The 56,431-nt window shown below is 73.3% G+C and carries 48 protein-coding genes and 3 pseudogenes (1 of these 51 cut by a window edge); 19 read left to right on the top strand and 32 right to left on the bottom strand.

Annotation, left to right across the window (positions count from 1 at the left end; translation table 11 throughout):
* Positions 1-780, top strand: partial view of a CehA/McbA family metallohydrolase gene (locus ACFWR9_RS18925; RefSeq protein WP_383843196.1) — the 3' portion only. It extends 729 nt beyond the left edge of the window; only the last 780 of its 1,509 coding nucleotides appear in the window; the start codon falls outside the window, past its left edge; it ends in the stop codon at positions 778-780.
* A gap of 272 nt (positions 781-1,052) precedes the next feature.
* Here the strand turns inward: ACFWR9_RS18925 and ACFWR9_RS18920 are convergent.
* Positions 1,053-1,673: pseudogene (locus tag ACFWR9_RS18920) on the bottom strand (endonuclease/exonuclease/phosphatase family protein); the annotation flags it as partial.
* 81 nt (positions 1,674-1,754) lie between these two features.
* Between ACFWR9_RS18920 and ACFWR9_RS18915 the strand changes: the two are divergent.
* The 4 genes from ACFWR9_RS18915 to ACFWR9_RS18900 all read left to right on the top strand — a co-directional run bounded on the left by ACFWR9_RS18915 (position 1,755) and on the right by ACFWR9_RS18900 (position 6,512).
* The gene (locus ACFWR9_RS18915; protein WP_383843193.1) at positions 1,755-2,186 is read left to right on the top strand and encodes a nitroreductase/quinone reductase family protein; all 432 of its coding nucleotides are present in this window, start codon (positions 1,755-1,757) and stop codon (positions 2,184-2,186) included.
* 102 nt (positions 2,187-2,288) lie between these two features.
* Positions 2,289-5,267: a BTAD domain-containing putative transcriptional regulator gene (locus tag ACFWR9_RS18910; protein ID WP_383843190.1), complete on the top strand. Its 2,979-nt coding sequence runs from the start codon at positions 2,289-2,291 to the stop codon at positions 5,265-5,267.
* A gap of 201 nt (positions 5,268-5,468) precedes the next feature.
* Complete coding sequence (locus tag ACFWR9_RS18905) at positions 5,469-5,654, top strand: hypothetical protein (RefSeq protein WP_383843187.1); 186 nt, start codon at positions 5,469-5,471, stop codon at positions 5,652-5,654.
* 111 nt (positions 5,655-5,765) lie between these two features.
* Positions 5,766-6,512, top strand: coding sequence for a class I SAM-dependent DNA methyltransferase (locus tag ACFWR9_RS18900; protein WP_383843185.1), 747 nt, complete (start codon positions 5,766-5,768; stop codon positions 6,510-6,512).
* A 13-nt stretch (positions 6,513-6,525) separates the two neighbouring features.
* On the opposite strand, the gene ACFWR9_RS18895 is transcribed toward ACFWR9_RS18900, so the two are convergent.
* Together ACFWR9_RS18895 and ACFWR9_RS18890 are read right to left on the bottom strand one after the other, a co-directional pair.
* Complete coding sequence (locus ACFWR9_RS18895) at positions 6,526-8,925, bottom strand: PQQ-binding-like beta-propeller repeat protein (RefSeq protein ID WP_383843182.1); 2,400 nt, start codon at positions 8,923-8,925, stop codon at positions 6,526-6,528.
* Between the two features lie 192 nt (positions 8,926-9,117).
* Positions 9,118-9,864 (bottom strand): VOC family protein, encoded by a 747-nt coding sequence (locus ACFWR9_RS18890; protein WP_383843180.1) that lies wholly within the window; start codon positions 9,862-9,864, stop codon positions 9,118-9,120.
* 149 nt (positions 9,865-10,013) lie between these two features.
* Between ACFWR9_RS18890 and ACFWR9_RS18885 the strand changes: the two genes are divergently transcribed.
* The 3 genes from ACFWR9_RS18885 (at position 10,014) to ACFWR9_RS18875 (ending at position 12,020) form a co-directional block, all read left to right on the top strand.
* On the top strand, positions 10,014-10,661 hold the full coding sequence (locus tag ACFWR9_RS18885) for a TetR family transcriptional regulator (protein WP_352156069.1): 648 nt from the start codon (positions 10,014-10,016) through the stop codon (positions 10,659-10,661).
* A gap of 268 nt (positions 10,662-10,929) precedes the next feature.
* On the top strand, positions 10,930-11,355 hold the full coding sequence (locus tag ACFWR9_RS18880) for a pyridoxamine 5'-phosphate oxidase family protein (protein WP_383843177.1): 426 nt from the start codon (positions 10,930-10,932) through the stop codon (positions 11,353-11,355).
* A complete protein-coding gene (locus tag ACFWR9_RS18875) occupies positions 11,352-12,020 on the top strand; it encodes a pyridoxal 5'-phosphate synthase (protein ID WP_383843174.1) in 669 nt (222 codons plus the stop codon). The genes ACFWR9_RS18880 and ACFWR9_RS18875 overlap by 4 nt, the downstream gene beginning before the upstream one ends.
* 44 nt (positions 12,021-12,064) lie before the next feature.
* On the opposite strand, the gene ACFWR9_RS18870 is transcribed toward ACFWR9_RS18875, so the two are convergent.
* Positions 12,065-12,670, bottom strand: a complete 606-nt coding sequence (locus ACFWR9_RS18870) for a GNAT family N-acetyltransferase (RefSeq protein ID WP_383843172.1) — start codon at positions 12,668-12,670, stop codon at positions 12,065-12,067.
* Positions 12,671-12,769: 99 nt separating this feature from the next.
* Here ACFWR9_RS18870 and ACFWR9_RS18865 point away from each other — a divergent pair, with 99 nt between their 5' ends.
* On the top strand, positions 12,770-13,969 hold the full coding sequence (locus tag ACFWR9_RS18865) for a flavin-containing monooxygenase (protein WP_383843169.1): 1,200 nt from the start codon (positions 12,770-12,772) through the stop codon (positions 13,967-13,969).
* Here ACFWR9_RS18865 and ACFWR9_RS18860 read toward each other — a convergent pair.
* The gene (locus tag ACFWR9_RS18860; RefSeq protein WP_383843167.1) at positions 13,952-15,277 is read right to left on the bottom strand and encodes an MFS transporter; all 1,326 of its coding nucleotides are present in this window, start codon (positions 15,275-15,277) and stop codon (positions 13,952-13,954) included. The genes ACFWR9_RS18865 and ACFWR9_RS18860 overlap by 18 nt on opposite strands.
* Before the next feature lie 71 nt (positions 15,278-15,348).
* Between ACFWR9_RS18860 and ACFWR9_RS18855 the strand changes: the two genes are divergently transcribed.
* Entirely contained in the window at positions 15,349-16,356 is a 1,008-nt protein-coding gene (locus ACFWR9_RS18855) for a GlxA family transcriptional regulator (protein ID WP_383843164.1), read from the top strand.
* Positions 16,357-16,686: 330 nt separating this feature from the next.
* Here the strand turns inward: ACFWR9_RS18855 and ACFWR9_RS18850 are convergent, their stop codons facing one another.
* From ACFWR9_RS18850 to ACFWR9_RS18840, 3 genes are all read right to left on the bottom strand, one after another.
* Positions 16,687-17,199: an ATP-binding protein gene (locus ACFWR9_RS18850; RefSeq protein ID WP_383843301.1), complete on the bottom strand. Its 513-nt coding sequence runs from the start codon at positions 17,197-17,199 to the stop codon at positions 16,687-16,689.
* A 474-nt stretch (positions 17,200-17,673) separates the two neighbouring features.
* Positions 17,674-18,186 carry an EF-hand domain-containing protein gene (locus ACFWR9_RS18845; RefSeq protein ID WP_383843162.1) on the bottom strand — a complete coding sequence of 171 codons (513 nt, stop codon included), beginning with the start codon at positions 18,184-18,186 and terminating at the stop codon, positions 17,674-17,676.
* Between the two features lie 80 nt (positions 18,187-18,266).
* Positions 18,267-18,647, bottom strand: a complete 381-nt coding sequence (locus ACFWR9_RS18840; RefSeq protein WP_122619774.1) for an STAS domain-containing protein — start codon at positions 18,645-18,647, stop codon at positions 18,267-18,269.
* Positions 18,648-18,981: 334 nt separating this feature from the next.
* Here ACFWR9_RS18840 and ACFWR9_RS18835 point away from each other — a divergent pair, with 334 nt between their 5' ends.
* Both ACFWR9_RS18835 and ACFWR9_RS18830 read left to right on the top strand, forming a co-directional pair.
* Positions 18,982-19,575: a sigma-70 family RNA polymerase sigma factor gene (locus ACFWR9_RS18835; protein WP_383843159.1), complete on the top strand. Its 594-nt coding sequence runs from the start codon at positions 18,982-18,984 to the stop codon at positions 19,573-19,575.
* On the top strand, positions 19,572-20,960 hold the full coding sequence (locus tag ACFWR9_RS18830; protein ID WP_383843156.1) for a maleylpyruvate isomerase N-terminal domain-containing protein: 1,389 nt from the start codon (positions 19,572-19,574) through the stop codon (positions 20,958-20,960). The genes ACFWR9_RS18835 and ACFWR9_RS18830 overlap by 4 nt, the downstream gene beginning before the upstream one ends.
* Before the next feature lie 192 nt (positions 20,961-21,152).
* Here ACFWR9_RS18830 and purU read toward each other — a convergent pair whose 3' ends face one another.
* Both purU and ACFWR9_RS18820 read right to left on the bottom strand, forming a co-directional pair.
* Positions 21,153-22,046 carry a formyltetrahydrofolate deformylase gene (purU, locus tag ACFWR9_RS18825; RefSeq protein ID WP_383843153.1) on the bottom strand — a complete coding sequence of 298 codons (894 nt, stop codon included), beginning with the start codon at positions 22,044-22,046 and terminating at the stop codon, positions 21,153-21,155.
* A gap of 61 nt (positions 22,047-22,107) precedes the next feature.
* Positions 22,108-22,608: a hypothetical protein gene (locus ACFWR9_RS18820; protein WP_383843150.1), complete on the bottom strand. Its 501-nt coding sequence runs from the start codon at positions 22,606-22,608 to the stop codon at positions 22,108-22,110.
* A 117-nt stretch (positions 22,609-22,725) separates the two neighbouring features.
* Between ACFWR9_RS18820 and ACFWR9_RS18815 the strand changes: the two genes are divergently transcribed.
* Positions 22,726-24,042 (top strand): ABC transporter substrate-binding protein, encoded by a 1,317-nt coding sequence (locus ACFWR9_RS18815; RefSeq protein ID WP_383843148.1) that lies wholly within the window; start codon positions 22,726-22,728, stop codon positions 24,040-24,042.
* Positions 24,043-24,072: 30 nt separating this feature from the next.
* Here the strand turns inward: ACFWR9_RS18815 and ACFWR9_RS18810 are convergent, their stop codons facing one another.
* Both ACFWR9_RS18810 and ACFWR9_RS18805 read right to left on the bottom strand, forming a co-directional pair.
* Positions 24,073-25,827 carry a hypothetical protein gene (locus tag ACFWR9_RS18810; RefSeq protein ID WP_383843145.1) on the bottom strand — a complete coding sequence of 585 codons (1,755 nt, stop codon included), beginning with the start codon at positions 25,825-25,827 and terminating at the stop codon, positions 24,073-24,075.
* Positions 25,828-26,028: 201 nt separating this feature from the next.
* Entirely contained in the window at positions 26,029-27,414 is a 1,386-nt protein-coding gene (locus tag ACFWR9_RS18805) for a transcriptional regulator (protein ID WP_383843142.1), read from the bottom strand.
* A 312-nt stretch (positions 27,415-27,726) separates the two neighbouring features.
* On the opposite strand from ACFWR9_RS18805, the gene ACFWR9_RS18800 reads away from it, so the two are divergent.
* Complete coding sequence (locus ACFWR9_RS18800; RefSeq protein ID WP_383843139.1) at positions 27,727-28,380, top strand: bifunctional DNA primase/polymerase; 654 nt, start codon at positions 27,727-27,729, stop codon at positions 28,378-28,380.
* 135 nt (positions 28,381-28,515) lie between these two features.
* A pseudogene (locus tag ACFWR9_RS18795) lies at positions 28,516-28,670 on the top strand (ATP-binding cassette domain-containing protein); the annotation flags it as partial.
* Positions 28,671-28,811: 141 nt separating this feature from the next.
* On the opposite strand, the gene ACFWR9_RS18790 reads toward ACFWR9_RS18795, so the two are convergent.
* Positions 28,812-29,717 carry an alpha/beta fold hydrolase gene (locus ACFWR9_RS18790; RefSeq protein ID WP_383843136.1) on the bottom strand — a complete coding sequence of 302 codons (906 nt, stop codon included), beginning with the start codon at positions 29,715-29,717 and terminating at the stop codon, positions 28,812-28,814.
* Positions 29,718-30,229: 512 nt separating this feature from the next.
* Complete coding sequence (locus ACFWR9_RS18785; protein ID WP_376357137.1) at positions 30,230-30,922, bottom strand: metal-dependent transcriptional regulator; 693 nt, start codon at positions 30,920-30,922, stop codon at positions 30,230-30,232.
* Between the two features lie 200 nt (positions 30,923-31,122).
* Here ACFWR9_RS18785 and ACFWR9_RS18780 point away from each other — a divergent pair, with 200 nt between their 5' ends.
* Positions 31,123-31,878, top strand: a complete 756-nt coding sequence (locus tag ACFWR9_RS18780; RefSeq protein ID WP_383843133.1) for an SIS domain-containing protein — start codon at positions 31,123-31,125, stop codon at positions 31,876-31,878.
* 22 nt (positions 31,879-31,900) lie between these two features.
* Here ACFWR9_RS18780 and ACFWR9_RS18775 read toward each other — a convergent pair whose 3' ends face one another.
* The 3 genes from ACFWR9_RS18775 to ACFWR9_RS18765 form a co-directional block, all read right to left on the bottom strand.
* Positions 31,901-33,301, bottom strand: coding sequence for a PAS domain-containing protein (locus ACFWR9_RS18775; protein WP_383843130.1), 1,401 nt, complete (start codon positions 33,299-33,301; stop codon positions 31,901-31,903).
* 145 nt (positions 33,302-33,446) lie between these two features.
* Positions 33,447-34,313 carry a GNAT family N-acetyltransferase gene (locus ACFWR9_RS18770; protein WP_383843128.1) on the bottom strand — a complete coding sequence of 289 codons (867 nt, stop codon included), beginning with the start codon at positions 34,311-34,313 and terminating at the stop codon, positions 33,447-33,449.
* 332 nt (positions 34,314-34,645) lie between these two features.
* The gene (locus ACFWR9_RS18765; RefSeq protein ID WP_383843125.1) at positions 34,646-35,746 is read right to left on the bottom strand and encodes a citrate synthase 2; all 1,101 of its coding nucleotides are present in this window, start codon (positions 35,744-35,746) and stop codon (positions 34,646-34,648) included.
* A gap of 240 nt (positions 35,747-35,986) precedes the next feature.
* Between ACFWR9_RS18765 and pdxH the strand changes: the two genes are divergently transcribed.
* Positions 35,987-36,664 carry a pyridoxamine 5'-phosphate oxidase gene (gene pdxH, locus ACFWR9_RS18760; RefSeq protein ID WP_383843122.1) on the top strand — a complete coding sequence of 226 codons (678 nt, stop codon included), beginning with the start codon at positions 35,987-35,989 and terminating at the stop codon, positions 36,662-36,664.
* 18 nt (positions 36,665-36,682) lie between these two features.
* Here the strand turns inward: pdxH and ACFWR9_RS18755 are convergent, their stop codons facing one another.
* From ACFWR9_RS18755 to ACFWR9_RS18705, 11 genes are all read right to left on the bottom strand, one after another.
* The gene (locus tag ACFWR9_RS18755; RefSeq protein WP_383843119.1) at positions 36,683-37,243 is read right to left on the bottom strand and encodes a hypothetical protein; all 561 of its coding nucleotides are present in this window, start codon (positions 37,241-37,243) and stop codon (positions 36,683-36,685) included.
* A 1-nt stretch (position 37,244) separates the two neighbouring features.
* On the bottom strand, positions 37,245-37,871 hold the full coding sequence (locus tag ACFWR9_RS18750) for a TetR/AcrR family transcriptional regulator (RefSeq protein ID WP_383843116.1): 627 nt from the start codon (positions 37,869-37,871) through the stop codon (positions 37,245-37,247).
* Entirely contained in the window at positions 37,859-38,602 is a 744-nt protein-coding gene (locus ACFWR9_RS18745; RefSeq protein ID WP_383843113.1) for an enoyl-CoA hydratase family protein, read from the bottom strand. Before ACFWR9_RS18745 ends, ACFWR9_RS18750 begins: the two co-directional genes overlap by 13 nt.
* Positions 38,599-40,167: a 4-coumarate--CoA ligase family protein gene (locus ACFWR9_RS18740; protein WP_383843110.1), complete on the bottom strand. Its 1,569-nt coding sequence runs from the start codon at positions 40,165-40,167 to the stop codon at positions 38,599-38,601. Before ACFWR9_RS18740 ends, ACFWR9_RS18745 begins: the two co-directional genes overlap by 4 nt.
* A gap of 35 nt (positions 40,168-40,202) precedes the next feature.
* The gene (locus ACFWR9_RS18735) at positions 40,203-41,342 is read right to left on the bottom strand and encodes an acyl-CoA dehydrogenase family protein (protein WP_383843107.1); all 1,140 of its coding nucleotides are present in this window, start codon (positions 41,340-41,342) and stop codon (positions 40,203-40,205) included.
* Between the two features lie 84 nt (positions 41,343-41,426).
* Entirely contained in the window at positions 41,427-43,271 is a 1,845-nt protein-coding gene (locus ACFWR9_RS18730) for a biotin carboxylase N-terminal domain-containing protein (RefSeq protein WP_383843298.1), read from the bottom strand.
* A 31-nt stretch (positions 43,272-43,302) separates the two neighbouring features.
* A complete protein-coding gene (locus ACFWR9_RS18725) occupies positions 43,303-44,901 on the bottom strand; it encodes an acyl-CoA carboxylase subunit beta (RefSeq protein WP_383843104.1) in 1,599 nt (532 codons plus the stop codon).
* On the bottom strand, positions 44,898-46,568 hold the full coding sequence (locus ACFWR9_RS18720) for an acyclic terpene utilization AtuA family protein (protein WP_383843101.1): 1,671 nt from the start codon (positions 46,566-46,568) through the stop codon (positions 44,898-44,900). Before ACFWR9_RS18720 ends, ACFWR9_RS18725 begins: the two co-directional genes overlap by 4 nt.
* A complete protein-coding gene (locus ACFWR9_RS18715; protein WP_383843098.1) occupies positions 46,565-47,368 on the bottom strand; it encodes a TIGR03084 family metal-binding protein in 804 nt (267 codons plus the stop codon). The genes ACFWR9_RS18720 and ACFWR9_RS18715 overlap by 4 nt, the downstream gene beginning before the upstream one ends.
* 168 nt (positions 47,369-47,536) lie before the next feature.
* Positions 47,537-47,773: a DUF6247 family protein gene (locus tag ACFWR9_RS18710; protein WP_383843095.1), complete on the bottom strand. Its 237-nt coding sequence runs from the start codon at positions 47,771-47,773 to the stop codon at positions 47,537-47,539.
* 128 nt (positions 47,774-47,901) lie between these two features.
* On the bottom strand, positions 47,902-48,879 hold the full coding sequence (locus tag ACFWR9_RS18705) for a DMT family transporter (RefSeq protein ID WP_383843092.1): 978 nt from the start codon (positions 48,877-48,879) through the stop codon (positions 47,902-47,904).
* Positions 48,880-49,095: 216 nt separating this feature from the next.
* Here ACFWR9_RS18705 and ACFWR9_RS18700 point away from each other — a divergent pair, with 216 nt between their 5' ends.
* Complete coding sequence (locus ACFWR9_RS18700) at positions 49,096-49,548, top strand: NUDIX hydrolase (protein WP_383843089.1); 453 nt, start codon at positions 49,096-49,098, stop codon at positions 49,546-49,548.
* Between the two features lie 55 nt (positions 49,549-49,603).
* Here ACFWR9_RS18700 and ACFWR9_RS18695 read toward each other — a convergent pair whose 3' ends face one another.
* The 4 genes and pseudogenes from ACFWR9_RS18695 to ACFWR9_RS18680 form a co-directional block, all read right to left on the bottom strand.
* Positions 49,604-50,191 carry a DinB family protein gene (locus ACFWR9_RS18695; protein ID WP_383843086.1) on the bottom strand — a complete coding sequence of 196 codons (588 nt, stop codon included), beginning with the start codon at positions 50,189-50,191 and terminating at the stop codon, positions 49,604-49,606.
* A 115-nt stretch (positions 50,192-50,306) separates the two neighbouring features.
* A complete protein-coding gene (locus tag ACFWR9_RS18690) occupies positions 50,307-51,878 on the bottom strand; it encodes an FG-GAP-like repeat-containing protein (RefSeq protein ID WP_383843083.1) in 1,572 nt (523 codons plus the stop codon).
* Positions 51,879-51,920: 42 nt separating this feature from the next.
* Positions 51,921-52,028: pseudogene (locus ACFWR9_RS18685) on the bottom strand (SAM-dependent methyltransferase); the annotation flags it as partial.
* Positions 52,029-52,230: 202 nt separating this feature from the next.
* Positions 52,231-55,089: an FAD-linked oxidase C-terminal domain-containing protein gene (locus ACFWR9_RS18680; RefSeq protein WP_383843080.1), complete on the bottom strand. Its 2,859-nt coding sequence runs from the start codon at positions 55,087-55,089 to the stop codon at positions 52,231-52,233.
* Between the two features lie 110 nt (positions 55,090-55,199).
* On the opposite strand from ACFWR9_RS18680, the gene serC reads away from it, so the two are divergent.
* On the top strand, positions 55,200-56,318 hold the full coding sequence (serC, locus tag ACFWR9_RS18675) for a phosphoserine transaminase (RefSeq protein WP_383843077.1): 1,119 nt from the start codon (positions 55,200-55,202) through the stop codon (positions 56,316-56,318).
* The last annotated feature ends 113 nt before the right edge of the window (positions 56,319-56,431 follow it).

Here is a 56,431-nt window from a genome sequence, read left to right as displayed (position 1 = left end):
GGCGAGGAGGTGACGACCCGCAACGGCCACGTCGTCGCCCTCGGCACCGACCCCGGCACCTTCGTCGACTGGCGCTACCGGGCCCGGGACAACCGCTTCGGCCGTTTCGCCCGGCAGATCCGCCGCGCCGGCGGTCTGGTCGTCCCGGCCCACCCCCACGCCACCTGCATCGGCTGCAACTGGAAGTTCGGCTTCGGCGAGGCCGACGCGGTCGAGGTGTGGAACGGCGCCTACACACCCGACGACGAGGTGGCGCTGGCCGACTGGGACGGCATGCTGGTCGCGTCCGTGCGGGACGGCGGCCGGGGCTGGATCCCGGCGATGGGCAGCAGCGACTCCCACCGCTCCCCCGACGTGATCGGCCGCCCGCAGACCGTCGTCCTCACCGACGACCTGACCCGGGACGCGATCCAGGAGGGCATCCGGGCCGGGCGGTCCTACGTCGCCGAGTCGTCGCGGTTGTCGCTGGCCTTCACCGCGTCCGGCGGCCGGGGCGAGCACGCCGGTATCGGCGAGCGACTGCGCGTGGACGGCGACACCCCGGTCACCGTCCGCCTGGAGGTGACCGGCGCCCCGCGCTGCACGGTGCGCCTCGTCACCGACCAGGGCGTCCTCTTCACCGGCGATCCGCTGCCGGTGTCCGGCGCGGGCGTCGTGGAGTGGCGGACGACCGCCTCGTACGCGGCGTACGTACGGGCGGAGGTGCGGCACGAGGCGGCGCTGGGCCCACTGCCGGGAGCGCTGGCGGCCTTCACGAACCCGGTCTTCCTGGGACGGTAGCCGCGCCTCCGTCGTCGAGGTCGGCGACGACCGCCGCGTGGTCGGAGGGCCGGACCCCGTCGACGGGGCGGTCGCCGGCCCGCCGTACCGCCCCGGCCCCGCCGGGACCCCGCGGGTGGGGGGGGGGCCGCGCCCCGCGGGGGGGGGGGGCCGCCGCCCGGCCCCCCCCGGGCCCGCGCCCCCCCCCCCGGGGGTCCGGGCGGGCCCACGTGCACGTGGTCGATCCGCGCGCTCAGCCCGCCCGGTCCGTCGGGGTCCCCCGGGCCCCAGGTGCCGGACGGCAGGCCGGGGCCGGCGTGCTCCCAGGCGTCGTGGAGCCGAGCCGTCCGCAGCAGGCGCACCTCCGGGGATTCGGGGCGGGCGTTGAAGTCACCGGTGACGACGGCCGGGAAGCCGGTGCCGTGCCGGTGCGCGGCGACGAAGTCCACGAGGGCCGCCACCTGTGCGCGCCGCGTCTCGAACGCTCCGGGACCCGAGTTGAGGTGGACGGTGAAGAAGGGCACCTGGTGACCGGGCGCGTCCAGCCGGACGTGGAACGCCAGCCGCCCGTCGCCGACCTCGTCGGGGGCCGGCAGCCGCAGCACCGCGCGCTCCACGACGGGCCAGCGGCTGAGCACCCCGGTGCCGATACCGACCGAGCCGTCCCCGATCCGCCGCTGCCACCGCTCGGGTGCGGGCGAGGGCGCCCAGGCCCAGTGCAGGCCGAGTTCCCGCGCCAGCCACCCGGCGAGGTTCTCCCCGTCGGCGTCGGCCCACACCTCCTGAAGCCCGACCACATCGGGCCGCAGCTCCCGCAGCACGGCGAGGATCGCCTTCTGCCGCTCGGCCCACGCCCCGAACCGCCACCACACGTTCCACGTCACCACGCGCACACCCACACACCACCCGTCCATCCGCCATGCCCCGCCCGTCCCCCTGAGGTTTTCCGGCAGCATGGAGACACAAGAGGACGGGAGCGTGAACGAACGATGTCGATGTCGTCCAATGCCGAGAAGCCGCCCAAAGACGAGACACCCAAAGCCGAGAAGAAGTACCGGGCCGTCACGGCCTTCCAGCGCCGCCTCAACACCGTCGTGCGCCGGCTGCCCGGCCAGACCCTCCTGGAGACCACCGGCCGCGTCTCCGGCCTCCCCCGCCGCACACCGGTCGGCGGACGCCGGGTCGGCGACGACTTCTGGCTGGTCTCGGAATTCGGCGAGCGGTCCCAGTACGTCCGCAACATCCGCGCCGACCCGCGCGTCCGGGTGCGCGTCCGGGGCCGCTGGCACCCGGGAACGGCCCACCTCCTCCCCGACGACGACCCACTCGCCCGCCTGCGCCGCCTCCCCCGCTTCAACAGCCTGGCGGTACGCGCGATGGGCGTCGGGACGGGGCTGCTCACGGTGCGGGTGGAGCTGGAGGGGTAAGGCGCCAGGTGAGGAAGCTGTGATCGGCGCCCCCCACAGCTGACGTAGTCGGCATGAACAAGGCAAACTGGCGTGGTTGCTCAGGATGTCTAGGGGGACGGCATGGACGGTGGACCGCGGGTTCCGGAGCAGCGGCGTCCTGGAACCCCGGCGGAACCGGACGGGTCGGCCGCGCTCCGCTTCGGCGTGCTCGGACCGGTGCGCGCCTGGCGCGGCGAGCAGGCGCTGGCCACCGGCTCCCCCCAGCAGCGCGCGCTGCTGGCCGCGCTGCTGCTCCGCGAGGGGCGTACGGCGACGGCGGCCGAGCTGATCGACGCCCTGTGGGGCGAGGAACCGCCGTCGCAGGCGCTGGCGGCGGTGCGGACGTACGCGTCCCGGCTGCGGAAGATCCTGGACCCCGGGGTCCTGGTGAGCGAGTCCGGCGGGTACGCCGTGCGGGGTCTCGCCGACGGGGCGCTGGACCTCGCGGGGGCCCAGGACCTGGCCACCGGGGCCGAGAAGGCGCGGACCGCGGGGGACCTGTGCCACGCCCGTGACGCCCTGCGCGGCGCGCTGGCGCTGTGGGACGGCGAGGTGCTGGCGGGCGTTCCGGGGCCCTACGCGGAGGCGCAGCGCGTCCGCCTGGAGGAGTGGCGGCTGCAACTCCTCGAAACCTGCCTGGACATGGACCTTGAGCAGGGCTGCCACGCGGAGGCGGTCTCGGAGCTGACGGCGCTCACGGCGGCGCACCCCCTGCGCGAACGCCTGCGCGAGCTGCTGATGCTGGCCCTGTACCGCAGCGGTCGCCAGGCGGAGGCCCTCGCGGTCTACGCGGACACGCGGCGCCTGCTCGCCGACGAGCTCGGCGTCGATCCCCGTCCCGGCCTCCAGGAGCTCCAGCAGCGCATCCTCCAGGCCGATCCCGGCCTCGCCGAACCGTCGGCACCGGCCGCGGAGACGGCGTCGTCCCCGGTACGCCCTGCGCAACTCCCGGCGACGGTGCCCGACTTCACGGGCCGGGCGGCCTTCGTGCGCGAGCTGAGCGACGTACTGGCCTCGGCGTCCGGGGACGGGAGCGGGAACTCCGGCCGAGTGATGGCGGTCTCCGCGCTGGCGGGCATCGGCGGCGTGGGCAAGACCACCCTCGCCGTGCATGTCGCCCACCGGGCGCGGGCCGCCTTCCCGGACGGGCAGCTGTACGTCGACCTCCAGGGCGCGGGCGCGCGGGCGGCGGAGCCGGAGACGGTGCTGGGCTCGTTCCTCCGCGCCCTCGGCACGGCCGACTCGGCCATCCCGGACTCCCTGGAGGAGCGCGCCGCCCTCTACCGCTCCGTCCTGGACGGCCGCCGCGTCCTCGTCCTCCTCGACAACGCCCGTGACGCCGCGCAGGTACGCCCCCTGCTGCCCGGCACGGACGGCTGCGCGGCGCTGGTGACAGCGCGGGTGCGGATGGTGGACCTCGCCGGGGCGCAGCTGGTCGACCTGGACGTGATGTCTCCCGAGGAGGCGCTGGCCCTCTTCACGAAGATCGTGGGCGAGGAACGGGTGGCCTCGGAGCGGGAGGCGGCGCTGGACGTGGTCGGCGCGTGCGGCTTCCTGCCGCTGGCGATCCGTATCGCGGCGTCCCGGCTCGCGGCCCGCCGCACCTGGACGGTCTCGGTCCTCGCGGCGAAGCTGGCGGACGAGCGTCGCCGGCTGGACGAACTCCAGGCCGGTGACCTGGCGGTCAAGGCCACCTTCGAGCTGGGCTACGGCCAGCTGGAGCGCGCCCAGGCCCGCGCCTTCCGCCTCCTCGGCCTGGCCGACGGCCCGGACATCTCCTTGGCGGCCGCGGCGGCGGTGCTGGACCTTCCCGTGGAGGCCACGGAGGACCTCCTGGAGTCCCTGGTCGACACGTCCCTCCTGGAATCGGCGGCCCCGGGCCGCTACCGCTTCCACGACCTGGTCCGCCTCTACGCGCGTGCCTGCGCGGAACGGGACGAGCATCCGCCGAGCGAGCGGGGCGCGGCGTTGTCGCGGTTGCTGGACTTCTATCTGGCGACGGCGGCGGGGGTCTACGCGATCGAGCGGCCCGGGGATCGGCTGGTGGACGGTCTGGAGCGGACGGTGCACCCGGGGCTGACGTTCACCGAGGGTTCGGCGGCCCTGGACTGGTTGTACAGCGAGGCGGCGCCGTTGCTTGCCTGTGTGCGGCAGGCGGCCGGAACGGACAGGCTGCGGCGAGCGGTGGACCTGCTCTGGGCGGCCAAGGACCTGGCGGAGTCCGGCGCGAACTCTCACCAGTACGAGACGACTGCGCACGCGATGTGCGGCGCCACCGAAGCCGCAGGGGACGCACACGCCGAGGGCCGGGCCCGGACCACGCTCACCAATGTCCTCCTGGTCTCCGGCCGCATCCAGCAAGCCTCCGAACAGGCGGAGCAGGCCATGTCGCTGGCGGAATCCGCGCAGGACACCACCGCGGTCAGCTGGGTCGCCAACGACCGGGGGCTCATCTCGCTGCACCAGGGCCGGTACGCGGACGGACGAGGCTTCCTGGAGCAGGCCATCGAGGGGTACCGGGCAGCCGACAACCGTGCCGGCGAAGCGCTCAGTCTGTGCAACCTCTCCCGCGCGCATCTGGGCATGGGCAACACCGCGAAGGCAGTGGCCATCGCGCATCGCGGGCTGACCGCGCAGCTCGACATCGGCCGGACCATGCGTCTCGCCAACGGGCACTTCACGCTGGGTATCGCACTGACGAAGGCCGACCGCCACAGCGAGGCTCTGCACCAGTTCTCCGACGCCCTGGGAATCTTCGAGGCCCACCGACAGCGCTTGTGGCAGGGAACGACCAACTTCCGTATGGCCGAGGTGCACTTGGCCGCCCGTCGTCCCGCGCAGGCGGCACAGCACTCCGAGCAGGCACTGGCGCTGGGATGCATCGGCGGTGACCGAATGCGGGGGAACGTCCTGACACTGCTGGGACGTTCACTCTCCGGACTCGGACAGGCAGACCGGGCGAAGGCGTGCTGGCAGGAGGCCCTCCACCTCTACGAGGCCAACGGTTCTCCGGAGGCGGACGCCGTACGAGCGCTGCTGGAGCCCGCGACAGCAGCCTGAGGCAGGTAACAGGGCCGTTCAGCATTCGTTTATCGCCCTCCGTCACGCTCGTTCCTGTCACACCGTCGCGTCGGGGGGCAGACGGGGTGGCTGGGAGCCCGGGAAGTATCGTGCGGCTCCGAATGCCCGTCCGGCGGCCCTCGGGGGAGCTTCCGGGCGGGCGTTGCTCTCTTTCCGACCTCGCAGCAAAGGAATGAAGACATGAGCGACAAGAAGCAGGACGCGAAGGTCACTACGCAGGACAACGCGATGCCCACGCCGCCGGCGAACGACGAGACCGTCACCACGCAGGACAACGCCATGCCCAGTGAGCCCGCCCAGGACACCATCACGACGATGGACAACGCGATGCCCACCCCGCCCGCCCTGGACCGGGACGGCAAGTAGACCTTCTTCCCGCACGGGGATCGGCCGCGGCGGCGCGGAGGGGAGCCGCCGCGGTCGTGGTCGTTTTAATGCGTCGACAGCGCGCGCCGCGACCCGGCAGAGTGGCCGCCCGTGACGAGCAGTGAGCTGTGGACCCGTGCGACCGCCGACCGCTACGACGCCGAGGAGGCCGAGAACTCCTCGGCCGCCGTCCTCGCACCGACTCTCGACTTCCTCGCCGGGCTCGCCGGAGACGGCCGGGCCCTGGAGTTCGCCATCGGAACCGGCCGCGTGGGCGTCCCGCTCAGGGAACGCGGCGTGCCGGTCGCCGGCATCGAACTGTCCGAGCACATGGCCGCCGTACTGCGGCGGAAGACCGACGAGGACACCCTCCCGGTGACCCTCGGGGACATGGCCAAGACCGTCGTCCCCGGCGAGTTCGCCCTGGTCTACCTCGTCTACAACACGATCACGAACCTGCTCACCCAGGACGAGCAGGTCGAGTGCTTCCGCAACGCCGCACGCCATCTGCGCCCCGGCGGCCGGTTCGTCATCGAGCTGGGCGTGCCGCCGCTGCGGCGCCTGCCGCCGGGCCAGGTCGCGGTGCCGTTCGACGTGTCCGACCGGCATCTCGGTTTCGACACCTTCGACCTGGTCGAGCAGATCCTCGTCTCGAACCACTTCACCCGCGACGACGACATCGACGGCGGCCACTACCGCCGCGACAACTCCCGGCACCGGTACGCCTGGCCGGCCGAGCTGGACCTGATGGCCCGGCTGGCCGGCATGGAGCTGGAGCGCCGCGTCGCGGACTGGGACGGGTCGCCGTTCACCCAGGACTCCGACAAGCACGTCTCCGTCTGGCGCAAGCCGGCCTGAGCGTGCCCCCGGCTCAGGTGGTCCGGGCCGTCCCCGTGCCCTTCTCCGCGTCGAGGGCGTACACGCAGCGGTCCTTGCTGCAGGCGTAGACGATGCCGTCGCGGACGACCGGGGGGCCGGTGATCTCGCCGCCGGTCGCGAGCTTCCAGCGGAGGCGGCCGTCGTCGGCCTTGAGGGTGTAGAGGAGGTGGTCCGTGGAGCCGAAGTGGATGCGGCCCTCGGCGACCGCGGGGGCGCCCACGATGTCGCCGCCCGCCTGGAAGCGCCACTTGGGGGTGCCCGTGACCGCGTCCAGCGTGTAGAGGCCCTTGCCGCTGCCCACGTGGACGTGGCCCGCGGCGACCAGGACCGGGTCGGTCGAGGAGCGGGCCTCCGTCGCGATGCGCCAGCGGTCGCGGCCGTCGGTGGCGTCGAGGGCGTAGACCGTGCCGAGGTAGTCGGCGAGGTAGACGCCGCCGCCGGTCACCGCGGGGCCGGGGACGAAGGCGGGCGGGGCGAGGAAGACCGCGGGGGCCTCGAAGTGCCAGCGGACGTGGCCGGAGGCGACCTCCAGGGCGAGGACCCGGGTGCCGGCCGCGACGTAGACGTATCCGTCGGGTGCCTGGGTGACCCGGACCGGTACGCCGCCGCAGGAGGCCGCGTCGCCGATGGGGTACGACCATCTCTCGTCGCCGGTACGCGCGTCCAGGGCGCGCAGCCGGGCGTCCTGCCAGACGTACACCGTGCCGTCGTGGAGGGCGGCGCCGGCCTCCGGGGACTCGAAGTCGGTCTGGGCGCCGGTGATCTCCCACAGCTTCTGGCCGCCGGAGGCCTCCCAGCCCTGGACGCCACCGCCGCGGGTTGCGGTGACGACGGTGCCGCGGTCGGCCTGGAGGGAGTACACCCAGGCGTCGGTCTGGACGCGCCAGAGGTCGCCGCCCTCGCGGGCGTCGAGGGCGAACAGGGTCGGGCCGTCGGAGGCGTGGATACGTCCGTCCGCGACCGCCATGGACCAGGCGACGTCCCGGGTCTTGAAGCGGCGGCGTCCGGTGGCCACGTCCAGGGCGTGCACCTCGAAGGAGGTGACGTAGACGAGGTCCCCGGCGACGCGGGGGGTGCCCCAGACGTCGTTGGACATGCGGAAGCGCCAGGGGCGCCAGCCGGCCGGTGACGCCTCGGGCGGCGCGCTGGGCACGGGCGGGGCGGCCGGCAGCGCGGGGTCGGCGCCGTTGACGCCGGGGCGCACCCGGGACCAGGACGCGGTGAGGGCGGACTCCGGCGGGGGTGCCGCGACGGCGGCGGCGCGCATGTCGGCGACGCGCGGGCCGGGCCCGATGGGCACGGCAGCGCCGGCCAGCCGGACCGGTCCGGCGTCGGGCGCGCCGACGGGCGCGGGGACGGCCGGTCCGCGCGGGGACGGCGCCGGTACGACGGGGTCGTGCGCGGGCGGCGGCGGCAGCTGGGGCGCCGGGACGGCGGGGCGGGCGCCGGACGGGCCCGGGCCGCGTCCGCCGGACGGGGCGGGCCTGAGCGCCGGGCGGCCGCCCCGGCGGCCCTCGATCAGGCTGACCGCACGCTCGGGCAGCCACGCCGACGCCGTACCGCTGTCGTCGGAGCCGGAGCCGAAGAGGTGCGGGGCGAGCTGGGACTGGAGGTCGGCGGGGTTGGGGCGGCCGGTGGCCTCCATCTGCATGCAGGACTCGATCAGCGGGCGCAGCTCGTCCGGGAGTCCTTCGAGGTCGGGGCCCTCGCGCAGCAGCATGAAGACGGTCTCGACCGGGTTGGCCCCGTGGAAGGGCGGGTGCCCGGTGGCGGCGAAGACCAGCATCGAGCCGAGCGAGAACACGTCGCTGGCGCCGGTGACGCTGCGGGAGTCCTTCGCCTGCTCGGGGGACATGTAGGCGGGGGTGCCGACCGCGACGTTCGTCATGGTCAGACGGGTGTTCGAGACGCCGGACGCGATGCCGAAGTCGATCACGCGGGGGCCGTCCTCGACGACGAGGACGTTGGAGGGCTTCAGGTCGCGGTGGACCAGGCCCGCGCCGTGGATCGACTGGAGCGCCTCCGCGACGCCCGCCGCCAGCCAGCGCACCGCCTGGGCCGGGAGCGGCCCGCACTCGTTCACTATCTCCTCGAGGGAAGGCGCGGGGACGTACGCCGTGGCCAGCCACGGCACCGCGGCGCGCGGGTCGGCGTCGACCACGGCCGCCGTGTAGAAGCCCGAGACCGCGCGGGCCGCCTCCACCTCGCGCGTGAAGCGGACGCGGAACAGCTGGTCCTCCGCCAGTTCCGTGCGCACCGTCTTGATCGCCACCCGCCGCCCGGACGCCGAGCGCGCGAGAAAGACCAGCCCCATGCCGCCGGCGCCGAGCCGGCCCAGCACCTCGAACGGCCCGATCCGCCGCGGATCGTGCTGCATCAGCTGATCCACCACTTGCCTGCCACCTCCCCGTACGGGCCGCGCCACCCACTTATGTACGCGACCGAAGTGCAGCGTCTCACCACCGCACCTGCGTGGCGCCACGCACCCTGATTCTTCCTGTCCGAGCCGCTGGTGGCGAACCTGGGGACAATCGGGGTGTCTCGCCGCATCCCGGGCGCCGGGACTCCGCTGCCCGGCGCCGGTTCAGCGCTGGAGCAGCGCGAACGACGCCCCCTGGCCGTCCGAGACCACCGCCGCCCGTCCGTACGACGTCTCGAAGGGCGGGACCCGCACCCGGCCGCCGAGCCGGGCCACCGTCCCGAGGGCGGCCTCGACGTCCCGGACCAGGAAGTGGACGAGGAAGTGCGGCGGCATCTCGGCGGGGAAGACGCCGGCGACCGGGGCGCGGCCGAAGTCGGGGTCGGCGTCCGGGCCGAAGAGGGCGTCGTGGAACAGGTCGCCGTAGAAGGCGTTCGCGGCGTCGGTGTCGCGGGCGTACAGCTCGGCCCAGGCGAAGGTGCCGGGCTCGTGCCGGCGCCCGAAGCCGGGGTGGCCGCCCGGCTCCCAGAGCGCGAAGACGGCACCCTCGGGGTCGGCGGCGAGCGCGCTGGTGCCCAGGTCACCGACCTCGTAGGGCGGGGTGACGATCTGACCGCCGGCCGCCCGGATCCGCCCGGCGAGCGCGCGGGCGTCCGGGGTGTGGAAGTACACGGTCCACACGGTGGGCATCCGGCCGTCCGTCTTGCGGACCAGCCCGGCGACCGGCTCACCGTCCAGGGACGCCCGCAGGGACTCCGTCGTCTCCTCGAAGGTCCAGCCGAACAGCTCGCCGTAGAACCGCCTGCCCGCCTCGACGTCGGAGAGCTGTGCCTCCACCCAGCAGGGGGTGCCCTCCGGACGGTCGGACGGACGGGCGGTCGCCCTCTTCTCGGATGCCCCGTTTTCAGCCATGCCGTCAAAGTAGCCGCGTCGCCCGCACCGCGCAGACCAGGCGCACCAGCATCTCTCCACTCACTCCACTCAAAGGGCCGCTCGGGCCCTCGCACCCCATTTGCAGTCGGCCGAATCGCGCTCGGATCGCCCGTCGGTAAGCTGACGGCATGACAGGACAAGTGCGTACCGTCGACGGCCGCGTGGCCGGTCGACGTGGGCAGGCGACCCGGCAGAAACTGCTCGACTGCCTCAGCGAAATGCTCAGCTCCTCCCCCTATCGCGATGTCAAAGTCATCGATGTCGCCCGCAAGGCCGGCACCTCGCCCGCGACCTTCTACCAGTACTTCCCGGACGTCGAGGGCGCCGTTCTGGAGATCGCCGAGACCATGGCCGCCGAGAGCGCTTCGCTGGCCGGGCTGACGGCGGGCCGTTCGTGGGTCGGCAAGGCCGGCTGGCAGACGGCACAGGAACTCGTCGACGGATTCATGGAGTTCTGGCGGAAGAACGACGCGATTCTCCGCGTCATCGATCTCGGTGCGGCCGAAGGGGATAAACGTTTCTCCAAGATCCGTATGAAGATCCTCAACTCGGTGAACTCCTCCCTCGCGGACTCCGTCGCCGACCTCCAGGCCAAGGGCAAGGTCGACAAGGACGTGAACCCCGCGGCGATCGCGGGATCCTTGGTCGTGATGCTCGCGGCCGTCGCCTCCCACCAGAAGGGCTTCTCCTCCTGGGGCGTCAAGCAGGCGGAACTCAAGCCGAATCTCGCCCTGTTGATGTACCTGGGCGTCACCGGCAAGAAGCCCACGAAGTAGTCCGCCGGGCAGTACTCCAGATACCACGCCCGTCAGCTCCACCGCTCCGCCGCGCCTCCGGCACCATCTCACCAGCCCCGCCCGCCGACCGCCCGCCCGAACTCGGCGACCGTGTCCCGCGCCAGGCGCCCTCCGCCCCAGGCCGCACCGACACGACGAACCGACGCCTCGAAGTTCGGCCCCGCGACGGCCAGGATCGGGGAACAGCCGTGCACCCAGCCGGTGTTGTGCTCAGCACCGACGCCCGTACCTGCTGGAGGAGACCACGATGGCCCTGTCCCGCGAAGAGCGTGAGAAGTTCCTGGCCGAACCGCACATCGCCGCGCTCGCGGTCGACGCGGAAGCCGGCCGCGCTCCGCTGACCGTGCCGATCTGGTACCAGTACGAACCCGGCAGCGACGTGTGGATCATGACCGGCCTCGACAGCCGCAAGAACCAGCGGATCCGCGCCGCGGGCCGGTTCTCGCTGATGGTCGACCGGCTGGAGCCCACCATCCGGTACGTGTCCGTGGAGGGGCCGGTCGTCGAAACAGTTCCCGCCACGGAGGAGAACCTGCGGGAGATCTCCGCCCGCTACCTCCCCGCCGAGAAGGTCGACGGGTACGTCGCCTTCGCCACGGCGAACCACGGCGAGCAGGTCATCGTGCGGATGCGGCCCGAGCGCTGGGTCTCCTCCGACCTCGGCTCGGTGTGAAGAGCGTCCACGAGCTGCTGAGGTCGCTGCGGGTGTGGGACCCCGCGGTCACCGAGCTGCCGCCCTTCGACCCGGCCGGCGCCCCCGGCAACCCGGTGGACCTGTTCACGCGCTGGTTCGCGGAGGCGGTGGCCGCCGGGCAGACCGAGCCGCACACCGTGTCGCTGGCGACGGCCGACGCCGACGGGCTGCCCGACGCGCGCATCGTGATGCTGCACGGCGCGGACGCGGGCGGCTGGTCCTTCGCCACGCACGCCGACAGCCGCAAGGGCCGTCAGCTGGCCGGACGCCCGTATGCCGCGCTCGTCTTCTACTGGCCGGTGCTGGGCCGCCAGGTGCGGGTGCGCGGCCCGGTCGCCGCGGCTCCGGCCGAGGAGGCCATGGCCGACCTGCACGCACGGTCGACGGGCGCGCTGGCCGCGGCGCTCACCGGCAGGCAGAGCGCGGAGCTGGACTCGCCGGACGAACTGACCCGCGCCTCGGAGGCGGCCTGGCAGCGCGCCGCCCGCGAACCGACGGCGCCTGCCCCGACCTGGACCCTGTACCACCTGCGCCCGGACGAGGTGGAGTTCTTCCAGGGCGAACCCCACCGCCGCCACGTCCGCCTCGCCTACCGACGGATGGAGAGCGACGCCGACTGGCATCGGCAGCTGCTGTGGCCGTGAGGGGCGGGCAGGGAGCGGCGCCCAGCATGGCGACCCCGCGCACGTCAGCGTGCCGCCGGTGCCGGCGGTTCCGCGTCCGTCGCGATACGGGCGTGGAGGTGTACGTCGCGGAAGCGGTCGTGACGGCCGGTCTGGAACATGGCCTCGCGCAGCGTGCCCTCGCCGGGGTAGCCGCACTTCTCGGCGATGCGGCAGGAGGCGTCGTGGCCGACCGCGTGGCCCAGTTCCAGGCGGTGCAGGCCGAGTTCCGCGAAGGCCCAGCGCGAGGCGAGCAGCAGGGCGCGGCCGGCAACGCCCCGGCCGCGGGCCTCGGGGAGCACCCAGTAGCCGACCCGGGCCACCTTCATCGGCCGGCTGATCTCGTTGACGCCCATGTGCCCCAGCGTCGTTCCGGTGTCGTCGTCCGTGACACGGAACGACACCGACCTGCCGTCGGCCTCGTCCCGGGCCCGGCCACGCAGCGACTCGCGGGCCCCGGCGAGGTCGGTCCACAGCTTGAGCGGTGTGTTCCAGCGCTGGAACTCGGGGTCCAGGAAGCCGCGCAGCCACGCCTCCGCGTCGGCGTCGGGGTCCCAGGAGCGCAGGCGCAGACCGTGTCCGCGGGGTTCGGTCGGGGCGGGGTCGAGGGCGTGCGTACGTGTGTGGGCCATCCGGCCATTGAAGCCGACCCGCGCCGGTCGTGACCGATCCGCAACCGATTCCGGTCTTGACCGAGACCCATCAACCCGGAGCGCGATTACGCTCGCCGCATGGCCGACTCCACAGCGTCCGCTGAACCGCAGCCCGCACACCCCGCGGACCGCCCCTTGTACGTCATCGGCGCCGGTCCCGGCGGCCTCGCCGTCGCCCAGGCGCTGCGCGCCCGCGGCCTGCGGGCGGTCGTCCTGGAGCGCGCCGTCCACGTCGGCGACTCGTGGCGGCGCCACTACGACCGGCTGCGGCTGCACACCACCCGCCGGCTGTCCGCGCTGCCCGGCCTCGCGATGCCGCGCCGGTTCGGGCGGTGGGTGTCCCGGGACGACGTGGTGCGGTATCTGGAGAAGTACGTCGAGTACCACCAGCTGGAGATCGTCACCGGCGTCGAGGTCTTCCGCGTCGAGCGCGCGCCCGGCGGCGGCTGGCTGCTGCACGCCTCCGGAGGCCGTGAGCTGACCGGCTCCGCGGTCGTGGTCGCCACCGGCTACAACCACACCCCGCGCGTACCGGACTGGCCCGGCCGGGACACGTACACCGGCGAGTTCCGGCACGCCGCCGAGTACCGCCACGCGGCCCCGTACGCGGGCCGGGACGTCCTGGTCGTCGGCGTCGGCAACACGGGCGCTGAGATCGCCGTCGACCTGGTGGAGGGCGGCGCCTCCCGGGTCCGGCTCTCGGTGCGCACGGTGCCCCACATCGTGCGCCGCTCCACCGCCGGCTGGCCCGCCCAGTACAACGGCGTCCTCGTCCGGCGGCTGCCGGCCGGTCTGGTCGACCGGATGGCCCGTCCGCTGGCCCGGGTCAGCGTGCCCGACCTGTCGGCACACGGACTGCCCCGCCCCGACACGGGCCTGCTGACCAGGGCGGCCGAGGGCGCGGTGCCGGTCCAGGACGTGGGTCTGATCGACGCGGTGCGCGCCGGCCGGGTGGAGGTCGTCGCCGCGATGGACGGCTTCGAGGACGGCAAGGTCCTGCTGGCCGACGGCACCCGCCTCGCCCCGGACGCGGTGATCGCGGCCACCGGCTATCTCCGCGGCCTGGAGGGCCTGGTCGGCCACCTCGACGTCCTCGACGGCCGCGGCAGACCGGTCGTGCGGGGCGGCCACACCCCGCCCGCCGCCCCCGGGCTGTACTTCACCGGCTTCACCAACCCCATCAGCGGCATGCTCCGCGAACTGTCCCTCGACGCCGCCCGCATAGCCAAGGCGGTCACGAAGCACGAGGGCGCCCGGGTCTCACGCCTTCCCGGCTGAGAGCGCGGGCGTCACCGGTCGCCGCCGGATCACCAGGGCCATCAGGGCCGCCGCCGCGCACAGGGCGCCGGAGGCGATCCAGACCACGTCGTAGGAGCCGAAGCGGTCGCGGGCGACGCCGCCGAGGAAGGCGACGAGGGCGGCGCCGACCTGGTGGGAGGCGAGGACCCAGCCGAAGACGATCGCGCTGTCCTCGCCGTAGTGCTCGCGGCACAGGGCCAGGGTGGGCGGGACGGTGGCGACCCAGTCGAGGCCGTAGAAGACGATGAAGAAGATCATCGGGGGGTGGACGCTGGGCGCCAGCAGGATGGGGAGGAAGAGGAGGGAGACTCCGCGCAGGGCGTAGTAGACGGCGAGCAGGCGGCGCGGTTCGAAGCGGTCGGTGAACCAGCCGGAGGCGATCGTGCCGACGACGTCGAACACGCCGATCACGGCGAGCAGCGAGGCGGCGGTCGTCACCGGCATGTGCTGGTCGTGGGCAGCGGGGATGAAGTGGGTCTGGATCAGGCCGTTGGTCGAGGCGCCGCAGATCGCGAAGGTCCCGGCGAGGAGCCAGAAGGGCCCGGTGCGGACGGCGGAGAACAGCACCGTGACCGCGCGGCGGGCGGCGCCGTGGACGGGGGCGGGCTTGGGTACGAACTCCTCGGCGCCGTACGGCTTCTGGCCGACGTCGGCCGGGTGGTCGTGGAGGAGCAGCCAGACGAAGGGGATGACGGCGAGCGCGGCGAGGGCGACGGTGACGGCCGCCGGGCGCCAGTCGTACGTCTCGACGATCCAGGACAGCAGCGGCAGGAAGACCAGCTGTCCGGAGGCGGAGGCGGCGGTGAGGACGCCGGTGACCAGGCCGCGCCGCTCGGTGAACCAGCGGTTGGTGACGGTGGCGGCGAAGGCCAGCGCCATCGAGCCGGAGCCGAGACCGACCAGCAGACCCCAGCAGAGGATGAGCTGCCAGGCGGAGTCCATCCACACCGTCAGTCCGGAGCCGAGCGCGATCACGGCGAGGGCGACGGCGACCACCCGCCGGATGCCGAAGCGGTCCATCAGCGCGGCGGCGAAGGGGGCGGTCAGCCCGTAGAGCGCGAGGTTGACGGAGACGGCGGCGCCGATCGTGCCCCGTGACCAGCCGAAGTCGTCCTGGAGCGGGTCGACGAGGATGCCGGGCAGGGAGCGGAAGGCGGCGGCACCGATGATCGTCACGAAGGTGACGGCGGCGACCCACCAGGCACGGTGGATGCGCGGGCGGCGGCGCGGCCCGGCGGGCTCCGGCCGGTGTACGGATGCTGCGGCGGCGTCGGTTGTCTGGGTCACGTCATCGAGCTTCGGGCAGCGGAACCGCTCGAGCGAGTGGCCCGGAGGACAGTGTTCGCTAGGATCAGGCCATGACGCCCGACAGCCCTCCCCGCCCGCACCGTGTCGTCGTCCTGGCCCTCGACGGACTGCTCCCCTTCGAGCTGGGCATCGCGCAGCGCATCTTCGGCCTCGCCCGCGACGAGCTGAGGCGCCCGCTGTACGAGGTGGTGACCTGCTCGGTCCGGCCGCCGGGCCCGGTCGAGACGGACGCCGACTTCGCGATCCTGGTCGGGAACGGCCCCGAGGCGCTGGCCACCGCCGACACGGTCGTCGTCCCCGCCTCCTACGAACTGGGCCCGGTCTACGACGACGGGGTGCTGACCGGGGAGCTGGCCACCGCGCTGGCGCTGATCCGGCCCCGCACCCGGCTCGTCGCGATCTGCACCGGCGGGTTCGTGCTGGCCGCCGCCGGGTACCTGGACGGCCGTCCGGCGACCACGCACTGGTCCTCCGCCGAGCACTTCCAGCGGCTGTTCCCGCAGATCAGGGTGGACGCGGACGTGCTGTTCGTCGACGACGGCGACGTGCTCACCTCGGCCGGGGTCGCGGCCGGCATCGACCTGTGCGTACACATCGTGCGCCGGGACCACGGCACGGCCGTCGCCAACGAGGTGGCCCGCCGCACCGTCGTACCGCCGCACCGGGACGGCGGGCAGGCGCAGTACATCGAGCGGCCGGTGCCCGATCCGCAGCAGTCCTCCACGACCGGTGCCCGCGCCTGGGCGCTCGGCCGCCTCGACGAGCCGATCCAGCTGCGGGACATGGCCGCCCAGGAGTCGATGTCGGTACGCACCTTCACCCGCCGCTTCCGCGAGGAGGTCGGCGTCAGTCCGGGCCAGTGGCTCACCCGGCAGCGGGTGGAACGGGCTCGGCACCTGCTGGAGTCCAGCGCCCTCTCCGTCGACCAGGTGGCCCGGGACTCGGGGTTCGGCACGGCCCAGTCGATGCGGCAGCACCTCCAGGCGGCACTGGGGGTCACGCCCACCGGGTACCGGCGGACCTTCCGGGCGGAGTTGTCCACAGCCTGTGGAGAATGAGCGGCGCCCGCGGGCGGGCGTACTCAGATATGTCGGCCGGCGGCGCGGCGCTGTCGCCCCGAGCACGGCATCGCGCGCCGCCACCCGACTCCGGCGCTCCCGCCCGGCTCCCGTCGCCCCCGGGGGAACCGCCGCCGAATCACGACCCACACTCGCCGAGGGCCCCGTCACCGGGCCCTCGTCGTCCCCTCGCGGCGAATCGTTGTCTACAAGCGTGAGGAAACGGTCACGATCCGTCAACCGGCGAGGGGTGTTTCATCCTTTGCGTCCATGTTCGTCGGGGACGCGCACGGAAGCACGCCCGGCGCACAGCGGCGTCACCGTCGGCCACTACACGACCTCGTACGCGAATCCCTCGTACGCCACCGCGCCGTCGCCGCTCCCGCACGCCGGTGCGGGGTCCTCGCGCTCGGCGCAGCGGTCCAGTTCGCACCAGATGCGCTTGCCGGTGCCCTCCCGGCTCCAGCCCCACCGGTCGGCGAGCCCGTCGACGAGGGCGAGGCCCCGGCCGCCCGTCGCCTCGTCGTCCACACAACGGGGCACCGGGGCAAGGTCGCTGGCGTCGTCCACTTCGAGACGGACGGTGGTCTCCTCGGGCTTCCCCGACTCCCCCGGATCCCCCGACTCCCCCGACTCCCCCGGCCCGGCCTCCGGCAGCACCAGCCGCAGCACGGCCGAACGGCCCGTGTGCACCACGGCGTTGGTGACCAGCTCGGAGACGAGCAGGACCAGCGTCTCGGCGAGTGACTCGTCGGCCCGTATCGCCGACCCGGCGAGCCGTGAGCGCGCCCACCGCCGGGCACGTCCCACTTCCGACGGGTCGGGCCGGACCTCCAGCTGCACTTGAAGCATCTGCACCGCTCACACCATCCGAACCGGCGGACACAAAGGCTCGCGCCTCACGTGGGCCACGATCGTAGCCATTCTCAGCATGGCCAGATCAACGGCCGGGGACGGGATCACGGCCCGTGATTCCGTTGTGGGACAGCATGGTTGACGTACAGTCACCCCAACAAGCGCTTCGGGCATATTCCAGCGCGAAGGAGTACCCGTGCGGCATACTGTGCGACGCGCGTTCCGGGGAGTCGAACAGGCGGCGGCCGACGGTCTTTCCACCCTGCGGGGCAAGGCGCGCACCGCCGCTTCCGGAGCCGCCCCTGGGGCTGCTCCGGCACGGCTGGCGCTCGCGACCACTCGCATCCCACACAAGGTACCGGAGCGTGGCACCGACTCCGGGCCGTGACGGGTGACGCGGCGGACACAACCCGGTATCAACGCTCAGTGACACCACGCCGCCACGATCCGCGACATCCGCTGCTACTCGGGCACGGTGAAGTACTGGGCGAAGGCCGGGACGATCTCCGCCTCGCCCACCTTGTCGTCGCCGTCGGTGTCGAGGCCGCCGGCGACCTGCCGGGCGGCGTCCTCGGGCACGCCGAGGGCGGTGAGCAGGCGCGCGGTCTCCGCGACGGTGGCGGACCCGTCGCCGTCGGCGTCGGCGACGTACAGCGCGGCGTGCAGGAAGGGGCGGGCGATCTCGGCGAACCGCTCCGGCCTGTCCCGCAGGCGCTTGACCGCACCGCTGACGAACTCCTCACGGGTGATGCGCTGGTCGCCGTCCCGGTCGGCGATGCCCGCGAGCCCCTGCCAGAGGGCCTCCGCGCCGCCGTACAGGGCCTGCCCCTTGTCGGACCGGGCGGCGACGCCGAACTCGCCGAGCAGGGCCTTGGCCGCCCCGCTGAAGTCGGAACGGTCGATGTACCCGTTGCCGTCCTGGTCGAAGATGCTGAACCGCGCGGCGATCCTGCGTTCGTACTCGCTGTTGACCATGGTTCTTCCGGCCGCCTCACGTCGGTGTCTGGTGCGTCTCGCCCGGAGCGTACGACGCCGGGCGCCGCCGCGGGCACGACTTACGCGGACAGGGGTCGCGGCTCGTCCCCGGTCGCCGAGGCGAGGTCGGGGTGGCAGTCGAAGAGCCGGCGTACTCCCAGCGCGCCGAGGACGCGGTTGACGTGGGAGCCGTCGGCGGCTCCCTGGGCCGGCAGTATCAGGCGCAGCCGGCCCTGGCAGGAGCGGATGAGCCGCCGGGAGGCGATGAGCACCCCGACGCCGCTGGAGTCGCAGAACAGGACCTCGGAAAGGTCCAGGACAAGGCTGTGCCGCCCCTCGGCGACCTCGTCGTGCACACGCTGCCGCAGCACCGGTGACGTCACCAGATCCAGTTCGCCCGACACCTGGAGCACGGCCCACTGGCCCTGCTCGCCGCCGGTCACATTGAACGTCACCACCATGCCCTTCATTCGCCGGATCGTCTGGATTCACCCGAAACGGAGGCCATGCCTACGCTTCTTGGCCGCGCGCCTGCCCAGCGGCCGTTCCCGCAAACACCCGACCGGAAACGGGGCCCGATCAGAAGAGGCTTGTTTACGACTGTTTCGATCCTGTTCGATCGAATTCGATCGAATTCGGTCGCGCGATAGAGGGTAGTAGAACCCCTTACCACCCGTGGCGGGCCGGGGGCGCACATTGCCACAAAGGGGCGTGCGCTGTCGGACGTGCCGACTACATTCGGGGAGGGAACGGCCGCAGGCTGGACGGCGGAAGGAACAGGGGGTGGAGGGCCGCATGGCGAAGAGGGACGTACCGATGCGCTGGGACCGCAAGATGCAGCAGCGACTCGCCCGCGGCGAGGCCGCCGCCCTGGGCGAGCTGTACGACCGGTTCGCCTCGCTCGTGCACGGTCTGGCACACCGCGTGCTCGACGACGAGCGGGCCGCCGACCGCATCACGCGCGACGTCTTCGCCCACGTCTGGGAGCATCCCGACGCCTACGACCCCCGACAGGGGCCGCTGCGCACCTGGGTCGCCACGCTCACGCACCGTTTCGCCGTCCAGCGGCTGCGGGCCACCGAGACGGCGGCCCTCGCCCGCGGCGGTCCGGGCACCGCCGAGGAACTGGAGACCAAGGTGCGCCACGCCTCGGTCGCCGCCCGCGCCGACTACATCGTCCAGTCCATGCCGGCCCCGCTGCGCGCCGCCCTGGAGCTGGCCTACTTCCAGCGCCGCGACTACCGCCAGACCGCCGCCGACCTCGGCGTCACGGAGGACGAGGCCCGCCGCCGCCTGCGCCTGGGCCTCCAGCTCCTGTCCACCGCCCGCAACGCGACCACCGCCCCACAGCCGCCCGGGGCTCCGCCGGGATACGGGGGTGCGGCATGACGGCCCACGACGAGAACGACGAGGACGCCCCCGCGGGCACGTCCGACGGCGCGGACGGCACCGGGGGGCGCGGTGACCTCGGCGGTGCCGGTGGCCCCAGCGACCCCGGCGGCCCCGCCCGGCCCGGCGAGCCCGGCGACCCCGGTGGTTCTGCCGGAGTCGGTGGGGCCGGCGTGCCCGGTGGTTCCGGTGGAGGAGATGGCCGGGGGCCGCGGATACCGTTGCCCCGGGTCTCCGTCGAGGACGGTGGGCGGACGTTGCCCGACGTGGCGGCGGTCGTGCTGGAGCATCACGTGCTGACGTCGCTGCTCGGGGCGTGGGCACTGGCCGCCTGCTCGCCCGAGGAGGCGGCGGCCGTCGAGGAGCACATCGGGGACTGCGCCGCCTGTGCCGACGAGGCCCTGCGTCTGCGCGAGGCCGTCACGCTGCTCCAGCGCCCCGAGAGCCTCGATCTGGACCCCGCCCTGCGCACCCGCGTCCTGGACGGCTGCCTGGAGCGGCGCCCGCCGCGTATCCCGGTGCCCGAGTGGGCGACCCCGTACGACGCCGAGACCGCACGGCTGGACGCGCTGCTCCAGGACATCGGGGACGCCGACTGGCACACGCCGGTCCGGCTGCGCTGGTTCGAGGCCGACGGCCCCGCGAGCCGCCGCACCACCGTCGCCGGGGTCCTCGCCCACCTGCTGACGGTGGACGGCACGGTCGCCGCCACCCTGGGCCTCGCCGACCCGATGGGCGACATCACCGCGCCCAGCCGCGCGCCGGCCGCCCGCACCGAGGCGTACTGGCGGGCCTCGCACTACCCGCCCACCCGCCTGGTGCGGGCGCCCTGGCGGGAGCAGAGCCACGGCATCGTACGGACCGTGTCGTTCACCGGGGACGCGGGCGGGATGCCGGTCTCGTACGGCGACTTCGACCTCCCCCTGCGGGACGCGATGCTGGACCGGGCGTTCGAGTGCTGGGTCCACGCGGAGGACATCGCCGAGGCGGTGGACTATCCGTACGAGCCGCCCGCCGCGCGCCATCTCAACCGCATGATCGACCTCGCGGCCCGGATGCTGCCGGGTGCCCTCGCGGCCCGCCGCCGGGCCGGTCTGGCCACGCCCGGCGTCCGCCCGCACCTGGTGCCCGCGGGAGAGCCGGGGCGCAGCCTGCGGCTGGAGATCGAGGGTTCGGGCGGCGGTGAGTGGTTCATCCCGCTCGACTCCCCCGGCGCGGTGGGCTCCGCCGATCACGAGGTGGCCCATGTCGCCCTGGACGGCGTGGAGTTCTGCCGGCTGGCCGCGGGCCACGTGCCTCCGGCGGATGCGGCGGCGGGGCAACTGGGGGATCGTGAGGCGATCAGGGACGTGCTGTTCGCTGCGGCTGGCTTGAGCAGGATGTAGGGGGGGTGCGGATGCGTCGGCGGGTACGGGTGCGTGGGTGGTTGCTCGCGCCCACGCGGCGGAGCCGCATATTCAACACAGCCCCGCGCCCCTTGACTGCGCTCACTGAACGCACCTCCAGGGGCGCGGGGAACTGCGCGACCAGCCACGGACTACCCGCTGGCCGCCGACGAAACGGAACCCCCCGAGCCGCTAGGCGAAGACCACCGTCCGGCGGCCGTTGAGGAGGATCCTCCGCTCCGCGTGCCACTTCACGGCCCGCGCCAGCGCCTGGCACTCCACGTCCCGCCCCACCGCGACCAACTGGTCCGGCGTGACATCGTGGCCGACCCGCTCGACCTCCTGCTCGATGATCGGCCCCTCGTCGAGGTCGGCCGTCACATAGTGCGCGGTCGCGCCGATCAGCTTCACGCCCCGCGCATGCGCCTGGTGGTACGGCTTCGCGCCCTTGAAGCTCGGCAGGAAGGAGTGGTGGATGTTGATGATCCGCCCGCTGAGCTGCTTGCACAGGTCGTCGGAGAGGACCTGCATGTAACGGGCCAGCACGACGAGTTCGACGTTCTCCTCGCGCACGATCTCCAGAACCCGGGCCTCGGCCTCCGTCTTGGTGTCCTTCGTCACGGGAATGTGGTGGAAGGGGATGTCATAGGACCCCACCAACTCCGCGAAGTCGGTGTGATTGGACACCACCGCCGCGATCTCCACCGGCAGCGCCCCGATCCGCGCCCGGAACAGCAGGTCGTTCAGACAGTGCCCGAACCTGCTGACCATGAGCACGATGCGCATCTTCTCGTCGGCCCGGTGGATCTGCCAGTCCATGTGGAAGGCGTCACCGATCGCCGTGAAGCTGGCGCGCAGCTTGTCCACGGTCACCGGGGCGTCGGCCGAGAAGTGGACCCGCATGAAGAACAGACCCGTGTCGTGGTCGCCGAACTGCTGGCTGTCCTCGATGTTGCAGCCGGTCATGAACAGGTAGCTCGACACGGCGTGCACGATGCCCTGCTTGTCGGGGCAGGACAGGGTGAGGACGTACTGGTCGGCCGGGCCGGCGGCCGAGGGGACGGCGGCGGAGGACTGCTCGTTCATGCAGGACAGGGTCCCATACCCGGCCCGCCGGCCCGCGCGCCGTCCCGCCGGGCGGCCCGCCTCAGACCGCCCGCGTCATGATCTGCAGCAGCTCCAGCGAGCGCGGCTCCGTCTCCGCGTCCTCGCCGTCACTGGCGGCCAGCCGCACGTGCGCGTCGCGCGCGGCCCGTACCGCCTCCGGCCAGTCCGGGTGGTCGAGATAGGCGTTCACCGCCGCGTCCGGCCCCACCTGGTGCATGATCCGCAGGACCCGCAGCACGGCGGTGTCGACCAGCGCCGCCTCCTGCGAGTCGCGGAAGACCGTGCCGACGTACTTCTCGGCGGACCAGTGATCCAGCCAGGTGTCCTCCACCAGCCGGTACACCGCGTCGGTGACGTCGCCGTAGCCGTCGACCCCGGCCAGCCAGACGTCCCGCTGGAAGGCGGGCGCGGAGAGCATGTGCAGCGCGGAGCGCACCTGACTGCGCCAGCGCCACCACGGCATGTCGTTGAGTGGCATGCCGCCCATGGTGGAGGAGCGACGGCCGCGACGGGAAGACTTCTCCGAACCTTGCACGGTCATCGATCGTACGTTCCTCTTCACGCGCGCCCCACCGGCCCCCGCAATTCACCTCCGCGTCACCACGCGTTGACCGCAGGTCACTTCCAGGTTGGCCGCGTGACGGAATCGTGCGGGTACATGACCGGCAGGCGACCCATCCGCAGCGCACACCCCGGCGGCCTCCGCCGCCGCTTCCGGGCCACCCGCACCGGCGTCCTGTCCGCGGGCGCGCTGGTGGCGTGCGCGTCGTTCGCCGCCGGCTGCGGGGTCGTCCCCGGTGCCACGGGGGGCTCCGGGGACGATCCGATCACCGTGATGACCTGGGCGCCGCAGGACACCGGCGCGACCAACAAGCCCGGCATGCCCGCCCTCGCCCAGGCCTACGCCCGCTGGATCAACGACCGGGGCGGCCTCGACGGCCGCAAGCTCAACGTGCTGACCTGCAACGACCACAACGACAGCGTGACCGCCGCGAAGTGCGCGCGCCGCGCCGTCAAGGAGAACGTGGTCGCCGTCGTCGGCTCCTACAGCCAGCACGCCGACTCGTTCTTCCCCGTCCTTGAGGGCGCCGGCATCCCGTACATCGGCGGCTACGGCATCACGAACACGGAGTTCACCAGTCCGCTGTCGTACCCGGTCAACGGAGGCCAGCCCGCACTGCTGGCCGGCCTCGGCAGCGCACTCTCCGGCGCCTGCGGTCCGGTCACGCTGGTCCGCCCCGACACGATCGCCGGCGACCAGCTGCCGGTGCTGCTCGACTCGGGCCTGACCTCGGGCGGGCACGAGCGGGCGCAGGACCAGCGGGCGCCGGAGGACGCCACGGAGTACGACGGCCAGTCCGAGCGGGCGCTGGAGCGGACGGCCACCGACTCCGCGGACCCGGGATGCGTGGTGCCCGTCCTCGGGGACCGCACCGGCACCTTCATGGACTCCTTCCGCCGGGCCCGCGAGGACCGCCCCGGGGTACGTACAGCGACCGTGCTCGGCAGCGTCGACCAGAGCACGATCAACGCGAGCGGCGGGCCGTCCGGCCCCTACGAGGGGGCGTACGTCACCGGCTGGTACCCGTCGGTGAGCGACCCCGCCTGGAGCGGGATGAAGAAGGTGCTCAAGGAGGAGGCGTTCGGGGACAACGACGTCGACGCGGCGGACGCCGGGGTGCAGACCACCTGGATCGCGTACACCGTGCTCGCCGAGGTCGTCGAGTCGCTCGGCGACGGCGAGGTGAGCGCCAACTCCGTCAGGCGCGCCCTCGACGGCGGGCTGAAGGTCGGCACGGGCGGGCTCACTCCGTCCCTCCAGTGGACCTTCGCCGACAAACTGGCCGCCGTCGGCTTCCCGCGCCTGGTCAACGCCGAGGTCACGCTCCAGGTGGTGCGGGAGGGCCGCCTGGTCTCGGCCCGTCAGGGGGCCGTGGACACCACCCGCATCCTGCAGAACGCCGACGTGACCTGAGCGGGCCGCGGGCGCGGCCCGCCCGCCGGGTCACAGCTGGGTCGGCCGGCGCTCCGTCAGGCCGTACTGCTTGGCGATCGCGTTCCACAGCCCCGCGGCCGTGGCCTTCTCCTTGCTCGCCGTGCCACTGGCCCGGTTTCCGGCCTGCGTATGGCTGGTGGTGCGGGCCTTGCCCTTCTTGCAGCCCTTCTTGCCGGCCGTCTGGTCGGCCCAGGCCGCGTAGTGGTTGTCGGCCGACGCCGAGGCCTGCCACGCCTTGTTGAGGGCGGTGGTCAGCTCGGTGTGCCGGGGCAGCTTGTCCACGGACAGCTTGGAGAGGCTCTCGACCAGTCCGGTGCGCTGCTTGGCGGCCTCGCGCAGGTCCTTGGCCGCCTTGGGCAGGTTGTCGCAGGACTTCACGTCGCCGACGGCGTTGATCACGGTGGTCCGGCCGGTGCCGCTCTCGGCGAGCAGCTTGTCCAGCTCCACGGCCTGCTGCCGGACCGGGTCGGCGGACGCCGGGGCGGAGGCCGACGCGGACTCGGAGGCCGGGGCCGTGGCGGAGACCGGCTGGTTCTCGCTCTTCTCGTCGTCGCCTCCCCCGCCGGCCATCATCGCGCCGGCGCCGACCCCGACGACGGCGATGACCACGCCGACGGCCGCGATGAGCGGCAGGCGTGAGCCGCCGCCGCCCCGACCGCCGTCGCCGTTTCCGCGCCGCCTGCCACCGCCACCGCCGCCGCCCGGGCCCTGGGGGGCGTACATGGACTGGCCGGCGGCGTGGTGCGGCTGCGGCTCGTCGAAGTGGGGCATCTGCTGCGTGGCGGAGGCCGGGCCGTCGGCGCCCGGGGCGCCGCGGAAGAGGTTGTCGAACTCGGCGGGCGGCTGCCGGCCCTCGTCACCGCTGGGCGCGGCGCCGTAGGGGGCACCGGCGGGGCCGCCGGGCACGGGCGCGATGTACTGCGTGGCCTCGGCGTCGGGGTGGGCGGCGGGAGCGGGCTGGTGCCCGGCCGCGGGCTGCGCGGGGTACTGCGGTGCGCGGCCGAGGAACTGCGTCGACTCGGCCTGCGACTGCGTGGGTCTCTCCGGCGGCAGCGCCCCCGGTCCCACGGGCGGTATGTGCGGTATGTACTGCGTGGCGCCCTCGTCGGCGGATGCGGCGACCGGCGGTATGAACTGGGTCGCGCCCTCGTCGGCGGGCGGCAGCGGCGGGAACGCCTGGCCCTGGTGGTGCTGCGGCTGCTGGTGCGGCTGCGGCTGCGGCTGCGGCTGCGGTTCAGGCTGCTGGTGGGGCTGCGGCTGCGCGTACGGCGGCTGCGCGCCGTAGGACTGATCCCCGTAGGACTGGTTGCCGTAGGACCGGCCGGCGGCCGGTGTGCCGTACGCCGGGGGCTGCGCGCCCTCCGGGGGGAGCGGACCGGGACCGGGGCCGGCCGGGGGCGGCAGGGCTCCGTGCGTCTGCGCCTGCGCCGGTCCGGGCTGTGCGGGCGGCCAGGCGTGCGGCTCCGCGGGCCGCGCGGGCGGCTGGGGGGCCTGCTGCGCCGTCTCCGGGGCGCCCCAGGGCTGGGCGTCGGGCGGGGTGGACCAGCCCTGGCCGGATTGCGGGCTCTGCTGCTCGGGGCCCCAGGGCCGGTCCCACGCCTGGCCGCCGGGTGGCGCCGAGGCGGGCACGGGTCGGCCGGCCGGCCGGACGACGGAGCCGCCGGTCATGCCGGGCAGCAAGGGCTCGCCACCGTCCGAGGGCAGCACGATGCCTTCGTGCGCTTGTCGCGCCGAGGGCTCCTCGCCCTGTCCACTCTGCGTCACCGGGACTCCTACGAATGGGGGACCTTCGGAATCGTCGGCTCACGCTACCGGGTCCCCCGAGCCCACTGCCACGCCGCCCGGGGCGTCAACTCCTTCCCTGTGACGGCAGTAACAAAACCGGGCTGCGGCACGCTGTTCATGCTCCTTCGCGATCACCACGCCGAAGTTTCACGCGTGTTCACGCGACCGCGGCCCGTCCGTTCACGCGGCGGCCTGCAGATCCAGCCGCGCCCCGAACTCCCTGACCACGGCTTCCTCCCGGTAGGGCTCCAACCGGGCCTGGAAATCCTCCAGGTACTCGGCGCCCCGGTTCGAGCGCAGCGTCTCCAGGATCTCCACGGCCTTCGTCGCGGTGTTGCAGGCCTGTTCGATCTCGCGCTGCTGCACCTGCGCCGTGGCCAACAGCACATGACCGATGGCCCGCCTGCGCGCCCGCGACTCGGGGTGGCCGTCCAGGGACTGCCGCGCGTACCGCGCCGCCGCGTCGGCCTGCCCGAGATCGCGGTGACAGTGCGCCAACTCGTCGGCGAGATAAGCCTCGTCGAAGTGCGCGATCCAGACCGGGTCGTCGCCGGACGCCGGATCGGCCGCCTCCATCGCGCCCACCGCCCGCCCGGCCGCCTCGTGGGCCGACCGTACGTCGCCCAGGAGCGCGTGCCCGCGGGCCTCGGCGGCGTGGAACATCGACTCCGCGCGGGGCGTCACCCGCCCGCGCGCGCCCTCCTGTGCCGCCCGCGCCAACTGCGCGATCTCGCGCGGGTTTCCGAGCTGCGCGGCCAGGTGGCTCATGGACGCGGCCAGCACGTAGCCGCCGTAGCCGCGGTCGCCGGCCGCCTGCGCGAGCCGCAGCGACTGGATGTAGTACCGCTGGGCGAGGCCCGGTTGGCCGGTGTCGACGGCCATGTATCCGGCCAGCTCGGTCAACCGGGCGACCGTGGCGAACAGTTCCCGCCCGACCGCCTCCCGGTAGGAGCCCGCCAGCAGCCCGGAGACCACGCTGTTCAGGTAGTGCACGAGCACCGGCCGGACGTGTCCGCTGCCGTACTGGTGGTCCAGGTCCACCAGCGCCTGCGTCATCGCCCGCACGGCCGCCACGTCGGACTGCCCCACCCGCGGCCCGGCCGACCGCGACACCTGCGAGTCGGGGGCGGAAATCAGCCAGTCCCGGCTGGGTTCGACGAGCGCGGAGGCGGCGACGGACGAGCCGGAGAGGAAGTCCCGCCGCCCCACGTCGCTGCGCCACAGCTCGCAGACCTGCTCGATGGCCCCCAGTACCGTCGGCGAGAACTGGAGGCCGACGCCGGACGCGAGGTTCTTGCCGTTGGCCATGCCGATCTCGTCGATCGTGACCGTGCGGCCGAGCTTGCGGCCGAGCGCCTCGGCGATGATCGCCGGTGCCCGGCCCCGCGGTTGCTGTCCGCGCAGCCAGCGGGCCACCGAGGTCTTGTCGTACCGGAGATCGAGACCGTGCTCGACCCCGCACACGTTGACCCGGCGGGCGAGGCCCGCGTTCGAGCAGCCCGCTTCCTGAATGAGCGCCTGCAGTCGTTCGTTCGGCTGCCGCGCGACGAGAGGCCTTGCGGCCATGGCGTAACCCCCATGCGGTCTCATGCGGTCTCGATGCTGTCCCGGCGGACCGTTGGACGAAACGGATCCGGCCGTGAAGATCAATGCCCAGTCGATGTGCCGACAATGCGAGACTTGCGAAGCTTGCAATGCTTACGAGGATTGCCGGGGTAACGGACGGTGCCGGCCCCAGACGTGGCTACCCAGCTCCTGCGGCGAATCCTCCTGCGCGCCCCCATGTATGCGCCCATGCGCCCCGGATGCGGAATCGATGCTCCTCCCCCGCGCACTCGACCCCCGTAACCCGGGGTGAGCACGGGAGTTGTGTTCCACGTGGAAGAGACCATCCGGGGCACCGAAGCCGCCCAGATCCCGCAGCAGCGCGGCACATCGCTGCTGGAGACCGCCGTTCGCTACGCCGAGGAGCGCCACTGGGACGTGTTTCCCGGTACCTGGCTGGTAGCCGCCGACGGGGTGCAGCGCTGCTCCTGCGGGGACCCGGCGTGCGCCGCCCCGGGCGCGCACCCGGCGCGCGAGGACTGGGCGGCGCAGGCGACGGGCAGCGCGACCGTGGCCCGCCGGATGTGGCAGAAGCAGCCGACGGCGTCGATCCTGCTGCCCACGGGGCGGACGTTCGACGCGATCGACGTGCCCGAGACCGCGGGGTTCCTGGCGCTGGCCCGGATGGAGCGGATGGAGCTGACGCTGGGGCCGGTGACGCTGACGCCGGACCGGCGGATGCGGTTCTTCGTGTTGCCGGGTGCCGCGGTGAAGGTGCCGGAGCTTTTGCGGCGGTTGGGGTGGGCACCCCGAGCTCTTGATCTGGGGGTGCTCGGGGAGGGGGCGTATGTGGCTGCGCCGCCTACGCGGGTCGGGGTGTGGGGTGCGGTGCAGTGGGCCTGCCGGCCCACGCCTGCGAATCGGTGGTTGCCGGATGTGGAGGAGCTGGTGTCGCCGCTTGCGTATGCGTGCGGTCGGGATCGTTAGGGCGCCTGTTCGTCTGCCGGGTTGATGTTCTCTGGCGACTGCCGGTAGTACGTGGTTGATCACGCCCACGCGGCGGAGCCGCATATCGACGCAGCCCCGCGCCCCCTTCGGGGGCGTTCTTCCCCCGTAGGGTTCATGGTGACGGAGGGAGTCGTGGTGAGTGACAGTGCTGTGCGGGTGCGGGGGCTCTGGAAGCGGTTCGGGCAGCAGGTTGCCGTGGGCCGAACGGTGCGGGGAAGACCACCACTCTCTCCATGGTGACCGGGCTGCTGCGGCCCGATCACGGTACAAGAACGTCGCCCCCGGTCAGGTCGGGCCGGCCTGGATCTCGATCTTCGGCGGCATGGTGGGCGCGGCCCTGCTGTGCGCGCCCGTGATCGCGCTGCAGGGCGGATGGGCGGCCCCGGCGGATGGGCGGCCCCGGCGGGTGGTCAGGCGTCCCTGAGGGTGTCCAGGAACGGCTCGATGGCCGCCCGCCACGCCTCCGGCTGGTCGTAGTGGACGAGGTGGCCGGCGTCGGCGACCTCCGCGTACTGGCCGCCGGGCAGCACGCGGACCATCTCCTGGGCCTCGGCGCGGCCCAGCTCGCCGTCGAGGCCGCGCACCACCAGGGTCGGGCAGCGCACCTGCGCCAGCTCCTCCCAGTGGGCGTCGTAGACCCAGGTCTCGCGGGTCCTGAGCATCTGCTGCGGTTCGAAGACGGGGCGCCAGCCGTCCGGGGACTCGGCCATCACCTCGGCGTAGAACTCGCCGCGGGCCTGGTTGGGCCGCTCCACCCACGGGTCGTCCTCGCCGAACCACTTGCGGACGTCGGCGAGCGTGGCGAAGGGGACCGGCCAGGCGCGGAACCACTCGGTCCAGGTGTGCTGCGAGGACGCGCCGAGAGCGGAGGCCCGCATGTCGCAGATGATCAGACCGCGGACCAGGTCGGGGCGTTTCGCGGCGAGCTGCCAGGCGGTCAGCGCGCCCATGGCGTGGCCGATCAGGACGGCCGGGCCGAGGCCGAGCTGCTCCAGGGCGGCCTCGACGTCCTCGACGTAGGCCTCCCGGGTGTAGGAGCCCTGCGGGGGCTTGTCGCTGCGGCCGTGTCCGCGCTGGTCGAGGGCGACGGCCCGGTGGCGGGCGGAGAGCCAGCGGGCCGTGGGTGCCCAGTGCGAGGCGCGGCCCATCAGGCCGTGCAGTAAGAGCACGCCGGGCTGGTCGCCTGTGCCGTGCGTCCGGGAGGTGCTCACCGGGGCCGCCCCGTGGGGCGTCCGGTCGGTCTTGGGAGGGTCGCCGAACTCCCAGGCCGCGAGGCGTACGCCGCCCGCGCCGGTCACGTCGATGCGCCGCGCCATTGGTCCTGGCACCCCCAAGCTCCGCTCGGAACCGTGTCCTGCCTGCCGTGCCTTGCCGTCTTACCTGCCGTGCCTGTCGTACCCGTCGTACCTGTCCGCAGGGTATCGAATGTCTATTCGAAAGAGCCCTCTCGCTGAGCAACACCCCTCATTCGAGTGACACCTCTCGGGGATTGACCGCCGCTGCTCAGGGGAGATCTTCAACGGGAGGCGGGCCGCTCGGGGAAAACGGTCCGTGGGGATTGACCCTGAGAGCTCGGGGCTCCGGGTCAGCACAGGGGAGGACAGGCCCCGGCGCCACCAGGCGCCGGGGCCCTCTCCGTCTCTCAGGCACGTCCCCGCCCCCTCCCCGACCGGGCGACATCGCTGTCACGCGCGGCCAAGAGCCCCCTACGTCATATGCCTCACGGCACAGCCTTGCACGCGAAGCGTCCGGGCGCTGCGATTCGGCGCACTGGAACCCGAAACGACGGGATCCGCGCGCCCGCGCACCTCCCCGCGCCCCGGCGGGCTCAGCGCTTGGCGACGAACACGTGGGAGGCGGTGTCCGCCTCCAGCTCGGCGGCCTCGCCACCACTGCCCACCAGCACGCCACCCGCCGACTCGGTCACGCTCACCACCGAACCGGGCTGCACACCCGCCCGGCGCAGCGTGTACATCAGCTGCGCGTCCGTCTGGATCGGCTCACCGATCCGGCGCACGACGACCGTCTTGCCCTCCATCCCGGGGTCGAGGTCGGCGAGCGACACCATGCCCTCGTCCAGGAACGGGTCGGCGCCGTCCGCCTCGCCCAGCTCCTCCAGGCCCGGGATCGGGTTCCCGTACGGCGACTCGGTCGGGTGGCGCAGCAGCTCCAGCACGCGCCGCTCGACGGCCTCGCTCATCACGTGCTCCCAGCGACACGCCTCGGCGTGCACCTGCTCCCACTCCAGGCCGATCACGTCGACGAGCAGGCACTCCGCGAGCCGGTGCTTGCGCATCACGCGCGTCGCCAGCCGCCGCCCCTCGTCGGTCAGCTCCAGATGGCGGTCGGCCGCCACGGACACCAGACCGTCGCGCTCCATCCGCGCCACCGTCTGACTGACCGTCGGACCGCTCTGATCGAGCCGCTCGGCGATCCGGGCGCGCATCGGGACCACACCTTCCTCCTCCAGCTCCAGGATGGTGCGGAGGTACATCTCCGTGGTGTCGATCAGTCCGGACATACGTGCCCCTTGATGAGATTGCCGGAGGCCGCGGCCACCGGCGCGTGCGCTGGCCCTGGATTCAATTCTGACGCATACCACTGACAACCGTGCCTCGCGGTGCGAAGCCGGGCCCGCGCGGCCCCGCCACGCCGTATTGACACCGCACTGGTCCAGACCGCACCGTGATCCGCGACACAGGCACACCGAAGGGGTCCCGCATGAGCGACCGCAAGCCGGCCGGGCAGTTCCTCGACGCGGCGATCGACCTCCTGCGGCGCGTCCGCGACGAGGAGGCGGACAGCGTCGAGGCGGCCGGCACGCTCCTCGCCGACACCGTCCAGCACGGCGGCCGGCTCTTCGCCTTCGGCGCCGGCCACTCCTCCCTCGCCGCCCAGGACGTCGTGTACCGCGCCGGCGGACTCGCCCTGATGAACCTGCTCACCGTGCCCGGCGTCGTCGGCATCGACGTGATGCCGGCCACGCTCGGCTCCGCCCTGGAACGGATCGAGGGCCTCGCGAGCGCCGTACTGGACTCCTCGCCGCTCCGCGCGGGCGACACCCTGGTGATCATCTCCCTCTCCGGGCGCAACGCCCTGCCCGTGGAGATGGCCATGCACGCCCGCGGACTCGGCCTCCGGGTCATCGGAGTGACCTCGGTGGCGTACGCGTCCGAGACGACGTCGCGGCACGCCTCCGGCACCTTCCTCAAGGACCACTGCGACATCGTGCTCGACTCCAAGATCGCCGTCGGGGACGCGGAGCTCACCCTCGACACCGTCCCGGCGCCCTTCGCACCCGCCTCCACGGTCGTCACCAGCGCCCTCATGCAGGCCATGATGGCCACGGCGGCCGGCGCCCTCGCCGACCGCGGCATCGAACCCCCGCTGCTGCGCTCCGGCAACGTGGACGGCGGCCACGACTGGAACAGGCGCGTCCTCGACCAGTACCGGGACCGGATCTTCTACCGGCGCTGAATCGGCCCGCGCGGGCACCCCGCTACCGCTTCTCCACCGCGCCGGCCAGATCCAGCGCGGACGCGATCCGGACGGCCACGTCCTCCGCGTACATCGCGTCGGACCGCTCGAACGCGCTCCGTCCCGCGCCCCGCAGGAAGGTCACCACGCCCAGCGTCCGGCCCCGGCTGCGCAGCACCGCGCACAGGCCGTGCACCGTGTCCGCCGGCCACTGCCGGGCCACGGCCCAGTCCCGCACCTTCTCGGGCGGCACCGCCCGCGCACCGGCGCTGGCCCGCACCGAGCCCGCCCGCTCCACACAGCTCACGGCCGGATGCCCCTCGCCGTAGCGCACCGGCATCCCGGCCGTCCCCGACGGCACGCTCGGCCCCGGCGCACCGGACGGCGTGGCCGCCACCCGCACCAGCCGGACCGGCACCGCCGCGTCGGTGTCCACGGCCCCGCCCGCCAGCCGGTCGATCAGCGCGTGGTCGGCGAAACCGGCGAGCGCGAAGTCCAGGTGGACGACGGCCGCCTCCGCCGGGTCCTCGCACTCGGCCGCCGCCCGCGCCGCCCGGTGCAGCTGATTGGCCCGGAACCGCAGCAGCGCCGCCTCCTGCTCGGCCTGCTTGGCCTCGGTGACGTCCTGGAACAGCCAGCCCACACCCAGCGGCACCGGCTCCTCCGCGAGCGGCGACGCCAGCCGCACGAACCCGCTGCGCCAGCACCGGCGGCGCTCCCCCTCCGGCGTACGCAGCCCCACCCACACCTCGGCGGGTCCGGGCGGCGCGCCCTCGGCCAGGACGTGCGTCAGCGCGTTCTCCAGATCCTCCACGCCCTGGGCGAGGAGATCGCCGAGCGGCCGCCCCAGCACCGATGTGCGCCCGGCGCCCAGCGCGCGTGCCGCGTGCGCGTTGACCACGGCCGGGCGCAGGTCCGCGTCCACCAGGACGACACCCCAGCTCGCGTCCTCCAGCAGCGCCTCGCTCAGCGCGATGGACCGCTCCAGGTCGATCTGCGCGTGCACCTCGCTGAACGCGCAGTACACCCCCGCGGGCTTCCCGTCGGCGCCGCGCACCGCCGCGGACTGGGTGCGCACCAGCACCCGCCCGCCGTCCTTGGTCAGCAGCGCGAACTCGTGCACCTGCCGCCCCGGCGCCCGCATCGCGGACAGCAGCCGGTCCTCCACCTCACCGGCGTCCGCGCTGCGCACGGCCCACCCGGCGAATCCCTGCCGCCCCACGGCCTCGGCCGCGCTCCAGCCCAGGATCCGCTCCGCCTCGCGGTTCCAATGGGTGACCACGCCGTCCGCGTCGAAGGCGCACAGGGCCGCGTCCATCCCGTCGAGGAGCGCGGCCAACAGGTCCGCGCCGTCCCGTTCGGGCTGCTCCGGCTCGTCCGGCCCCAGCTCGTCGGTGGTCCCACTACGCCGGGAAGCACTCACCTGGACCCCCTGCAGGCTGCGTCCGCCGTACGGTACGTCGGTTCGCTCACTGGCCTTCATTCAACTCGAACGTGATGCAGCACACACCGAGTTCCCGCAAGATTCCAGAAATCGTTGTACTGCGGAAACTCGGCATACGCCCCCGTCATGACGGGTCGGCGGCGAGTCTCAGATCGACCCACTCGTCCCGCTCGCCGTCGAGCACATACCGCTCCCGTTCCACGAACCCACGCCCCTCGGCGAACCGCAACCCGTCGGCGTTCGCCGCCAGCACCACGGTCTCCACCGCCCGCGCGCCGAGCCCCCGCGCGTGCGCGAGACCCGCCTCGTAGAGCGCCGTACCGATCCCGCGCCCCCGGAACGCGGGCAGCACCCGCGCGATCACGGTGGCCACCCGCCCCTCGCCCCCGGGCGGACGCACCGTGGAGCAGCCGACGAGCGTGTCCCCGAGGTAGGCGTTCTCCAGCCGGTACCGCCGGCCGCGCTCCCGCGCCTCGTCCGGGGTCATCGCGGCGGGAGGCACGATCTCGTTGTGGACGTACCGCCACTCCTGGACCATCGCGTCACCGTCGACGGCCGCGATCCGCAGCCCGGCGTCCGGCGCGACCGGCGCGCGCCGCGCGTCCACCTCGATCTCGATCTTCATCCGCTCGTCCGCGAGCCCGCACACCATCATCGTCGCGGCCGGCCGCACCTCCCCGAACGCCTGCCGCAGCACGGGCCAGCACGGCTCGAAGTCCTCCCGCGCGGGCAGCAGGTACCGCACCCGCACCACGTCCGCGAACGTGCACCCCGCCTCGGCCAGCGCGGCCCCGACGTTCCGCAGACACTGCCCCGCCTGCTCCACCACGTCCTCGGAGATGGTCATCGCCGCGTAGTCGAACCCGGTCGTCCCGGACACGTGCACCCGGTCCCCGTCGACGACGGCCCGCGCGTACCCGATCCGCTCCTCGAACACCGACCCGCTGCCTATCGCCCGCCGCACCGACGGCTCCCCCTGTCGCTTCGTCATGGGCGGAACGGTAGGTGACCAGCGAAGACGCGTCCATGGGTGATCGACAAGGAATCGACTCGAAAAACCGATTGATCGAGGCGCGACTCGTTCCTAGTGTGGGCCCCACACCGAAAGGAGGTGATCCGGCGAATGTATGACATCCGGACGCGTGAGGTGGCTGCGGGCTAGCGGCCCGTCACCACATCCTGTGCGGTGCCGGACCAGCGTGTGCGAGATACACGCGGCCGGCCAAACCATCGCAGTCACCCGACCCGCGAGTCGCCGGTACGTCCGGCCGGCTCCTCCGCTGGAGGAACCTGACTCGCGGGTCGTCTGCGTTCTGGGGGCGGTCAGGTCGTGAGGGTGTCGGAGCCGTCGATGTCGTGGGGGTCGCGGGGGCCCGGCCCGACGTAGCGGGCGGAGGGGCGGACCAGGCGGCCGGTGCGCTTCTGTTCGAGGATGTGGGCGGACCAGCCGGCCGTGCGGGCGCAGGTGAACATCGAGGTGAACATGTGGGCCGGGACCTCGGCGAAGTCCAGCATGATCGCGGCCCAGAACTCGACGTTGGTGGCCAGGACGCGGTCGGGGCGGCGGGCGTGGAGTTCGGCGAGGGCGGCCTTCTCCAGGGCCTCGGCGACCTCGAAGCGCGGGGCGCCCAGTTCGCGGGCGGTGCGGCGCAGGACGCGGGCGCGGGGGTCCTCGGCGCGGTAGACGCGGTGGCCGAAGCCCATGAGGCGTTCGCCCGCGTCGAGTGTCTTCCTGACGTACGCCTCGGCGTCGCCGGTGCGCTCGATCTCCTCGATCATGCCGAGGACGCGGGAGGGGGCGCCGCCGTGCAGCGGTCCCGACATGGCTCCCACGGCGCCGGAGAGGGCGGCGGCCACGTCGGCGCCGGTGGAGGCGATGACGCGGGCGGTGAAGGTGGAGGCGTTCATGCCGTGCTCGGCGGCGGAGGTCCAGTAGGCGTCGACCGCGGCGACGTGCTTGGGGTCGGGCTCGCCGCGCCAGCGGATCATGAAGCGTTCGACGACGGACTGGGCCTTGTCGATCTCGCGCTGCGGGACCATGGGCAGGCCCTGGCCGCGGGCCGACTGGGCGACGTAGGAGAGGGCCATGACGGCCGCGCGGGCGAGGTCGGCGCGGGCCTGCTCGGCGTCGATGTCCAGGAGGGGTTTGAGGCCCCAGACCGGCGCGAGCATGGCGAGCGCGGACTGGACGTCCACGCGGATGTCGCCGGAGTGGACCGGGATGGGGAAGGGTTCGGCGGGCGGCAGGCCGGGGTTGAAGGCGCCGTCGACGAGCAGGCCCCAGACGTTCCCGTAGGACACGTGTCCGACCAGGTCCTCGATGTCGACGCCGCGGTAGCGGAGGGCGCCCCCCTCCTTGTCGGGTTCGGCGATCTCCGTCTCGAACGCGACGACTCCCTCTAGCCCGGGTACGAAGTCGGACATCAGGCGGCTCCTCGTGACGTAGATGTGTGGTGACCGACCCGTCGGCTTCATCGGGTCCACCGGATCCACGGTCGTCTGGACGACTCGCGGTCCTCGTTCTGCGGTCACCCCTGTGATGCCCCGTACGGCCGCTCGTCCAACCGCGCCGGGACCAGCACGATATCTCCGGGTGCCACCCTTGGGGAGGGGTTGCGGCACTCAGTGCCACTCAGTGACGAAGGACACCGGCGATACGGCAGGATGGCCGGTGTGACCGACCGCGATGCCGTCCCCTTCGATCTCGCCTCGATGCGCAAGCAGTACCGGGCCGAGGGGCTTGCCGAGTCCGAGCTGGCCGCCGGGCCGGTCGAGCAGTTCGCGCGCTGGTTCAAGCAGGCCGCCATGGAGGGCGGGCTGTTCGAGCCGAACGCGATGGTCGTCTCCACCGCCGACGCCGAGGGGCGGCCCAGTTCCCGCACGGTGCTGCTGAAGCACTTCGACGAGCAGGGCTTCGTCTTCTACACCAACTACGACTCCCGCAAGGGCCGCGAGCTGGGCTCGAACCCGTACGTCTCGCTGCTGTTCCCCTGGCATCCGATGGCCCGGCAGGTGATCGTGACGGGGGTCGCGCGGCGTACCGGGCGGGACGAGACCGCCGCGTACTTCCGGACCCGGCCGCACGGCTCCCAGCTGGGGGCCTGGGCCAGCGCGCAGTCGTCGGTGGTGGCGGGCCGGGACGACCTGGACGCCGCGTACGCCGGGCTGGCGGAGCGCTACCCGCGGGGCGAGCAGGTGCCGGTGCCGCCGCACTGGGGCGGCTTCCGGGTGGCGCCGCGGGAGGTCGAGTTCTGGCAGGGGCGGGAGAACCGGCTGCACGACCGGCTGCGGTACGTGGCCGAGGCGGACGGGGGCTGGCGGGTGGAGCGGCTCAGTCCGTGAACCGGCCGACAGGGGCCTTTAAAACTTGCCCCAGACGTACGCCGTGCCGTGGCCGTCCAGGAGGGCGGCCACGCGGGCGCGGAAGGCGTCGGTGAGGTCGGGCCAGTTCCAGAACTCGAAGCCGAGGTGGCCGAGGGCGAGCGGTGCCTCGTCCCAGGCCCAGTGCTGGACGGCGGCGGTCGTGGCGCAGGCCGGGCAGTGCACCGCCGCCGCGCCCGTCTCGTGCCAGGTCCGCATGGCGGTGTCGAAGCGCTGCCACGCCGGGCCGTCGTCCAGCGCGGTGGGTGTCCCGCAGTGCGGGCACAGGGCCGCGCCGGGCAGGTCGGCACCGCTGGTGAAGCCGGTGCGCCGGGTGTGGACGGCGAGTCCGTCCGAGGGCGCGAAGTCCCAGTCGTCGGTCACCGCGCGCTCCCAGTGCGGGCCGGGCGGGTGGCCGAGCGGCTGCCCCGGGACGCACGGGGTGCGCTCGGCGAGGACGACGCCCTCCTCGACGAGCAGGTCCAGCACGCGCCGGGCGAGCGGTTCGGCGTCGCTCGCGTCGGCGTCGAGGTCGACGACGACCTGGAACCGGTCCCCCATGTCAGTCCAGCTCCCCGGCCAGCAGCCGGGCCCACTGGTCGACCACCCGTTCCCGCCGGGCACCGTCGTCGGTGAGGAGGGTGGCGAGGCCCAGGCCGCGGGCCATGTCGAGGAGGCCCTGGACGGTTTCCCGGGCGCCGGGGCGCCGCTCGTCGGCGCCGAGGAGGTCGACGGCTGTGCGGTGGCTCTCGCGGCCGACGCGGGCCTCCAGCTCGGTGACCCGGCCGCGCAGCTGCTCCTCGTTGGAGGCGGCCACCCACAGGTGGAGGGCGGCCCGGAAGAGCGGGCCGGTGTAGAGGTCGACCAGCGCGGCGACCACGGCCCGGCGGTCACCGGCCGCCGCGCCTTCGGGGAACAGGGCGCGCAGCGCGAGGGAGCGCTCCTCGGCGACGTATTCCACGGCCGCCGTGAAGAGGTCCTCGCGGGTCGGGAAGTGGTGCTGGGCGGCGCCGCGGGAGACACCGGCGTGTTCGGCGACGACGGAGACGGTGGAGCCCGCCCAGCCGCGTTCGGCGAGGCAGGCCACGGCGGCTTCCAGGAGCCGCTGCCGGGTGGCCCGGCTGCGGTCCTGCTTGGGCACGCGCTCCGCGCGGTCGGCCGTGTTCGCGGCGCCGCTCACACCACCCATTCCGGATCCCGTCGTTCGAGGAAGGCCGTCATCCCCTCGCGGGCCTGCGGGGAGGCGAACAGCCGGGCCGAGAGCGCGGTCAGGTCGGCCGCGTCCCGGTCGAAGGCCTCCAGCACCCTAGCCGTGAGCAGCCGTTTCGTCTCGGCCAGGCCCTGTGGTGAGGCACGGCGCACACCGTCGAGGACGGGCGCGAGTACGGCGTCCACGTCGTCGCCCGCCGCCGTGACCAGGCCGGTGCGGGCGGCCTCGGCGGCGTCGAAGCGCTCGCCGGTGAGGTAGTAGCGGGCGAGGGCGCGGGGGTCGGTGCGCGGCAGCAGGGTGAGGGAGATGACGGCGGGCGCCACGCCGATGCGGACCTCGGTGAAGGCGAACGTGGCCTGGTGGGACGCCGCCGAGATGTCGCAGGCGGCGAGGAGGCCGAGGCCGCCCGCACGGACGTGCCCGGTGACGCGGGCGACGACCGGTTTGGGCAGCTCGGCGATCTGCCGGAAGAGCCCGACCAGCGTGTCCGGGTCGGGCGGGTCGGGCGGGTCGCGCAGGTCGGCCCCGGCACTGAAGGTGTTGCCGGTGTGGGTGAGGACGACGGCACGTACGTCGGTGTCCTTGCCGGCCTCGGTGAGGGCGTCGGCCAGGCCGCCGACGAGGGCGGCGGACAGGGCGTTGCGGTTGTGCGGGGAGTCGAGGGTGAGGGTCTCGACGCCGCGTTCGCGGGTGCGGCCGATCAGGGTCACTCGGTGCCTCGCAGTTCCCGGCGCAGGATCTTGCCGCTGGCGGCCCTGGGCACGGCGTCGATGAAGGTGACCCGGCGGACGCGCTTGTAGGGGGCGACGCGTTCGGCGACGTACATCATGATCTCGCCCTCCGAGAGGCCGGGTGCGGTGGGCCCGCGCACCACGAAGGCGTGCGGTACCTCGTTGCCGTCGTCGTTGTACGCGCCGACGACGGCGGTGTCGGCGACGCCGGGGTGGGTGAGCAGGAGGGCCTCCAGTTCGGCGGGGGCGACCTGGAAGCCCTTGTACTTGATCAGTTCCTTGACCCGGTCGACGACGAAGAGCCAGCCGTCGGAGTCGGCGTGTCCGACGTCGCCGGTGTGCAGCCAGCCGTCCTCGTCGATCATGGCGGCGGTGGCGTCGGGGCGGCCCAGGTAGCCCTTCATGATCTGCGGGCCGCGGATGAGGATCTCGCCGGACTCGCCGACGCCGAGGTCCTTGCCGGGGTCGGTGAGGGAGACGATGCGCATCTCGGTCCCGGCGATCAGTTTGCCGACGCTGCCGGGCGGTGCGTCGGCCATGGCGTCCAGGGGAACGACGTGGGTGCCCGGGGACAGTTCGGTCATGCCGTACGCCTGGCCGACGGGCGGCAGGCCGAGCCGCCGGGAGCAGGCGGCGGCGAGCTGGGCGTCCAGGGGGGCGGCGGCGCTGACGATGTACTTGAGGGACGAGAGGTCGTAGTCGGCGACCAGGGGGTGTTTGGCGAGGGCCAGGACGATCGGCGGGGCGACGTACAGGCCGGTGATGCGGTGGTTCTGGATGGCCGCGAGGAACTGTTCCAGGTCGAAGCGGGGCAGCACGACGACGGTGGCGCCGAGCCGCAGCGGGGCGTTCATCAGGGCGGTGAGGCCGTAGATGTGGAAGAAGGGCAGCACGGCGAGGACGCGGTCGCCGGGGGCGGCCGGCATCAGCGGTTCCAGCTGGGCCAGGTTGGTGGCGATCTGGCGGTGCGTGAGCATCACGCCCTTGGGGGTGCCGGTGGTGCCGGAGGAGTACGGCAGCGCGGCGACGTCCTCGGCGGGGTCGATCGCGATCTTGGGTTCGGGGGCGGCCGAGGCCAGCATGTCGATCAGGGAGCGGTGGCCGGGCGCGCTGTCGCACACCAGGATCTCCTGGACGCCGCCCGCGAGTTCGGCGGCCCGGCGGGCGGTGTCGAGGAGCGGTGAGACGGTGACGATCCAGCGGGCCCGTGAGTCGCCGAGCTGCTTGGCGAACTCCTCCGCCGTGGCCAGCGGGTGCACCGTCGTCACGGAGGCGCCCGCGCGGGTGGCGGCGTAGAAGGCGAGCGGGAAGGCGACGGTGTTGGGGCTGTGCAGGGCGAGGACGTCGCCCTTGCGCACGCCGGCCTCCGCGAGGGCGGCGGCGACGCGCCGGTGGAACCGGTCCACCTGCTCGTACGTGAGGGTGGTGCCGTCGGTGCCGTCGATCAGCGCCGGTGCGCTCCCGAAGGTTGCCGCCCGGCCGAGCACGGCCTCGTGGATGGGCAGGTCGACGGGTGGGACGTCGGCGTACTGGCTGCGGAACACGGTTCCTCCAGGGGCTAGTACGACTTGGGCGCGCCCTAGTACGACTTGGGCAGGCCCAGGGTCTGGTGGGAGACGTAGTTGAGAATCATCTCCCTGCTCACCGGTGCGATACGGGCGACCCGCGCCGCCGTTATCAGCGAGGCGAGCCCGAACTCTCGCGTGAGGCCGTTGCCGCCGAGGGTGTGGACGGCCTGGTCGACGGCCTTCACGCAGGCCTCCCCGGCCGCGTACTTGGCCATGTTGGCGGCCTCGCCCGCGCCCATGTCGTCACCGGCGTCGTAGAGGTGCGCGGCCTTCTGCATCATCAGGCGGGACAGTTCGAGGTCGATGTGCGCCTGGGCGAGGGGGTGGGCGATGGCCTGGTGGGCGCCGATGGGCGTCTTCCAGACGGTGCGTTCGCGGGCGTATTCGAGGGCGCGGGTCAGCGCGTAGCGGCCGATGCCGATACCGAAGGCCGCCGTCATGATGCGCTCGGGGTTGAGGCCGGCGAAGAGCTGGAGGAGGCCCGCGTCCTCGTCGCCGACGAGCGCGTCGGCGGGCAGGCGTACGTCGTCGAGGGTCAGCTCGAACTGCTTCTCGGTGGCGTGCAGTTCCATGTCGAGCTGCCGGCGCTCGAAGCCGGGGGTGTCGCGCGGGACGATGAACAGGCAGGGCTTGAGCTTGCCGGTGCGGGCGTCTTCCGTGCGGCCGACGATCAGGGTGGCGTCGGCGATGTCGACGCCGCTGATGAAGACCTTGCGGCCGGTGAGGATCCAGTCCCCGGTGTCGCCGTCGCGGCGGGCGGTGGTGGTGATGCGGTGGCTGTTGGAGCCGGCGTCGGGTTCGGTGATGCCGAAGGCCATGAGGCGGGTGCCGTCGGCGATGCCGGGGAGCCAGGTCTGTTTCTGTTGGTCCGTGCCGAAGCGGGCGATGATGTTGCCGCAGATGGCCGGGGAGACGACCAGCATCAGGAGCGGGCAGCCGGCGGCGCCCAGCTCTTCGAGGACGATGGAGAGTTCGGTGATGCCGGCGCCGCCGCCTCCGTATTCCTCGGGGAGGTTGACGCCGAGGTAGCCGAGTTTGCCGGCCTCCGCCCAGAGGGCGTCTCGGTTGTGGGTGCGGCCGTGGCGGGTGCCGAGGGTGGCTACGGCGGCTCGGAGTGACTTGTGCTCGTCGGATTCGAGGAGGGTGGTCATCGCTGTGCTCCTTCGGGTGCGGGCTTCGTCGTGGCTGGTCGCGCTCACGCGGCGGAGCCGCATATTCAATGCAGCCCCGCGCCCCTAGGTGTCTTGGACTACCGCCAATAGAGAGCCCACCGTGACCTGTTGGCCGGGTACGGCGTGCAGGTGCGTCAGCGTGCCCGTGGTCGGGGCCGTGATCCTGTGTTCCATCTTCATCGCCTCCAGCCAGAGGAGGGGTTGGCCCGCCTCTACGCTCGTGCCCTCCGTCAGGCCCTCCGCGACGCGGACGACCGTGCCGGGCATGGGGGCCAGGAGGGAGCCGGGGGCGTGCTGGGTGGTGGGGTCGGGGAAGCGGGGCGGGACGGTGAGGGCGGTGGTGTTGACGTGGACGCGGTCGTCGTAGCGGGCGACCTCGTAGCGGCGTCGTACGCCGTCGGTTTCGAGGACGACCAGGCCGGCGTCGGCGTGCACGACGCGTACGCCGTCCGCCGTGAGGCCGGTGCGGGTGTGGTGGTAGCGGACCTCGTGCTCCTCGCCGGCGAGGACGTACCGCTTGACCTGGGGTTGCGAGGGCAGGTTGCGCCAGCCGCCGAAGCGGCCCGGGTGGGCGCTCGCGTCGGCGAGGGCGGCGGCCAGCGGGGCGAGGGGGTCGGGGCCGGACTGCGTGAGACCGGCCAGGTGGCGGTCGTAGAAGCCGGTGTCCATGCGGGCGGAGGTGAACTCCTCGTGGCGCAGGGAGCGCACGAGGAGGTCGCGGTTGGTGACCGGGCCGTGGATCGCCGCCCGTTCCAGGGCGCCGGCGAGGCGGCGGACGGCCTCCGCGCGGGTGGGTGCGTGGGCGACCGCCTTGGCGAGCATCGGGTCGTAGTGGACGCCGATGTCGTCGCCGTCGGTGTAGCCGGTGTCCAGGCGGATGCCGTCGGGCACGGTGAGGCGGTGCAGGCGGCCGGTCTGCGGAGCCCAGCCGTGCGCCGGGTCCTCGGCGTACAGGCGGGCCTCGATGGCGTGGCCACGCGCGCGTGGGGGGTCGTTTTCGAGGGCGTGGCCTTCCGCGACGCGGAGTTGCAGGGCGACGAGGTCGACGCCGAAGACGGCCTCGGTGACGGGGTGTTCGACCTGGAGGCGGGTGTTCATCTCCAGGAAGTGCGCCCTGCCGTCGGCGACGAGGAACTCGACGGTGCCGACGCCCACGTAGTCGACGGCGCGGGCGGCGCGTACGGCGAGGTCATTCAGTTCGCCGGTCAGTTGAGGCGTCAGGCCCGGTGCCGGCGCCTCCTCGATCACCTTCTGGTGGCGGCGCTGGAGGGAGCAGTCGCGGGTGCCGAGCGCCCAGACCGTGCCGTGGGTGTCGGCGAGGATCTGCACCTCGACGTGGCGGCCGTTCTCGACGTACGGCTCGACGAAGACCTCTCCGTCACCGAAGGCGCTCGCCGCCTCCGCGCGGGCGGCGGTCAGTTCGGCGTCGAGGTCCGCCAGGCGCCGTACGACGCGCATGCCGCGTCCGCCGCCGCCCGCCGCGGCCTTCACCAGCACCGGCAGGTCGGCCTCGGTGACCTCGCCCAGGGGGGCGATGCCCATCAGTTCCTTGGCGCGGGTCTTGGACGCCATCGCCTCGATGGCCTCCGGCGGCGGTCCGATCCAGGTCAGTCCGGCGTCGAGGACGGCGCGGGCGAAGCCGGCGTTCTCGGAGAGGAAGCCGTAGCCGGGGTGGACGGCGTCGGCGCCGGCGGCGAGCGCGGCCTTCACGATCAGGTCGCCGCGCAGATAGGTGTCGGCGGAGGCGGCGCCCGGCAGGCGTACGGCCGCGTCGGCCACGCGCGTGTGGAGGGCGTTCTCGTCGGCGTCCGAGTGCACGGCGACGGTTCGGATTCCGGACTCGCGGCAGGTGCGGAAGATCCGGCAGGCGATCTCGCCCCGGTTGGCGACGAGGACGGTGCCGATCACGGTGTTTCCCTCGCTGGTCACAGTGGGTCCCTCACATCCGGAAGACGCCGAAGCCACCGCGCGCGCCCTCGTAGGGCGCGGTGTGGACGGCCGACAGGCACAGGCCGAGGACGGTGCGGGTGTCGCGCGGGTCGATGACACCGTCGTCGTAGAGCCGCCCGGAGAGGAACTTGGGCAGCGACTCGGACTCGATCTGCTGCTCCACCATGGCGCGCAGCGCGGCGTCGCCCTCGTCGTCGTACGGCTGCCCCTTCGCGGCGGCCGACTGGCGGGCGACGATGGAGAGCACGCCGGCGAGCTGTTGCGGGCCCATGACGGCGGACTTGGCGCTGGGCCAGGCGAAGAGGAAGCGCGGGTCGTAGGCGCGGCCGCACATGCCGTAGTGGCCGGCGCCGTAGGACGCCCCCATGAGGACGGACAGGTGCGGGACGCGGGAGTTGGAGACCGCGTTGATCATCATGGCGCCGTGCTTGATGATGCCGCCCTGCTCGTACTCCCTGCCGACCATGTAACCGGTGGTGTTGTGGAGGAAGAGGAGCGGGATGTCGCGCTGGTTGGCGAGCTGGATGAACTGGGCGGCCTTCTGGGACTCCTCGCTGAACAGCACCCCTTGGGCGTTGGCCAGGATGCCGACCGGGTAGCCGTGCAGGGCGGCCCAGCCGGTGGTCAGGCTCGTCCCGTACAGCGGCTTGAACTCGTCGAAGTCGGAGGCGTCGACGATCCGGGCGATGACCTCGCGCGGGTCGAAGGGGGCCTTGAGGTCGCCGGGGACGATGCCGAGGAGTTCCTCCGGGTCGTACGTGGGCGGCTCGGCCGGTGCCGGATCGGCGTACGCCTTGCGGTGGTTGAGGCGGGCGACGACGCGGCGGGCCTGGCGGAGGGCGTCGGGCTCGTCCAGGGCGAAGTGGTCGGCGAGGCCCGAGGTGCGGGCGTGCATCTCGGCGCCGCCCAGCGACTCGTCGTCGCTCTCCTCGCCGGTGGCCATCTTGACCAGGGGCGGCCCGCCGAGGAACACCTTGGCGCGCTCCTTGACCATGATCACGTGGTCGGACATGCCGGGGATGTAGGCGCCCCCGGCCGTCGAGTTGCCGAAGACGACGGCGATGGTGGGGATGCCGGCCGCCGACAGCCGGGTGAGGTCCCGGAAGATCGCGCCGCCGGGGATGAAGATCTCCTTCTGGGAGGGCAGGTCGGCGCCGCCGGACTCCACCAGGCTGATGCAGGGCAGCCGGTTGGCCAGCGCGATGTCGTTGGCGCGCAGGGCCTTCTTCAGCGACCAGGGGTTGCTGGCGCCGCCGCGCACGGTGGGGTCGTTGGCGGTGATCAGGCACTCGACGCCCTCGACGACGCCGATGCCGGTGACGAGGGAGGCGCCGATCGCGTACTCGCTCCCCCAGGCGGCCAGCGGGGACAGCTCCAGGAAGGGCGTGTCGGGGTCGAGGAGCAGCTCGATGCGCTCGCGGGCGAGGAGCTTGCCGCGCCCCCGGTGCCGGGCGACGTACTTCTCGCCGCCGCCCGCCAGCGCCTTGGCGTGTTCGGCGGCCAGGTCGGCGAGTTTCGCCAGCATGGTCTCGCGGTTGGCGCGGTGGTCGGGGGCGGCGGGGTCGAGGGCGGAGGCGAGGACGGTCACAGGAGGACCTCCGGGATGTCCAGATGGCGGGCGCGCAGCCATTCGCCGAGCGCCTTGGCCTGCGGGTCGAAGCGGTGCTGGGCGGCGACGCCCTCGCCGAGGATGCCCTCGACGACGAAGTTGAGGGCACGCAGGTTGGGCAGCTGGTGCCGCGTGACGGGCAGGTCGCGGGCCTCGGGGAGGAGTTCCCGGAAGCGGTCGGCGGTGAGTTCGTGCGCGAGCCAGCGCCAGGCGTCGTCGGTCCGCGCCCAGACGCCGACGTTGGCGTCCCCACCTTTGTCGCCGCTGCGGGCACCGGCGACGAGCCCGAGGGGGGCGCTGCGGGTGGGGCCCGGCGGGAGCGGCTCCGGCAGGGGCGGTTCCGGTACGTCCGCCAGTACGGCGGTGTCCTGGGCGCCGGGCACGGGGACCCGGCGCCCGTCGTGGAGGACGGCCACATGGTCGACGGTGTCCCGGGGGACGTGGGTGGCCTCGAAAACGCCATAGGGCGCGCCCTTTCCGGGTGGCGCCAGCACATGGAAGCCGGGGTAACTGGCAAGGGCCAGTTCGATGGCCGCCCCGCTCAACGCCCGCCCCACGACCTGCTGGTCGGCGTCGCGGACGACGAGTCGCAGCAGGGCGCTGGCCGTCTCCTCGGTCGGCGCGTCGGGCCGGTCGGTGCGGACCAGGTCCCAGCGGACGTCGGCGGCCTTGCCGAGCGCGGGTTCCAGCTGCGCGCGCACCAGCGCGGCCTTGGCCTCGACGTCGAGGCCGGTGAGCACGAAGGTGACCTCGTTGCGGAAGCCGCCGAGGCGGTTGAGGCCGACCTTGAGGGTGGGCGGCGGCGCCTCGCCCCGCACGCCCTCGACGCGGACGCGGTCGGGGCCGTCCTGGGCGAGCCGTACGGTGTCCAGCCGGGCGGTGACGTCGGGCCCCGCGTACCGGGCGCCGCCCGTCTCGTACAGCAGTTGGGCGGTGACCGTGCCGGTGTCGACGAAGCCGCCGGTGCCGTCGTGCTTGGTGATGACCGAGGTGCCGTCGGCGTGCAGTTCGGCGAGCGGGAAGCCGGGGCGCCGTACGTCGCCGTCCTGGAAGAACGCGTAGTTGCCGCCGGTCGTCTGCGCCCCGCACTCCAGCAGGTGCCCGGCGACGACCGCGCCCGCGAGCCGGTCGTACTCCGTGGGCGCCCAGCCGAAGTGCGCGGCGGCGGGCCCGGTGACCAGGGCGGCGTCGGTGACCCGCCCGGTGACGACCACGTCGGCGCCCGCGCGCAGACACGCGGCGACGCCGTGGCCGCCGAGATAGGCGTGCGCGGCGAGGGTCCCCGGGTGGGCGGCGGTGAGGTCGTCGCCCTCGACGTGCGCGACGCGTACGGGGATGCCGAGGCGGTCGGCGAGGGTCCGTACGGCGTCGGCGAGCCCGGCGGGATTGAGTCCGCCGGCGTTGGCGACGATCTTGACGCCCCGCTCGTGGGCGAGGCCCAGGCACTCCTCCAGTTGCCGCAGGAAGGTGCGGGCGTATCCGGCGGCGGGGTCCCTCAGCCGGTCGCGGCCCAGGATGAGCATGGTCAGCTCGGCGAGGTAGTCGCCGGTGAGGACGTCCAGGGGGCCGTCGGTGAGCATCTCGCGCATGGCGTCGAAGCGGTCGCCGTAGAAGCCGGAGGCGTTGCCGACGCGCAGCACGCTCACCGGGCCGCCCCCTTCGTCCCCTTGGGTTTCCGCCCGGCTCCCGGCGGCCCGGCGAAGGCCTGGGCGATGTCCAGCCAGCGGTCGGCGTCCGGGCCCTCGGCGGTGAGGGCGAGGTCGGCGCGGTGGGCACGCTGGGTGGCGAGGAGACAGAAGTCGAGCGCGGGGCCGGTGACGCGCTGCGGGGCGTCCTCGGGACCGTACGCCCAGACATCGCCGCCCGGACCGGTGAGTTCGACGCGGAACTGCCCGGCGGGCGGGGTGAGTCCGTGGGCGGCGTGGGCGAAGTCCCGGGCACGGACGCCGATGCGGGCGACGTGCCGGAGGCGGTCGGTGGGCGGGCGCACGACACCGATCGCGTCCGCGATGTCCAGGCCGTGCGCCCAGGTCTCCATCAGGCGGGCGGTGGCCATGGAGGCGGCGGCCATCGGCGGCCCGTACCAGGGGAAGCGGGCGCCGGGGGTCGCTCGGCGCAGCGCCTCCTCAAGGGCGGCGCGGCCGTCCCGCCAGGCGGCCAGCAGCTCGGCGGGGTCCTGCCGGGCGCCCTCCTCGGCACCGTCGTCGACGTACCGGTCGGGTGCGGCGAGGGCCTGCTCCACCAGGCCCCGGAAGCCGTCCTCGTCGGTGACGGCGAGCAGGGCGGCGCGGTCGGTCCAGGCCAGGTGCGCGATCTGGTGCGCGACCGTCCAGCCGGGCGCGGGGCTGGCGAGCCGCCACTCCCCGGGCCCCAACCGGGCCACCAGCGCGTCGAGTTCCTCACTCTCCTCGCGCAGATCGTCGATCACGGGCGTCGGGTCGGACACGATCGCTCCCCTCGGGCACGGCGGCTTGCGGCGCGGTGTGGTTGAGGAGCATGGCAGGGGGTGCAGAAACAATCAAGCATGCTTGCTGGATTTTGACCGGACGGCAGTCCGTGGCGGCGCGGGTGCTCGGCGACCCCGTGCCGGCCCGTCAGGAGAGGGGGTCGGGGGTCACTTGCAGGTCACTCGGCGAGCGATCAGCGTGGCCCAGTGCAGCAGGCAGGCGTTGATCGGCGCGAGAGAACCGCCCTCCACCGCTTCGGCGAGCGCCTGGTCCGTCGCCTGGTCGTACGCCGACAGCAACTCGGGGGCAACGACCGCGCAGGCGGCTCGCAGGGTCCGCGGGGTGCGCTCGGGGCGAGGGGTCAACGGTCCCTCACCAACGGCCGCGGAGTGCTGTGGGCTCATGCTGCCGCTCCCTTCGCGCCCGGGGCGGACGCGCAAGCCCGCCGACGGGTGTCAGGCGTGAGGTCCCGCGCCCGACCTTAGCCTCATGCACACGACGTCGGGCACGGTCCGAAACCCGCGCCCGCCCCCTACTGGCCGTCGTCCCCCGGCCCCGGCAGCTGTCGCTTCGCGCGGCTCCCCCGCCCCACCTGGGTCCGCACCGCCCCCATGCTGGCCGCGATCACCAGGGCGATGGCCGCGGACTGGGTGGCGGAGAGGGCCTGGTCGAGGATGAGGAAGCCGGCCGTGGCGGCGATGGCGGGCTCCAGGCTCATCAGGATGGCGAAGGTGGGGGCGGGCAGGCGGCGCAGGGCGAGGAGTTCGAGGGTGTAGGGCAGGACGGAGGAGAGCAGGGCGACCCCGGCGCCCAGCGCGATCGTGGCCGGGTCCAGGAGCTTGCCGCCCGACTCGGCGATGCCCAGCGGCAGGAACAGCAGCGCGCCGACCGCCATCGCGAGCGCCAGCCCGTCGGCCTGCGGGAAGCGGCGCCCGGTGCGGGCGCTGAAGAGGATGTACGCCGCCCACATCGCGCCCGCCCCGAGCGCGAAGGCGACACCGGCCGGGTCGAGGCTTTCGAAGCCGCCGCCGCCGAGCAGGAAGACGCCGGCCAGGGCGAGCGCCGCCCAGACCAGGTTGACCGCGCGGCGGGAGGCGACGACGGACAGGGCGAGCGGCCCGAGCACCTCCAGGGTGACGGCGGGGCCGAGGGGGATGCGGTCGACGGCCTGGTAGAAGAGGCCGTTCATACCGGCCATGGCGATGCCGAAGACGACGACCGTGCCCCAGTCGGCCCGGGAGTGCCCGCGCAGCCGGGGCCGGCAGATCAGCAGCAGTACGACGGCGGCGACGGCCAGCCGCAGGGTCACCACACCGAGCGCGCCGGCCCGGGGCATCAGGGTCACCGCCAGCGCCGCGCCGAACTGCACGGAGAGGCCACCGGCGAGGACCAGGCCGACCGGACCGAGGGAACCCCGTCGCCCGCCCGGCACGGACTGATGGCCGGCGACGGGCGCCGCCTCCGCGCCGGCCACGGGGGCGGCGGCGGACGGGGTGCTGGGGGTGCTCACGGTGGCTCCGGGTCGTCTGGGAGTAGGTCTGGGGAGTAGGCCAGGTATCAGATTGTTCATCACACTGTACGTCACAGTGCACAGCAATGAACCAAGTCAGGCACATAGCCCTGCCACGCAACTGTCGCGAGCGGGGAGGGCCGCTGTCAACGGACTTCCGGCATGTGGGCGGACTCGCCGGAAGGGCCCTTTCGGCGAGGAGGTAGCGTCCGCACCGTGAGACGACTCGTTGCCCGCCTCTGGCGCCTGCTGCGCCCCGTGCAGAGCCGTGTGATGTGGCTGCTGCACACCAAGTACGTCGTCGGCGTGACCGGCGTCGTGCGCGACGACGAGGGACGGGTCCTGCTGCTGAAGCACCGGATGTGGCCGCCGGGCCGCCAATGGGGCCTGCCGAGCGGCTTCGCGCGCAAGGGCGAGGACTTCCGGCGGACCGTCGTCCGCGAGGTCAGGGAGGAGACCGCCCTCGACGTGGAGGTGGGCCGCCTGGTCATGCTGAACAGCGGCCTGCGCACCCGCCTGGAAGTGGCGTACGAGGCCCGCTTGCTGGGCGGCGAGCTGCGCATCGACCCGTTCGAGATCCTGGAGGCCCGCTGGTGCCGCCCGGACGAGTTGCCCGAGGACATCCAGCCGGTGTGCGGTCCGCTGGTCCGGGGCGAGACGACGCCCTGACGAACTCTCGCGGGCGGCACCGAACACACCGGCTCGGGATCAGGGTCCTTTCCGGTCAGCCCATGCTCTTCGCACCGTCCAGGGACTCCCGGACGATGTCGGCGTGGCCGGCGTGCTGGGCGGTCTCGGCGATGACGTGCAGCAGCACCCGCCGGACCGACCACTGCGCGGCGGGCTCGAACCACGGGGCCTTCGGCAACGGCTGCGCGGCCTCCAGGTCGGGCAGCGTGGCGACCAGGTCATCGGTCCGGCGGGCCACCTCGGCGTAGTCGGCCAGTACACCGGCCAGCGTCTCGCCGGGCAGCATCCGGAACTCGTCGGCGCGCTGGGCCCAGTCGGCCTCGGTCATGGCCGTGAAGTCCCCCATCGCGGAGGGGCCGTCCAGGATGAAGTCCGCCCAGCCCCTTTCGACCGAGGTCACGTGCTTGATCAGGCCGCCCAGGCAGAGCTCGCCGGCGGTGGTCCGGAGCCCGGCCTGCTCGTCGGTGAGGTCACGTGTGGTGAAGCGCAGGAAGTGCCGGTGCTTGGCCAGCACCTCCAGCAGGTCGGCGCGCTCACCGCTGAGGGCCGGGGCCTCGGCCAGGTCGCGGGTGGTGGACTCGCGGGTGGTCGACTCGCGGGTGGTCGGGTCGTCGAGGGTCATGGTTCCGCCTTCCGGTGTTCCGGTCCGTCGGTCGGGGACCACGCTATGGGCCATCGAGGTCAGTTCTTGTCCTAGATAAGCGGTGCTCGGGACGGAGACGGAGCACAGGATGCGGCTAGAGAGCGATCCCCCCGCCGCCCATCAGCAGTCCCAGCCCTTCCGTGTCGTCGAAGGCGTCGCCGGACAGCCGGGTGGCGCCCTCGGTGGCGGGTCCCTTCGCGGTGCCGGGGAGCACCCACGCGACGCTGTCGATCGTGTCGCTGCCCGGCGCGGTCACCACGAGGTCGGCGCGTCCGTCGCCGTCCAGGTCGGTGAGGCCCAGCGAGCTGCCGAAGTCGGCTTGCCCGTCGGGGGCGGCGCCGAGGTCGCTCCCGTCGAAGAGGCGGCCACCCTGACCACTGAGCCCGTCCGGTCCGCCTGCCAGGAACAGCACCTGCTCCGGGCCCGGCTCCCCGTAGATGTCCCACCGAGGAGCGCCGGCGACGACGTCCGCGTATCCGTCGCCGTTGACGTCCCCGACGTCCAGGGACACGAAGACGGCATCCTCGTCCTGGGGCTCCTCGCCCGGCACGCCCGGGGTGTCGCGGTCGACGGTCGTCGTCCGCCTGCCCGGCCCGGACTCCGAGCCGTACACGACCGTCACCGAGCTGCGGCTCGCGTCACCGCCCCGGGGGGTGAGGACCAGGTCGCCGAAGCCGTCGCCGTCCACGTCGCCGATGGCACCGGCCCCGGCGTCGGGGAGGCGGATACCCTGCGGCTGCGTGAAGCCGTCCCGGCCGCCGTGCAGGTAGGCCACCGGCCGCATCTGCTCGGACCAGGGCCCCTCGGGGTCAGGGTCGGCGTCGTGGAAGCTCACCAGGTCGTCGACGCCGTCGCCGTCGAGGTCCCCGGCGACGAGGTCGCCGAAGTTCGCGGTGTCGACGTCCGGCGCGGGTCGGCGCGGGGCGGGGACGCGGGCCGTCCCGGCCGGGGTGCCGTCGCGCTCGAAGGGGCCCTTGAGCAGCCCCTTGTCGGAACCGAGCCCGAAGACCAGGTCGGAGTGCCCGTCCCCGTCGAAGTCACCGGCGGCGAGCTGCTCCTCCAGGATCGGGTCGTTGTCCCAGGCGACGTGGCTGCCGTCCGTGCCCGGCACGCGCGTGGCACTCGACAGCCCCTCCCCCGACCCCCACACGATGATCACGCTCGGCTTCCAGTCGAAGACGGCGGTGGCGAGGTCGGTGTACCCGTCCCCGTCGAAGTCCCGCGCCACGACGTCCGTCCCGAAGAACGCCTCGTCGCGATTCTTGCCGGGTATCCCGGGGTCGTCCTGAGTGAGGTACTGGCACCGTCCGACCCGCGTCCCGTCCCCCGTCCCGTACGCGACCTCGACACTCCCGCCCCCACTCCCGCCCTCCACACTGCCGCCCGCGCCGAAGGCCAGGTCGGGGTTGCCGTCTCCGTCGAAGTCGGCGGGAGCCACGGTGCCCTCCGGGGCGGCCCGTACCGACGCGTCCCCGCCGGCGGGCGCGGCCCCCTCACCCGAGGCCCGGCACGCGTACGGCGCGGCGATGCCCTCCGGCTCGTCGCCGACGACCACCATCCCCACGACGACGCCCAACGCGACGACGCCGGCAGCGCCGCCGATCAGCCACGTCCGCTTGCCGACGCGTCGCCGCCGTACCTCCGCCTGATCATCCGAACCGTCCATACGAATGATCACGCGCCGGCCGCGTCACGCGGTTCCTGGTCGTCAGGCCGGACGGCGCCCCACGGAAAGCAGATGTGAACTCGCCGCCAACAACTCCGGGTAGGGCTCGGCCATGCGGGCAGCCGCGAGAACCGACTGGAACAGGCTCGACTGCATGGAACCGTCAGACCCCCGCGACGGGTGGAGTCGTCCGGGGGCACGGCCACCAGCTGTACCTGATCGGAGCTGATGACATGACCGACCTTATCGGCCGCCTCCTCGCACGGCTGGGCCTGATGCCCAAACCCCGAGGCACCCACCGCCGCACCGGCCCGCGCCCGGCGACCCGTACCGCACCAGCATTCCGCAATCGCTACTCTTCCTCCAGCCCCTCCGCCAACACCTCCGCCAAGTGCCGCCCCCGCACCCCCGCCAACTGCTCCAACTGCGTCCGGCAAGAGAAGCCGTCCGCCAGGACCACCGCCCCCTCCGGTGCCTCCCGCACCGCCGGCAGCAGCTGGTCCTCGGCGCACGCGGTCGACACCTCGTAGTGGCCGGCCTCGAAACCGAAGTTGCCCGCGAGGCCGCAGCAGCCGCCGGTCAGCTCGCCGGTCAGGCCCGCTGCCTCGCGCAGGCGGCGGTCGGGGGCGTCGCCCAGGACCGCGTGCTGGTGGCAGTGGGTCTGGCCGGTGACCGGGCGGTCCACGGCGGGCGGAGTCCAGTGGGGGGCGTGGCGTTCCAGGGCCTCCGCGAAGGTCAGCACCCGGGCGGCGAGGCGGGCCGCCCGGGGGTCGTCGTGGAGCAGCTCCGGGAGGTCCGTGCGCAGGGCCGCCGCGCAACTCGGTTCCAGGACGACGACCGGCGCCGACGTCTCCAGCACCGGGGCCATCAGGTCCAGCGTGCGTCGCAGCACCGCGCGGGCCTGGTCCAGCTGCCCCGTCGACACGTACGTCAGACCGCAGCAGACCCGGCCCCGGCGGGCGGTCATCAGCGCCGCCGCCGACTTCGACGTACCGTCGCCGACCGCGGCCCGACCCCGCAGGGTCGGTGGCAGCGCCACCCGCAGTCCCGCCGCCTCCAGCACCCGTACGGCCGCCCGGCCCACGGACGGCGACAGGTGTTCGGTGAAGGTGTCGGGCCAGAGGACGACCAGGTCGCCGGAGCGATCCGGACCTGAGGGACGCCGGCGCCACCAGCGAGTGAACGGCTCCCGTGCCAGGCGCGGCAGGTCCCGCTCGCGCGCGATCCCGCCCACGCGTTTCGCCACGGCCGCCAACGGGCGCACGGACGCCAGCGCGTTGACGACCGGCGCCAGGCGGGCCCGCGCCGCCCAGCGCAGCCACACCGGCAGCCTGCCCATCGCGTAGTGGGCGGCGGGTCGGCGGCGCCCCGCGTAGTGGTGGTGCAGGAACTCCGCCTTGTACGTGGCCATGTCGACCTCGACCGGGCAGTCGGAGCGGCAGCCCTTGCAGGACAGGCACAGGTCGAGCGCGTCGCGGACCTCCGTCGACCGCCAGCCGTCCGTCACCAGCTCGCCCGCGAGCATCTCGTGCAGCAGGCGGGCGCGCCCGCGGGTCGAGTGCTCCTCGTCCCCCGTCGCCCGGAAGGACGGGCACATGACGCCCGAGCCGGTCACCGACGTCGTACGGCACTTGGCGACCCCCACGCAGCGCCGTACCGCCGCCGAGAAGTCACCGCCGTCGGACGGGTAGCCGAACGCCACGTCCACCGGCTCGCGCGGCAGGACGGAGAAGCGGAGGTTGGTGTCCAACGGCGCCGGGCGGACCAGCATCCCCGGGTTGAGGAGGTCGTCCGGGTCCCAGACGGCCTTCGCGCGTTCGAAGAGGGCGACCGTCTCCGCCCCGTACATCCGCGGCAGCAGCTCCGCTCGCGCCTGCCCGTCCCCGTGCTCACCGGAGAGCGAGCCGCCGTGCGCCACGACCACGTCCGCCAGCTCCTCCGAGAAGCGGCGGAATCGCGCGACCCCCGCGTCCGTCAGCAGGTCGAAGTCGATGCGTACGTGGATGCAGCCGTCGCCGAAGTGGCCGTACGGTGTGCCGCGCAAACCATGAGAGGTCAGCAGCGCCCTGAAGTCGCGCAGGTAGGCGCCCAGGCGGGCCGGGGGCACCGCGCAGTCCTCCCAGCCGGGCCACGCCTCCGAACCGTCCGGCATCCGCGTCGCCGTACCGCTCGCGTCCTCCCGCACGCGCCACAGCGTCCGCCGGCCCGCCGGGTCGGTCACCACGCGCGCGTCGACGACGTCGGCCGCCCGCACGATCGCCTCCGCACGCGCGCGTGCCTCCGCCTCCGACTCGCCGCCGGTCTCCACGAACAGCCACGCCCCGCCCCGGGGCAGCCCCTCCGTGGACGGGACCAGGTCGACCGCCATGCCCTCCACCGTCAGCGGGCCGTACGGCAGCAGCCCGGCCGCCGCCTCCGCCGCCCCGGCCTCGTCGGCGTAGCCCAGCACCGCCAGCGCACGCGCGCGTGGCGCCTCGACCAGCCGGACCTCCGCCTGGGTCAGCACGCCCAGCGTGCCCTCCGAGCCGCAGAAGGAGCGGGCGACGTCCGCGCCCCGCTCCGGCAGCAGCGCGTCCAGCGCGTAGCCGGAGATACGGCGGGGGAGGTCGGGGAAGCCCGTGCGCAGGCGTGCCAGGCCGCCGTCGACGAGGTCGCGCAGGCCGTCCGGCGCCCCGGCCCACTCCTGCCCGAGCCGCAGCCGCTTCCCCCGCGCGGTGAGCACGGTCAGTTCGCGGACGCTGTCGGCCGTCGTGCCCCACGCGACCGAGTGGGAGCCGCACGAGTTGTTGCCGATCATGCCGCCGAGCGTGCAGCGGCTGTGGGTGGAGGGGTCGGGGCCGAAGCGCAGGCCGTGCGGGGCGGCGGCGTCCTGGAGGCGGTCGAGGACCAGGCCCGGCTGGACCATGGCCGTACGGGCCTCCGCGTCGAGGGAGACCAGCCGGTTCATGTGCCGGGTGAAGTCCAGGACCACCCCCGTGCCCGTCGCCTGCCCGGCGATCGACGTGCCGCCGCCCCGTGCGACCACCGGCACCCCGTGCTCCCGGCACACCCCCAGCACGGCCGCCACGTCGTCGGCGTCTCTCGGCGCCACCACGCCGAGCGGGACCCTCCGGTAGTTGGACGCGTCCATCGTCGTCAGCGCGCGGGAGGTGACGTCGAACCCGACCTCGCCGCGGACGGCCCTGCGCAGTGCTGCCTCCAGATCGGTCATGTCATCCAGCATGGCTCTTGTGGTTCGGTACAGGTCCGCAAGGCGGAGACTTCGTCTCATCGGACGGACATGGCTTCGTCCGGTTTGGCCGACGGGATACCCTCCGGCACGTGGCTGAGATCCAGATTCCTGCTGACATCAAGCCCGCGGACGGTCGATTCGGCGCGGGTCCCTCCAAGGTGCGGGTGGAGGCGCTGGACGCCCTGGCCGCCACCGGTACGTCCCTCCTCGGCACCTCCCACCGACAGGCTCCGGTCAAGAACCTGGTCGGCAAGGTCCGTGAGGGCATCCGCGAGCTGTTCCGGCTCCCCGACGGCTACGAGGTGATCCTCGGCAACGGCGGCTCCACCGCGTTCTGGGACGTCGCGACCCACGGCCTGATCGAGAACAGGTCGCAGCACCTGAGCTTCGGCGAGTTCTCCTCCAAGTTCGCCAAGGCCGCGAAGCTCGCGCCCTGGCTGGCCGAGCCGACGGTCGTCTCCTCCGACCCGGGCACCCACCCCGACGCGCGCGCCGAGGCCGGCGTGGACGTCTACGCGTTCACCCACAACGAGACCTCGACCGGCGTCGCCATGCCCATCAAGCGGGTCGCCGGAGCCGACGAGGGCTCCCTCGTACTGGTCGACGCGACGTCCGGCGCCGGCGGTCTGCCGGTCGACATCGCCGAGACCGACGTCTACTACTTCGCCCCGCAGAAGTCCTTCGCCTCCGACGGCGGCCTGTGGATCGGCGTCTTCTCCCCGGCCGCGATCGAGCGCGCCGAGCGAGTCCACGCCTCCGGCCGGCACGTCCCGGAGTTCTTCTCCCTCCCGACGGCGATCGACAACTCCCGCAAGAACCAGACGTACAACACCCCGGCCCTCGCCACGCTCTTCCTGCTGGGCGAGCAGCTGGACTGGATGAACGGCCAGGGCGGCCTGGACTTCACCACCGGCCGCACCAAGGACTCCTCGACCCGCCTCTACTCCTGGGCGGAGGAGGCCAAGTACGCGACCCCGTTCGTCTCGGACCCGGCCAAGCGGTCGCAGGTCATCGGCACCATCGACTTCGCCGACGACATCGACGCCGCCGCCGTCGCCAAGGTGCTGCGCGCCAACGGCGTCGTCGACACCGAGCCGTACCGCAAGCTCGGCCGCAACCAGCTGCGGGTGGCGATGTTCCCGGCGATCGACCCGGCGGACGTCGAGGCGCTCACGAAGTGCGTCGACTATGTGATCGAGAAGCTCTAGCCGCTTCTTCCCGTACGACGACGGAGGGGGGGGCGCGGGGGAGGCGCGCCCGCCCCCCGCCCGCGCCCCGCCCGGACGAACAAACCCCCAGCAAAAACACGCCGGCGCGCCCC

The organism is Streptomyces sp. NPDC058534 (assembly GCF_042717365.1).
Lineage (GTDB): Bacteria > Actinomycetota > Actinomycetes > Streptomycetales > Streptomycetaceae > Streptomyces.
This window is presented reverse-complemented; position numbering and strand designations above follow the sequence as displayed.

Coding starts and splice junctions, on each gene's coding strand:
- ACFWR9_RS18915 (WP_383843193.1), top strand. CDS start 1,755: ATGTCGTCCAATGCCGAGAAGCCGCCCAAAGACGAGACACCCAAAGCC.
- ACFWR9_RS18910 (WP_383843190.1), top strand. CDS start 2,289: ATGGACGGTGGACCGCGGGTTCCGGAGCAGCGGCGTCCTGGAACCCCG.
- ACFWR9_RS18905 (WP_383843187.1), top strand. CDS start 5,469: ATGAGCGACAAGAAGCAGGACGCGAAGGTCACTACGCAGGACAACGCG.
- ACFWR9_RS18890 (WP_383843180.1), bottom strand. CDS start 9,864: ATGGCTGAAAACGGGGCATCCGAGAAGAGGGCGACCGCCCGTCCGTCC.
- ACFWR9_RS18885 (WP_352156069.1), top strand. CDS start 10,014: ATGACAGGACAAGTGCGTACCGTCGACGGCCGCGTGGCCGGTCGACGT.
- ACFWR9_RS18880 (WP_383843177.1), top strand. CDS start 10,930: ATGGCCCTGTCCCGCGAAGAGCGTGAGAAGTTCCTGGCCGAACCGCAC.
- ACFWR9_RS18870 (WP_383843172.1), bottom strand. CDS start 12,670: ATGGCCCACACACGTACGCACGCCCTCGACCCCGCCCCGACCGAACCC.
- ACFWR9_RS18865 (WP_383843169.1), top strand. CDS start 12,770: ATGGCCGACTCCACAGCGTCCGCTGAACCGCAGCCCGCACACCCCGCG.
- ACFWR9_RS18855 (WP_383843164.1), top strand. CDS start 15,349: ATGACGCCCGACAGCCCTCCCCGCCCGCACCGTGTCGTCGTCCTGGCC.
- ACFWR9_RS18845 (WP_383843162.1), bottom strand. CDS start 18,186: ATGGTCAACAGCGAGTACGAACGCAGGATCGCCGCGCGGTTCAGCATC.
- ACFWR9_RS18840 (WP_122619774.1), bottom strand. CDS start 18,647: ATGGTGGTGACGTTCAATGTGACCGGCGGCGAGCAGGGCCAGTGGGCC.
- ACFWR9_RS18835 (WP_383843159.1), top strand. CDS start 18,982: ATGGCGAAGAGGGACGTACCGATGCGCTGGGACCGCAAGATGCAGCAG.
- ACFWR9_RS18830 (WP_383843156.1), top strand. CDS start 19,572: ATGACGGCCCACGACGAGAACGACGAGGACGCCCCCGCGGGCACGTCC.
- purU (WP_383843153.1), bottom strand. CDS start 22,046: ATGAACGAGCAGTCCTCCGCCGCCGTCCCCTCGGCCGCCGGCCCGGCC.
- ACFWR9_RS18820 (WP_383843150.1), bottom strand. CDS start 22,608: ATGACCGTGCAAGGTTCGGAGAAGTCTTCCCGTCGCGGCCGTCGCTCC.
- ACFWR9_RS18815 (WP_383843148.1), top strand. CDS start 22,726: ATGACCGGCAGGCGACCCATCCGCAGCGCACACCCCGGCGGCCTCCGC.
- ACFWR9_RS18805 (WP_383843142.1), bottom strand. CDS start 27,414: ATGGCCGCAAGGCCTCTCGTCGCGCGGCAGCCGAACGAACGACTGCAG.
- ACFWR9_RS18790 (WP_383843136.1), bottom strand. CDS start 29,717: ATGGCGCGGCGCATCGACGTGACCGGCGCGGGCGGCGTACGCCTCGCG.
- ACFWR9_RS18785 (WP_376357137.1), bottom strand. CDS start 30,922: ATGTCCGGACTGATCGACACCACGGAGATGTACCTCCGCACCATCCTG.
- ACFWR9_RS18780 (WP_383843133.1), top strand. CDS start 31,123: ATGAGCGACCGCAAGCCGGCCGGGCAGTTCCTCGACGCGGCGATCGAC.
- ACFWR9_RS18770 (WP_383843128.1), bottom strand. CDS start 34,313: ATGACGAAGCGACAGGGGGAGCCGTCGGTGCGGCGGGCGATAGGCAGC.
- ACFWR9_RS18765 (WP_383843125.1), bottom strand. CDS start 35,746: ATGTCCGACTTCGTACCCGGGCTAGAGGGAGTCGTCGCGTTCGAGACG.
- pdxH (WP_383843122.1), top strand. CDS start 35,987: ATGGCCGGTGTGACCGACCGCGATGCCGTCCCCTTCGATCTCGCCTCG.
- ACFWR9_RS18755 (WP_383843119.1), bottom strand. CDS start 37,243: ATGGGGGACCGGTTCCAGGTCGTCGTCGACCTCGACGCCGACGCGAGC.
- ACFWR9_RS18750 (WP_383843116.1), bottom strand. CDS start 37,871: ATGGGTGGTGTGAGCGGCGCCGCGAACACGGCCGACCGCGCGGAGCGC.
- ACFWR9_RS18735 (WP_383843107.1), bottom strand. CDS start 41,342: ATGACCACCCTCCTCGAATCCGACGAGCACAAGTCACTCCGAGCCGCC.
- ACFWR9_RS18710 (WP_383843095.1), bottom strand. CDS start 47,773: ATGAGCCCACAGCACTCCGCGGCCGTTGGTGAGGGACCGTTGACCCCT.
- ACFWR9_RS18695 (WP_383843086.1), bottom strand. CDS start 50,191: ATGACCCTCGACGACCCGACCACCCGCGAGTCGACCACCCGCGAGTCC.
- ACFWR9_RS18690 (WP_383843083.1), bottom strand. CDS start 51,878: ATGGACGGTTCGGATGATCAGGCGGAGGTACGGCGGCGACGCGTCGGC.
- ACFWR9_RS18680 (WP_383843080.1), bottom strand. CDS start 55,089: ATGACCGATCTGGAGGCAGCACTGCGCAGGGCCGTCCGCGGCGAGGTC.